The sequence below is a fragment of the uncultured Thiohalocapsa sp. genome, from assembly GCF_913063425.1.
Lineage (GTDB): Bacteria > Pseudomonadota > Gammaproteobacteria > Chromatiales > Chromatiaceae > Thiohalocapsa.
Window position 1 is genome coordinate 1 of record NZ_CAJXYK010000033.1, and the last position, 57,671, is coordinate 57,671.

Annotated in this window: 46 protein-coding genes (1 of these 46 running past the window's edge); 21 read left to right on the forward strand and 25 right to left on the reverse strand. The window is 70.0% G+C overall.

Going from position 1 to position 57,671, the window contains the following annotated elements; translation table 11 throughout:
• From QZ607_RS16740 to dtd, 4 genes are all read left to right on the forward strand, one after another.
• A partial coding sequence (locus QZ607_RS16740) for a thioredoxin domain-containing protein (protein ID WP_367268213.1) occupies positions 1-1,239 on the forward strand: 1,239 nt, incomplete at its 5' end.
• Positions 1,240-1,254: 15 nt separating this feature from the next.
• The gene (locus QZ607_RS16745) at positions 1,255-1,425 is read left to right on the forward strand and encodes a hypothetical protein (RefSeq protein ID WP_295884891.1); all 171 of its coding nucleotides are present in this window, start codon (positions 1,255-1,257) and stop codon (positions 1,423-1,425) included.
• 459 nt (positions 1,426-1,884) lie between these two features.
• Positions 1,885-2,874 carry a prolyl aminopeptidase gene (pip, locus tag QZ607_RS16750; protein WP_295884893.1) on the forward strand — a complete coding sequence of 330 codons (990 nt, stop codon included), beginning with the start codon at positions 1,885-1,887 and terminating at the stop codon, positions 2,872-2,874.
• Entirely contained in the window at positions 2,871-3,308 is a 438-nt protein-coding gene (gene dtd, locus QZ607_RS16755) for a D-aminoacyl-tRNA deacylase (protein ID WP_295884894.1), read from the forward strand. Before pip ends, dtd begins: the two co-directional genes overlap by 4 nt.
• 71 nt (positions 3,309-3,379) lie before the next feature.
• On the opposite strand, the gene QZ607_RS16760 is transcribed toward dtd, so the two are convergent.
• A complete protein-coding gene (locus QZ607_RS16760) occupies positions 3,380-6,064 on the reverse strand; it encodes a PAS domain S-box protein (protein WP_295884897.1) in 2,685 nt (894 codons plus the stop codon).
• 201 nt (positions 6,065-6,265) lie between these two features.
• On the opposite strand from QZ607_RS16760, the gene hisB reads away from it, so the two are divergent.
• Positions 6,266-6,874 (forward strand): imidazoleglycerol-phosphate dehydratase HisB, encoded by a 609-nt coding sequence (gene hisB / locus QZ607_RS16765; protein WP_295884899.1) that lies wholly within the window; start codon positions 6,266-6,268, stop codon positions 6,872-6,874.
• Positions 6,875-6,954: 80 nt separating this feature from the next.
• On the forward strand, positions 6,955-7,719 hold the full coding sequence (gene hisA / locus QZ607_RS16770) for a 1-(5-phosphoribosyl)-5-[(5-phosphoribosylamino)methylideneamino]imidazole-4-carboxamide isomerase (RefSeq protein ID WP_295884902.1): 765 nt from the start codon (positions 6,955-6,957) through the stop codon (positions 7,717-7,719).
• Between the two features lie 97 nt (positions 7,720-7,816).
• Here the strand turns inward: hisA and QZ607_RS16775 are convergent, their stop codons facing one another.
• The 9 genes from QZ607_RS16775 to QZ607_RS16815 all read right to left on the reverse strand — a co-directional run bounded on the left by QZ607_RS16775 (position 7,817) and on the right by QZ607_RS16815 (position 19,049).
• The gene (locus QZ607_RS16775) at positions 7,817-8,050 is read right to left on the reverse strand and encodes a hypothetical protein (RefSeq protein ID WP_295884904.1); all 234 of its coding nucleotides are present in this window, start codon (positions 8,048-8,050) and stop codon (positions 7,817-7,819) included.
• A 135-nt stretch (positions 8,051-8,185) separates the two neighbouring features.
• On the reverse strand, positions 8,186-9,469 hold the full coding sequence (locus tag QZ607_RS16780) for a chloride channel protein (RefSeq protein WP_295884906.1): 1,284 nt from the start codon (positions 9,467-9,469) through the stop codon (positions 8,186-8,188).
• Positions 9,470-9,559: 90 nt separating this feature from the next.
• Positions 9,560-10,213, reverse strand: a complete 654-nt coding sequence (gene coaE, locus QZ607_RS16785) for a dephospho-CoA kinase (RefSeq protein WP_295884908.1) — start codon at positions 10,211-10,213, stop codon at positions 9,560-9,562.
• A 141-nt stretch (positions 10,214-10,354) separates the two neighbouring features.
• Positions 10,355-11,287, reverse strand: a complete 933-nt coding sequence (locus QZ607_RS16790; RefSeq protein ID WP_295884909.1) for an A24 family peptidase — start codon at positions 11,285-11,287, stop codon at positions 10,355-10,357.
• Between the two features lie 74 nt (positions 11,288-11,361).
• The gene (locus tag QZ607_RS16795) at positions 11,362-12,600 is read right to left on the reverse strand and encodes a type II secretion system F family protein (protein WP_295884912.1); all 1,239 of its coding nucleotides are present in this window, start codon (positions 12,598-12,600) and stop codon (positions 11,362-11,364) included.
• Positions 12,601-12,744: 144 nt separating this feature from the next.
• Positions 12,745-14,463 (reverse strand): type IV-A pilus assembly ATPase PilB, encoded by a 1,719-nt coding sequence (gene pilB, locus QZ607_RS16800; protein ID WP_295884914.1) that lies wholly within the window; start codon positions 14,461-14,463, stop codon positions 12,745-12,747.
• Positions 14,464-14,723: 260 nt separating this feature from the next.
• Positions 14,724-15,557, reverse strand: coding sequence for an NYN domain-containing protein (locus tag QZ607_RS16805; protein ID WP_295884915.1), 834 nt, complete (start codon positions 15,555-15,557; stop codon positions 14,724-14,726).
• A 303-nt stretch (positions 15,558-15,860) separates the two neighbouring features.
• Complete coding sequence (gene acs, locus QZ607_RS16810) at positions 15,861-17,807, reverse strand: acetate--CoA ligase (protein WP_295884917.1); 1,947 nt, start codon at positions 17,805-17,807, stop codon at positions 15,861-15,863.
• A 168-nt stretch (positions 17,808-17,975) separates the two neighbouring features.
• The gene (locus tag QZ607_RS16815; RefSeq protein ID WP_295884918.1) at positions 17,976-19,049 is read right to left on the reverse strand and encodes an ABC transporter substrate-binding protein; all 1,074 of its coding nucleotides are present in this window, start codon (positions 19,047-19,049) and stop codon (positions 17,976-17,978) included.
• 291 nt (positions 19,050-19,340) lie between these two features.
• Here QZ607_RS16815 and gltX point away from each other — a divergent pair, with 291 nt between their 5' ends.
• From gltX to QZ607_RS16850, 7 genes are all read left to right on the forward strand, one after another.
• Positions 19,341-20,759: a glutamate--tRNA ligase gene (gene gltX / locus QZ607_RS16820; protein WP_295884920.1), complete on the forward strand. Its 1,419-nt coding sequence runs from the start codon at positions 19,341-19,343 to the stop codon at positions 20,757-20,759.
• A gap of 175 nt (positions 20,760-20,934) precedes the next feature.
• The gene (locus QZ607_RS16825) at positions 20,935-21,894 is read left to right on the forward strand and encodes an AAA family ATPase (protein WP_367268214.1); all 960 of its coding nucleotides are present in this window, start codon (positions 20,935-20,937) and stop codon (positions 21,892-21,894) included.
• Positions 21,895-21,917: 23 nt separating this feature from the next.
• Positions 21,918-22,874, forward strand: a complete 957-nt coding sequence (locus tag QZ607_RS16830) for a DUF58 domain-containing protein (protein WP_295884924.1) — start codon at positions 21,918-21,920, stop codon at positions 22,872-22,874.
• Positions 22,871-23,386 (forward strand): DUF4381 domain-containing protein, encoded by a 516-nt coding sequence (locus tag QZ607_RS16835; RefSeq protein WP_295884927.1) that lies wholly within the window; start codon positions 22,871-22,873, stop codon positions 23,384-23,386. The genes QZ607_RS16830 and QZ607_RS16835 overlap by 4 nt, the downstream gene beginning before the upstream one ends.
• On the forward strand, positions 23,383-24,438 hold the full coding sequence (locus QZ607_RS16840; protein WP_295884929.1) for a VWA domain-containing protein: 1,056 nt from the start codon (positions 23,383-23,385) through the stop codon (positions 24,436-24,438). The genes QZ607_RS16835 and QZ607_RS16840 overlap by 4 nt, the downstream gene beginning before the upstream one ends.
• Positions 24,428-26,263: a VWA domain-containing protein gene (locus QZ607_RS16845; protein WP_295884932.1), complete on the forward strand. Its 1,836-nt coding sequence runs from the start codon at positions 24,428-24,430 to the stop codon at positions 26,261-26,263. The genes QZ607_RS16840 and QZ607_RS16845 overlap by 11 nt, the downstream gene beginning before the upstream one ends.
• 31 nt (positions 26,264-26,294) lie before the next feature.
• Positions 26,295-27,743, forward strand: a complete 1,449-nt coding sequence (locus QZ607_RS16850) for a hypothetical protein (RefSeq protein ID WP_295884935.1) — start codon at positions 26,295-26,297, stop codon at positions 27,741-27,743.
• Positions 27,744-27,853: 110 nt separating this feature from the next.
• Here QZ607_RS16850 and QZ607_RS16855 read toward each other — a convergent pair whose 3' ends face one another.
• Positions 27,854-28,384: a DUF882 domain-containing protein gene (locus QZ607_RS16855; protein ID WP_295884937.1), complete on the reverse strand. Its 531-nt coding sequence runs from the start codon at positions 28,382-28,384 to the stop codon at positions 27,854-27,856.
• A 245-nt stretch (positions 28,385-28,629) separates the two neighbouring features.
• Here QZ607_RS16855 and QZ607_RS16860 point away from each other — a divergent pair, with 245 nt between their 5' ends.
• The gene (locus tag QZ607_RS16860; protein WP_295884939.1) at positions 28,630-29,403 is read left to right on the forward strand and encodes a lytic transglycosylase domain-containing protein; all 774 of its coding nucleotides are present in this window, start codon (positions 28,630-28,632) and stop codon (positions 29,401-29,403) included.
• A 53-nt stretch (positions 29,404-29,456) separates the two neighbouring features.
• Here QZ607_RS16860 and QZ607_RS16865 read toward each other — a convergent pair whose 3' ends face one another.
• Positions 29,457-31,793 carry a DUF1631 domain-containing protein gene (locus QZ607_RS16865; protein ID WP_295884941.1) on the reverse strand — a complete coding sequence of 779 codons (2,337 nt, stop codon included), beginning with the start codon at positions 31,791-31,793 and terminating at the stop codon, positions 29,457-29,459.
• A 119-nt stretch (positions 31,794-31,912) separates the two neighbouring features.
• Positions 31,913-32,131 (reverse strand): hypothetical protein, encoded by a 219-nt coding sequence (locus tag QZ607_RS16870; protein WP_295884944.1) that lies wholly within the window; start codon positions 32,129-32,131, stop codon positions 31,913-31,915.
• A 553-nt stretch (positions 32,132-32,684) separates the two neighbouring features.
• Between QZ607_RS16870 and sat the strand changes: the two genes are divergently transcribed.
• The gene (gene sat / locus QZ607_RS16875) at positions 32,685-33,872 is read left to right on the forward strand and encodes a sulfate adenylyltransferase (RefSeq protein WP_295884947.1); all 1,188 of its coding nucleotides are present in this window, start codon (positions 32,685-32,687) and stop codon (positions 33,870-33,872) included.
• 100 nt (positions 33,873-33,972) lie between these two features.
• On the forward strand, positions 33,973-35,472 hold the full coding sequence (locus QZ607_RS16880) for a DASS family sodium-coupled anion symporter (protein WP_295884950.1): 1,500 nt from the start codon (positions 33,973-33,975) through the stop codon (positions 35,470-35,472).
• A 142-nt stretch (positions 35,473-35,614) separates the two neighbouring features.
• Here QZ607_RS16880 and QZ607_RS16885 read toward each other — a convergent pair whose 3' ends face one another.
• The 4 genes from QZ607_RS16885 to QZ607_RS16900 all read right to left on the reverse strand — a co-directional run bounded on the left by QZ607_RS16885 (position 35,615) and on the right by QZ607_RS16900 (position 41,916).
• Positions 35,615-36,829, reverse strand: coding sequence for a class I SAM-dependent rRNA methyltransferase (locus tag QZ607_RS16885; protein ID WP_295884952.1), 1,215 nt, complete (start codon positions 36,827-36,829; stop codon positions 35,615-35,617).
• A gap of 102 nt (positions 36,830-36,931) precedes the next feature.
• Complete coding sequence (locus QZ607_RS16890) at positions 36,932-39,085, reverse strand: GNAT family N-acetyltransferase (protein ID WP_295884955.1); 2,154 nt, start codon at positions 39,083-39,085, stop codon at positions 36,932-36,934.
• Positions 39,086-39,110: 25 nt separating this feature from the next.
• Positions 39,111-41,372 carry a xanthine dehydrogenase family protein molybdopterin-binding subunit gene (locus QZ607_RS16895; RefSeq protein WP_295884959.1) on the reverse strand — a complete coding sequence of 754 codons (2,262 nt, stop codon included), beginning with the start codon at positions 41,370-41,372 and terminating at the stop codon, positions 39,111-39,113.
• A gap of 76 nt (positions 41,373-41,448) precedes the next feature.
• Entirely contained in the window at positions 41,449-41,916 is a 468-nt protein-coding gene (locus QZ607_RS16900) for a (2Fe-2S)-binding protein (RefSeq protein WP_295884964.1), read from the reverse strand.
• A gap of 366 nt (positions 41,917-42,282) precedes the next feature.
• Between QZ607_RS16900 and QZ607_RS16905 the strand changes: the two genes are divergently transcribed.
• Positions 42,283-42,504 (forward strand): DUF2061 domain-containing protein, encoded by a 222-nt coding sequence (locus tag QZ607_RS16905; protein ID WP_295884967.1) that lies wholly within the window; start codon positions 42,283-42,285, stop codon positions 42,502-42,504.
• Between the two features lie 95 nt (positions 42,505-42,599).
• Here QZ607_RS16905 and QZ607_RS16910 read toward each other — a convergent pair whose 3' ends face one another.
• The 4 genes from QZ607_RS16910 to QZ607_RS16925 all read right to left on the reverse strand — a co-directional run bounded on the left by QZ607_RS16910 (position 42,600) and on the right by QZ607_RS16925 (position 45,241).
• The gene (locus tag QZ607_RS16910) at positions 42,600-43,238 is read right to left on the reverse strand and encodes a flavin reductase family protein (RefSeq protein WP_295884970.1); all 639 of its coding nucleotides are present in this window, start codon (positions 43,236-43,238) and stop codon (positions 42,600-42,602) included.
• 79 nt (positions 43,239-43,317) lie between these two features.
• Positions 43,318-43,743 carry a universal stress protein gene (locus QZ607_RS16915; RefSeq protein ID WP_295884972.1) on the reverse strand — a complete coding sequence of 142 codons (426 nt, stop codon included), beginning with the start codon at positions 43,741-43,743 and terminating at the stop codon, positions 43,318-43,320.
• 37 nt (positions 43,744-43,780) lie between these two features.
• Positions 43,781-44,524 (reverse strand): TerC family protein, encoded by a 744-nt coding sequence (locus QZ607_RS16920; RefSeq protein WP_295884975.1) that lies wholly within the window; start codon positions 44,522-44,524, stop codon positions 43,781-43,783.
• 105 nt (positions 44,525-44,629) lie between these two features.
• Entirely contained in the window at positions 44,630-45,241 is a 612-nt protein-coding gene (locus tag QZ607_RS16925) for a hypothetical protein (protein WP_295884978.1), read from the reverse strand.
• A gap of 275 nt (positions 45,242-45,516) precedes the next feature.
• Here QZ607_RS16925 and QZ607_RS16930 point away from each other — a divergent pair, with 275 nt between their 5' ends.
• Positions 45,517-46,413, forward strand: coding sequence for an EcsC family protein (locus QZ607_RS16930; RefSeq protein ID WP_295884981.1), 897 nt, complete (start codon positions 45,517-45,519; stop codon positions 46,411-46,413).
• 280 nt (positions 46,414-46,693) lie between these two features.
• On the opposite strand, the gene QZ607_RS16935 is transcribed toward QZ607_RS16930, so the two are convergent.
• The 3 genes from QZ607_RS16935 to QZ607_RS16945 all read right to left on the reverse strand — a co-directional run bounded on the left by QZ607_RS16935 (position 46,694) and on the right by QZ607_RS16945 (position 51,247).
• The gene (locus QZ607_RS16935; RefSeq protein ID WP_295884983.1) at positions 46,694-47,887 is read right to left on the reverse strand and encodes a hypothetical protein; all 1,194 of its coding nucleotides are present in this window, start codon (positions 47,885-47,887) and stop codon (positions 46,694-46,696) included.
• Positions 47,888-47,898: 11 nt separating this feature from the next.
• The gene (locus QZ607_RS16940; RefSeq protein ID WP_295884985.1) at positions 47,899-50,448 is read right to left on the reverse strand and encodes an ATP-binding protein; all 2,550 of its coding nucleotides are present in this window, start codon (positions 50,446-50,448) and stop codon (positions 47,899-47,901) included.
• A 445-nt stretch (positions 50,449-50,893) separates the two neighbouring features.
• Positions 50,894-51,247: a pentapeptide repeat-containing protein gene (locus QZ607_RS16945; protein ID WP_295884988.1), complete on the reverse strand. Its 354-nt coding sequence runs from the start codon at positions 51,245-51,247 to the stop codon at positions 50,894-50,896.
• A 335-nt stretch (positions 51,248-51,582) separates the two neighbouring features.
• Between QZ607_RS16945 and QZ607_RS16950 the strand changes: the two genes are divergently transcribed.
• The 3 genes from QZ607_RS16950 (at position 51,583) to metK (ending at position 57,345) form a co-directional block, all read left to right on the forward strand.
• Complete coding sequence (locus QZ607_RS16950; RefSeq protein WP_295884991.1) at positions 51,583-52,587, forward strand: zinc metallopeptidase; 1,005 nt, start codon at positions 51,583-51,585, stop codon at positions 52,585-52,587.
• Between the two features lie 215 nt (positions 52,588-52,802).
• On the forward strand, positions 52,803-55,961 hold the full coding sequence (locus QZ607_RS16955; protein ID WP_295884993.1) for an HAD-IC family P-type ATPase: 3,159 nt from the start codon (positions 52,803-52,805) through the stop codon (positions 55,959-55,961).
• 196 nt (positions 55,962-56,157) lie between these two features.
• Complete coding sequence (gene metK, locus QZ607_RS16960; protein ID WP_295884995.1) at positions 56,158-57,345, forward strand: methionine adenosyltransferase; 1,188 nt, start codon at positions 56,158-56,160, stop codon at positions 57,343-57,345.
• Between the two features lie 56 nt (positions 57,346-57,401).
• On the opposite strand, the gene QZ607_RS16965 is transcribed toward metK, so the two are convergent.
• Positions 57,402-57,671, reverse strand: partial view of a Uma2 family endonuclease gene (locus QZ607_RS16965; RefSeq protein ID WP_295884998.1) — the final stretch only. It continues 303 nt past the right edge of the window; only the last 270 of its 573 coding nucleotides appear in the window; its start codon lies beyond the right edge, outside the window; its stop codon occupies positions 57,402-57,404.

Genomic DNA, 57,671 nt, shown 5'->3' on the forward strand with positions numbered 1-57,671 from the left:
CACTTCGAGAAGATGCTCTACGACAACGGCCCGCTGCTGGCGCTGTGCTGCGATGCCTGGCAGATCACCGGGGAGCAGGTCTTTCGGGAGGCCGCCGCTGCCACCGCCGACTGGGCCATGGCCGAGATGCAGAGCCCCGAGGGCGGCTTCTACAGCAGCCTGGATGCCGACAGCGAGGGCGAGGAGGGCCGCTTCTACGTCTGGGACAGGCAGGAGGTCGCCGAGCTGCTGACCCCGGAGGAGCTGGCGCTGGTGGCGCCTGTTTACGGCCTCGACCGCCCGCCCAACTTCGAGGGCCGCTGGCACCTGCACCAGTACCGCACGCCGGAGGACGTCGCGGCGGCGCAGGGGCTCGATGCGCCCGAGGCGGCGGCGCTGCTGGCAGCGGCCCGGGTCAAGCTGCTGGCGGCGCGTGCCAGGCGTGTGCGCCCGGGCCGCGACGAGAAGGTGCTGACCAGCTGGAACGCGCTCATGATCAAGGGCATGGCCCGCGCCGCCCGCACCCTGGACCGAGCGGACCTGCTGGACGCCGCGGAGCGGGCACTCGGCTTCCTGCACAACAGTCTCTGGCGCGACGGGCGGCTGCTCGCGACCTACAAGGACGGCCGCGCCCATCTCAACGCCTACCTGGACGACCACGCGCTGCTGCTGGACGCGCTGCTGGAGCTGCTTCAGGTGCGCTGGCGCCGTGCGGACCTGGACTGGGCCCTGGCCCTGGCGGAGCTGCTGCTGGTGCAGTTTTTCGATGCGGCGCAGGGCGGGTTCTTCTTCACCGCCGCCGACCACGAGGCGCTCATCACCCGCCCCAAGCCGCTGGGGGATGAGTCCATCCCGTCGGGCAACGGCGTCGCCGCCCATGCGCTGCAGCGCCTGGGGCACCTGCTCGGCGAGCCGCGCTACCTGGACGCCGCCGCCGCCACGCTGCGCTTCGCCGCCGAGCCCATGCGCCGGGTGCCCTATGCCCATGCCAGCCTGCTGGCGGCCCTGGACGAGTATCACACCCCGCCCGAGACCATCGTCATCCGCGCCGAGGAGCCGGAGCTCGGCACCTGGCAGGCGGCGGCCCAGCAGGGCTGCCGACCGCGGCGGGTGGTGCTGGCCATTCCCGGCACGGCGACGAATCTGCCCGGCAACCTCGGCGCCATGGCGCCCGGCGCGAGCGGCGCCCTGGCCTATCGTTGCCGCGGCACCCACTGCGAGCCGCCGGTGACCAGCCTGGCGGCGCTCACCGCCGGCTGAGCGCGGCTCCGCCGCATGGCCTCTGTGACGGCTTTGTTGCGCGCCGATGACGGTGCTGCGGCAAGTGCCTGGGGCACCGGCGAGCGCACGGGCGATCACGACGGCATGATGGCCGCGGTGGCGCACAAGCTGTCTCTGGCCGAGGCGCAGCACGTGGCGGCCTTCTACGCCTCCCTGCCGGCCTAGCGGGCCGTGGCGGTCGCCGCCGAGATCGGCACCGGCGCACGGGTCCCGAGCGCCGCCGGCCTGGCGCCGCCCGGGGCGCGCCGCTGTGGGCGGCGCGCATCAACTACCCTGCCTATCGCACGAAGCATGACCGTGTGAACGAAAAAGGCCCCCGGGGCATCCCTGCCGGGGGCCGACGTCGCCGGTGGTTGAGTGGGTCCGAGGGCTGCGAGTCCGTGCGCCGGCTCCATCCAATGGCTTCCCTGCCGGATCATCCTTGCGGGCGCGTCCCTGCCTGTGCTTCCGTGCCGCTGCATCCGTGCCGTTGCATCCCTGCTGGCGACGGTTTTAGTGTGACGCAAATGCCAATGGCTTTTTGTGGTTTATTGCCGCCGCAGCCTGTAGGAATCGGACTACACTGACCCGCGGCCGCTTGCGCGTTGCCGCGACCACCCACCGCAGCCGCTCCCGCCCACACGCATGCAAGACGCCACCCGTCCAAACCCCCTGTTTCCGCCCATCGAGCCCTATGCCCAGCATCGGCTGGACGTGGGCGACGGGCACGCTCTGTACCTTGAGGAATGCGGCAATCCCGCCGGGCTGCCCGCCGTGTTCCTGCACGGCGGGCCGGGCGCCGGCTGTGGCCCCACCCACCGCCGCTTCTTCGATCCGTCGCGCTGGCGCCTGGTGCTCTTCGACCAGCGCGGCAGCGGCCGCTCCACGCCGCATGCCGGGCTGGATCACAACACCACCTGGGACCTGGTGGCGGACCTGGAGCGCATCCGCACCCACTTGGGCATCGACCGCTGGCTGGTGTTCGGCGGCTCCTGGGGCTCCACCCTGGCCCTCGCCTATGCCGAGACCCACCCGGAGCGGGTCACGGCGCTGGTGCTGCGCGGCATCTTCCTGTGCCGGCCCTGGGAGATCCAGTGGTTCTACCAGCAGGGCGCGAGCCTGCTGTTCCCGGATTACTGGGAGGACTTCCTCAGCGTCATCCCGGCCGCGGAGCGCGGCGACCTGGTGCACGCCTATCACCGCCGGCTCACCGGCGCGGACGCGGCCGCCATGCACCGCGCCGCCCACGCCTGGTCCCTCTGGGAGGGCCGGTGCGCTACCCTGCTGCCGGATGCCGGCGTGCGCAGCGCCTTCTCGGACGACCGCCTGGCGCTCAGCCTGGCGCGTATCGAATGCCATTACTTCTTCCACGACGCCTTCCTTCAGCCGGACCAGCTGCTGCGCGACGCCCATCGGCTCGCGGACATCCCGGGCCTCATCGTGCATGGGCGCTACGACGCCATCTGCCCGCTGCGCTCCGCCTGGGAGCTGCACCAGGCCTGGCCCAAGGCGGAGCTTCAGGTCATCGCCGACGCCGGGCACGCCGCCTTCGAGCCCGGCATCGCCGCGGCGCTGGTGGCGGCCACCGAGCGCTTTGCGGACCAGCTCGGCGGCCGGTCCGCGGGCCGCCGGTGATCGGCCTGCTGCAGCGGGTGAGCGAGGCCGCCGTGACGGTGGACGAGGCCGAGGTGGGCCGCATCGACCGCGGTCTGCTGGTGCTGGTGGGGGTGCAGAAGGGCGATGACGAGGCCCGCGCCGAGCGCCTGCTGGAGCGCCTGCTGGGCTACCGGGTGTTTCCGGACGCAGCCGGCCGCATGAACCTGAGCGTGACCGACATCGGCGGCGGGCTGCTGCTGGTGCCGCAGTTCACCCTGGCGGCGGACACCAAAAAGGGCACCCGCGCCAGCTTCACGTCAGCCGCGCCGCCGGCAGAGGGCGAGCGGCTGTTCGACCATCTGGTGGCCCGCGCCCGGGCCCGCCATGAGCCCGTGGCCACCGGCCGCTTCGGTGCCGACATGCAGGTGCGCCTCACCAACGACGGGCCGGTGACCTTTTGGCTGACGACCTGAAGGCATGCGCCTGTCGGAAGGGCGCAGGCGGCCGGAGGCGCAGTGTGAAACCCGACGCCTCATCTGCGTTCTCATGCCGCGCCGGCGTCCGGCTCGGCCGCTGCGCGGTGTGCGCGAATGGCCTCGATGAGCGCATCGGCCTGGCCGGCCTTGGTCAGATAGGCCACTGCGCCGGCCTCGCGCATGGCGTCGGCGATGGCCTGGTCGTCGTGCATGGACAGGCCGATCACACTGATCCCGGGCCGGCGCGCGAGGATCTGCCGCGTGGCCTCCATGCCGTCCATCTCGCCAAGGTTCACGTCCATGAGCACGACGTCCGGCGCCAGGCTCTCGGCGGCCGCAATGGCCTGTGGCCCGTCGCAGGCCTTGCCCACCACCTCGATATCCGACTCCAGCTCGAGCAGGCGCGTCAGTCCGTCGCGCATGATGGGGTGGTCGTCGACGATGAGCACCCGGCACGGGGCCGGCCGCCCGCTGTTGGACAGCGCCGTCGCCTCCGCCGCGGCAGTCCCCGCCGGCGGGGCCGCCGCCGCGACCTTGGCTGCCGGTGCGGGGATCACCAGCGTCACCCGGGTGCCGCGGCCCTGGGCAGTGTCGAGCACCATGCGGCCGCCAAGGTAGGCGAGACGCTCCTGGATGCTGAACAGGCCGAAGCCTGTGGCAGCGCCCCGACGCTTTGCCAGGAGGTCCGGGTCGAAGCCCCGACCCGCGTCCCGCACCCGGAGGGTGATGTCGGTGCCCGAGGTGCGGGTCAGCGTCACCTCCACGTCGGCAACGCCCGCGTGCTTGACGGTGTTCAGCAGCAGCTCGCGGACGCATTCGAAGAGCAGCAAGCGGATGTCCTCGGCCGCTGGCTCCGCCGCGGGCTCGGCGCGCAGCTGCACGCTGAGCCCGTACTGTGCCTGCATGCGGGAGACAAGCCACTGCAGGGCACCGATCAGCCCGGCATCCTCCAGGATGGGCGGGCTCAGCTCCACGGCCAGGGAGCGGGATGTCTCCAGGGCTTCGTTCAGAATGCCCTCAACGCTCTGCGCGATGGCGCTGCGGCGCTCGGGGCGGATGTCGCGCCGCAGCGTGCCGACCTGCATGTGTGCCGCGACGATGAGCTGCTGCACATGGTCGTGGAGGATCTTCGCGATCCGCTTGCGCTCACGCTGCTCGGCCTGGCTCAGCTCGCTCGCCAGGGCGCGCAGCTGCGCCTGGTGCTCGCGCAGCGCGGCCTCGGCCTGCTTGCGCTCGGTGATGTCCTGCACGACGCCGGCCATGCGGCGGGGGCGTTCGGGGGCATCGGGGCGATGGCGACCTGCGGCCCAGATCCACCTGGTCTCGCCGTCGACGCGTCGGATGCGGCAATCGAAGCTCCAGTCGCTTGCGGTCGCGACGGCATGGCGAAAGCGGCTGTCCACCATGGCGCGATCCTCTGGCACGACGTGTTCCAGGAACATCTCATAGGTCCACGCCGGAAGCAGTTGGTCGTAGCCGAAGATGTGATCGTGCTCAAGGGACCGGTGCGCGGTGTGGTCGGCCAGATCGAGGTCCCAGGCGCCGGTGTGGCTCATCTCCAGGGCGAAGGCGAGTCGCTCCTCGCTGTCGCGCAGCGCCTGCTCGGCCTGCTTGCGCTCGGTCATGTCGCGCAGGATCTTCGAGAAGCCGGTGAGGCGGCCGTCGGCGTCGTGCAGGGCGCTGACGATGCCGAGCGCCCAGAACCGCTCCCCGCCCTTGCGCAGGTGCCAGCGCTCGTCCTCGGCGCGGCCCCGCTCGCGTGCCGCGTGCAGCTCGGCCCCGGGCAGCCCCTGCGCCTGGTCTTGCGGCGTGAAGATGAAGGCAAAGTGCCGGCCGAGCGCCTCCGCCTCCGTGTAGCCCAGGATGTGCTCCGCGGCGATGTTCCAGCTGGTGACCCGGCCCTCGGTGTCCAGGGTGAAGATGGAGTGGTCCTTGATGTTCTTCACCAGGGACGTGAAGCGGGTCTCGAGGGCCTGCCGTGCCGCCTGCGCGCGCCGGAGCTCCGTCACATCCTCCATGGCCAGCAGGATCAGCTCGGCATCCGCGTGCCGCAGCCTGCGGGCGTTGAGGCGCATGATCTTCCGGCCGATACCGGGGAAGTCGTGCTCGACCTCGAAATCCTCGAACGTCGTGCGCTCGGGCAGAATCTGCTCCAGCAGGGTGCGCAGACGGGGGATGTCCCACTGGCGGTTGCCGAGCGCGTACAGGCAGCGGCCTGCCGTCTCCTGCGGGGACACCTGGAAGGTGCGGTAGAAGGCGCGGTTGGCGCTTTGCACCCGCAGCCGGCCGTCCAGCACCACCAGCGGCTCGCGCACCGTCTCCACCACGCTCTCGGCATAGGCCAGGGCGTCGTTGCGTACGTCCTCGGCCCGCTTCACGGCGGTGTGGTCGCGCAGGACCTTGGCGAAGCCGCACGGCGCGCCGTCCGCGCTGACAAGCGGCGTGGTCATGCCGTCGCACCAGACGCGGGAGCCGTCCCGGCGCACATACCAGCGCGCCTGCTCCGCCCGGCCCGCCGCCAGGGCCTGCCGCAGCTCCTCCGCGGGCACGTCGCGGGCGCTGTCTTCCGGCGTGTAGAAGCGCCCGAAGGGCTCGCCGAGCACGGCCTGCGCCGGGTAACCGAGCAGGCGCTCCGCGGGGGTGGTCCAGCTCAGCACGCGGCCCGCCGGGTCCAGCGCGAAGACGGCATAGTCGCGGATGCTGTCGATAAGCAGCCGCGAGAGCTGCTCGTCCGCCGACGCATGATCTGCCATCAGGTATTGTTTCGCCTCCCTGATCGGCGGAATGCCGTGTTAAGAGTATACCGGTTGGGCGGAGGGTGCGCTGGTGGCGGCCGCCGTCGGCGGCTCGCGGTGGTCCGGCACCGGCGTCGGCGGCCAGGAGCCCGGCATCCGGCTGCGGGCGCCGCGCCCGCTGTGGTTAAATGCCGAGATGCAACCGTCGGCGCACCGCCCATGAGCCAGACCACCGCCCCCCACCGCACTGCGGAAATCGAGCGCAACACCCTGGAGACCCAGATCCGCGTCACGCTGGACCTGGACGGCAGCGGCGAGGGCCGCTTCCGCACCGGCGTGCCCTTCCTGGAGCACATGCTGGACCAGATCGCCCGCCACGGCCTGATCGACCTGGACATCGCCGCCGAGGGCGATCTGCACATCGACGCCCACCACACGGTGGAGGACGTCGGCATCACCCTTGGGCAGGCGCTGGCCAAGGCCCTGGGGGACAAGCGCGGCATCCGTCGCTACGGCCACGCCTATGTGCCGCTCGACGAGGCCCTGTCCCGCGTGGTGGTGGACCTCTCCGGGCGGCCCATGCTCACCTACAACGTGGACTACACCCGCGCGCTCATCGGCGGCTTCGACGTGGACCTGCTGCGGGAGTTCTTCCAGGGCCTCACCAACCACGCGGCGCTCACCCTGCACATCGACAACCTGCGCGGCCTCAACGCCCATCACCAGGCGGAGACCGTCTTCAAGGCCTTCGGCCGGGCGCTGCGCATGGCCGTGGAGCCGGATGCCCGAATGGGCGGGGTCACGCCGTCCACCAAGGGTGCGCTCTGACGGCCGGCAGCCACAGACTCGGGTCAGCCGCCGCGCACCTCCTGCGCCGCACCCCGCCCTCGCCAACACCGGAGTCCGCCATGCTCCTGATCCCCGCCATCGACCTCAAAGACGGCAAATGCGTGCGCCTGCGCCAGGGCCGCATGGATGACGAGACGGTGTTCGGCGACGATCCCGTCGCCGTCGCCGCGCGCTGGCGCGATGCCGGCGCCCGGCGGCTGCACCTGGTGGACCTGAACGGCGCCTTCGCCGGCGAGCCGGTGAACGGCGAGGCCATCCGCGCCATCGCCGCCGCCTGTCCGGGCCTGCCCATCCAGGTGGGCGGCGGCATCCGCGACGAGCGCACCATCGCCGCCTACCTGGACGCGGGCGTCAGCTGGTGCATCATCGGCACCCAGGCCGTGAAGGAGCCGGACTTCGTCGCCCGCGCCTGCCATGCCTTCCCGGACAACATCATCGTCGGGCTGGACGCCAAGGACGGGCAGGTGGCCATCAACGGCTGGGCGGTGGTCACCGACCACCGGGTGCAGGACCTCGCCCGGCGCTTCGAGCGCGACGGCGTCTCGGCAATCGTCTACACCGACATCGGCCGCGACGGCATGCTGACGGGGCCGAATGTGGAGGCCACCGCGCGGCTTGCCGACGCGGTCGCGGTGCCCATCATCGCCTCCGGCGGCATCACCGGCATCGACGACGTGCGCGCGCTCGCCGCGGTGGCGGGAGCAGGGCAGGGGCCCGGCATCATCGGCGCCATCACCGGCCGGGCCATCTACGAGGGGACCCTGGACTTCGCGGAGGGGCAGCGGGTGGCGGATGCCGCGGCCGGCGTCGGCACTTCGGGCTGAGCTGCGGCGCCGGTTGGGCGTCTTGAGCCCGTGCCGTTGATTCGGCACGGACCGCGTGCGACACCCGGACGGGATCACGCCCGGGTGCCGGCGGGCATCAGCTCCCGGAGCTGGACTTCTTGCCCGGCTTCTTGCGGCAGTGGCCGCTCACCTTGACCCCGTCCGAGCGGGTGTAGCCGTCCACCCAGCTGCACTGGGCCTCATTGCGCTCGCAGGCGCTTTTCTCCATGCCTTTGCATTCGACGGCCATGACGGCGCCATTGGCCCCCAGCAGCAGGCTGGCGGCGATGGCAGCGATGGCGAGGTGGCGGTGGGTGCGATGCTTGCCCATGGCTGTGATCTCCTGTCGGTGGGTTGGCTGAGCACGCTTTGGCGTCGTGCGCCGCGGGCGTACGTACACGACAGTAGCCGCATAGACTGACAAAGATCAACACACGCCCGCCGAACGGTCCTGGGCCGGCCAGGGTCACTTGCTGCGTGTACCGAGCGGCTGTGCGTCCAGCAACAGATCGAACACCGACCGCTCGCCGCGCCAGGCGCGGGTCACCAGCTCTGCGGTGGCCACGGCGAGCATGCCGGGCAGGATGATGTTGGGGTTGGCGGTGAGCTCCAGCAGCGCTGTGAGGGCCGCGAGGGGGGCGCGCAGCGTCGCACCCATCATGGCCGCCATGCCGATGGTGGCGTAGAAGCCGGACGAGGCGGCCTGCTCCGCGCCGGCGGCGGCCAGCAGCAGGCCGAGCGTGGCGCCCGCGGCACCGCCGATGAAGAGCGTCGGGCCGATAAGCCCGCCCGGCACCTTGAGCCCGATGCTCGCGGCGGTGGCGATGAGCTTGGTGGCCACCAGGGGCAGCACCAGGGCCAGCTCCGCCTCGCCCAGCAGCATGACCGCCAGGGTGTCGTAGCTGATGCCCATGATCTGCGGCGTCCACAGCGCCAGCACGCCGGTGAGCAGGCCGGCAGCGGAGAAGGTGACACTGCAGGGCCAGCGGCCGGTGCGCCGCAGCAGCCTCGTGGCCAGCGTCGTGAAGGCCACCGCCAGCAGGCCGATGACGGCGCCGAGGCTCAGCATCGCGAGGATCTCCCAGTGCGAGCCCAGGTGCTCCGGCACCACGGGGAAGCCCGGGTCGTCCATGGCCAGCAGCCGGCTCGCCATGGCGCCGACCACGGCGGCGACGATGACCGGCAGGAAGCGGCTCACCTGGTAGCGGATGCGCAGCACCTCGATGCTGAACACCACGCCCGCGAGCGGCGTGTCGAAGGCGGCGGCGATGGCCGCGGCGGCGCCGGCGGCGAGCAGGGTGCGCTCTTCTTCCGCATCCAGCCCCAGCCGCGAGCCGACGAAGCTGGCGCTGCCGGCGCCCAGGTGCACCGCGGGACCTTCCCGGTCCACGGAATGCCCGCCGACGATGGCCACCACGGCGCCCAGGAACTGCACCAGCATGTTGCCGAGCGGCAGGCGCTCGCGGCCCGGGGCCTGCAGGCGCTTCAGCACATGGTCGACGCCCACCTCGCGGCGATGGCGGGGCAGCAGGTCGAAGGCGACGCCGAGCAGCAGCCCGGCGACCAGCGGCAGTGCGAGGCGGGCGGCGGGCGGCAGCACCTCGTAGCCGTCGCCGCCGGCGGCGGGCAACAGCAGCCACTGGCCCCACTCGATGGCGCTGCGGAAGGCGAGCACCACCAGCGCGGCGAGCAGCCCGCTCACCGCACCGAGCAGGGTGAGACGCAGGGAGGCCAGGTAGTCATCGTCCATGCCGGCCCATTCTACCGGGGCCGGTGGCTCGCAGGCCTTTGAGGGTGCCGGCGCTGGCGGGTGCGACAGTGGCGGGGCGGAGGATCGGGGTCAGGTGTCGGCGGCGAGGCCGAGATAGCGGCTGTGCAGGGCGCGGACCTTGGGCTCGAGGTCGGTGATGCGGCCGGTGTTCTCGAGGACGTCGTCCGCCGCCGCGAGGCGCTCCGCCCGGCTCGCCTGGCTCGCCATGATGCGCCGGACCTGTTCCGGCGTGAGCCCGCTGCGGCGGCCGACACGGGCGATGCAGAGATCTTCCGGGGCATCCACCACCAGCACCCGGTCGGCCATGTCGGTCTGGCCCGTCTCCACCAGGAGCGGGATGGCGAGGATGGCGTAGGGGCCCGTGTCCGCTGCCAGGTCCGCCTGCATGCGCGTGCGGATCATCGGATGCAGGATGCCCTCCAGCCGCCGGCGCGCGGCGGGGTCCGCGAACACCTGCTCGCGCAGGGCAGCGCGGTCCAGGGCGCCGTCTGCACCGATGACCCCGCTGCCGAAGGCCGCGGCGATGGGCGCCAGCGCCGCACCGCGGGGTGCCGTGAGGGCGTGGGAGATGGCATCGGCGTCGATGACGCTGACACCGAGGGCCGCGAACTGCTCCGCCACGGCACTCTTGCCGCTGCCGATGCCGCCGGTGAGCGCCACCGCGAAGGTGCGGGCGGTGCTGCCTGAACCACCGTGCTGATGTGAGCTCGTGAGTCCCGCCATCATCCCCCAAACCGCCCAAGGCTGACCTCGGCAGAGGTGGCACCAACCCCGTGACCACCACCACCGCCAACGGCTCGGCATTTCGTACCCCGAAGCCCGCACCCCGAAACCCGTACTCCGTACCCCATACCCCGCACAACCCTAAGCAAGCCCACTGAAACGCAGATAGGCGCCGGCGATATCCGCCCCCCAGAGCAGATTGACCCAGCCGGAGATGGCGAGGAAGGGGCCGAAGGGAATGGGCGTCTCGCGCCCGGTGCGGCCGGTGGCCAGCAGCGCGACGCCGAAGATGGCGCCGGGCACCGCCGACAGCAGCACGATCTGCGGCAGGGTCTGCCAGCCCATCCAGGCGCCGAAGAGCGCCAGCAGCTTGAAGTCGCCGCGGCCCATGCCCTCCTTGCCCGTGAGCAGCCGGAAGGCGTGGAACACCAGCCACAGGCTGAGATAACCGGCGGCGGCGCCGAGGATGGCGCTGTGGCTGTCCACGAAGATGCCCCAGAGGCTCAGCACCAGTCCGAGCCAGAGCAGCGGCAGCGTGATGTCGTCCGGCAGCAGCTGGGTGTCGGCATCGATGAAGGCGAGTGCCACCAGCCCCCAGGTGAGCACCAGCGCCGCCGCCGCCTGGGGCGTTGGGCCGAAGTGCCAGACCACCAGCAGCGACAGCACCGCCGTCAGCGCCTCCACCACGGGATAGCGCCAGGAGATGCCGGCGCCACAGGCGCTGCAGCGCCCACGCAGCACGAGCCAGCTCAGGATCGGGATGTTCTCCCAGGGCCGGATGCGGTGGCCGCAGTGAGGGCAATGGGAGGGCGGGTGCGCGAGGCTCAGGGCGGGTGCCGCCGAGCTGGGGTCGGCGGCGGGATCGGCGCCGGCAGGGTCGGCCGCAGCGGGAGCGGCCGCAGCGGGTGGAGGCGTGGCCTCGGCGGCGAGCTCCGCGCATTCCCGCCGCCATTCCCCCTCCATGATGCGCGGCAGCCGCAGGATGACGACGTTGAGGAAGCTGCCCATCACCAGCCCGAGCAGCAGCACGGTGATGAAGAGCAGAGCCGGTGTCTCGACGATGGTGGCGAGCACGGTGTCGGAGGACTCCCAGTGGATGAACGCCCGCCGTGGGCGCGCGGCGGCCCGGCGGGTCAGAGCATGGCGGCTCAGACCACGGCGGCGAGCTTGAAGATGGGCAGGTACATGGCCACCACGAGCCCGCCCACGAGGCCGCCGATGACCACCATGATGAGTGGCTCCAGCAGGCTGCTCAGGGCGTCCACGGCGTTGTCGACCTCTTCTTCGTAGAAGTCCGCCACCTTCGCGAGCATCTCGTCCAGGGCGCCGGACTCCTCGCCGATGGCGGTCATCTGGATGACCATGTGCGGGAACAGATTGCGCTGGCGCATGGTGAGCTGCAGGCTCTGGCCCGTGGCGACCTCCTCGCGCATCTTCCGCACCGCATTGCCGTAGACGATGTTGCCGGTGGCGCCGGCCACAGAGTCCAGCGCCTCCACCAGCGGCACGCCGGCGGCGAACATGGTGGACAGGGTGCGGGCGAAGCGGGCGATGGCGGCCTTGTTCAGGATGCCGCCGATGACGGGGACCTTGAGCACCACGCGGTCGAGGATCTCGCGGAACTTGCGTGAGCGCTTGAAGAGCTGGCCGATGCCCCAGACGGCGCCGCCGACGGCCAGCGTCGCGGCCCACCAGTACTCGCGCAGGATGTCGGACAGGGAGATGACCAGCAGCGTGAAGGCGGGCAGGTCGGCGCCGAAGCTGCTGAACAGGGCTTTGAACTGTGGGATGACGAACAACAGGATGACGACGGTCACGCCGATGGCCACCAGGATGACCGCGGCCGGGTAGAACATCGCCTTCTTGATCTTGCCCTTGATGGACTCGGTCTTTTCCTTGTAGGTGGCGATCTTGTCCAGCAGCACGTCCAGCACACCGGCGGCCTCGCCGGCGGCCACCAGGTTGCACACCAGGTCGTCGAAGTAGAGCGGATACTTGCGCAGGGCATCGGCCATGGCCGTGCCGCTCTCGATGTCCTGTTTGATGGCGAGCAGCAGGTCCTGCATGCTCGGATTGTCGTGCCCGCGGCCGACGATGTCGAAGGCCTGCACCAGGGGCACGCCCGCCGCCATCATGGTCGCGAGCTGGCGGCTGAACACGGTCAGGTCCTGGCTCGTGATCTTGCGCTTGCCGCCGCCGAAGAGCGGTTGCGCCTTCTTGCGGACCTTGGTGGGGTTGACCCCCTGGCGACGCAGGTCGGCGCGCACCAGGGCGACGCTCGGCGCGCGCAGGTCGCCCTTGACGCGGTTGCCGCGGCGGTCGACGCCCTCCCAGGCGAAGATGTGGGCCTTCTCGGTCTTGGGCTTCTGTAAGGCGGTGACGGCCATGTGCGGGTTCCGGGGGCTGGGCTCGATTGCGCTGGGCTCGATGACTGGAGGCTCAATGCCTGAGCGCTGTACTGCGGGGGCGCGATCTGCGACCTGCCGCGTGCGGGTTGGGCCGCCGCGGCGTCAGTGGTTTTGGGTTGAGTGTCAGTCCTTGGTGACGCGGTTCAGCTCCAGGAGGCTGGTGACGCCGGCCTTGACCTTGCGCAGCCCGGAGCGGCGCAGATCCGCATAGCCCTCCTTGTCCGCCTGGTCCGCGAGCTGGATGGAATTGCCGCCCTCCATGATCAGGCGCCCCATTTCCTCTGACACCTTGATCACCTGAAAGATGCCGACCCGGCCCTTGTAGCCGTCCACGCAGCGGTCGCAGCCGACGGCCTTGTAGACGGTGACCCCTTCGGCGATCTCCTCTTCGGTGAAGCCCTCTTCGATGAGCGCCTCCCGCGGCAGGTCGTCCTCCTCGCGACAGTGCGGGCAGAGCCGGCGGGCGAGGCGCTGCGCCATGATGAGCAGCACCGAGGAGGCGATGTTGAACGGCGGCACGCCCATGTTCGCGAGACGCGTCAGGCACTGCGGCGCGTCGTTGGTGTGCAGCGTGGACAGCACCAGGTGGCCGGTCTGGGCGGCCTTCACGGCGATCTCGGCGGTTTCCAGATCGCGGATCTCGCCCACCATGACGATGTCCGGGTCCTGGCGCAGGAAGGCACGCAGGGCGGCGGCGAAGGTCATGCCCGTTTTCGGGTTCATGTTGACCTGATTGATGCCGGCGACCTGAATCTCCACCGGGTCTTCGACGGTGGAGATGTTGATGTCCGGGGCATTGAGCAGATTGAGTGCCGTGTAGAGCGACACGGTCTTGCCGGAGCCGGTGGGGCCGGTCACCAGGACCATGCCGTAGGGCTTCTTGATGCACTGCAGGAATGCGGTCTTCTGCTCCGGCTCCATGCCGAGCTGGTCGATGCCGACAGTGGCGGCGCTGGAGTCGAGGATTCGCAGCACCACCTTCTCGCCGTAGAGCGTCGGCAGGGTGTTGACACGGAAGTCGATGTCGCGGGTGCGGCTCAGCTTGAGCTTGATGCGCCCGTCCTGCGGCACGCGCCGCTCGGCGATGTTCATGCGCGACATGACCTTGAGCCGGGCCACCAGGCGCGCGGAGATGCTGATGGGCGGGTTGGCCACCTCCCGCAGCATGCCGTCCTGGCGGTAGCGGATGCGGAAGAACTTCTCGTAGGGCTCGAAGTGGATGTCCGAGGCAGACGCGGCGATGGCGTCCACCAGCACCTTGTTGACATAGCGCACCACGGGGGCGTCGTCGACGTTCAGGTCCGAGTCGTCGCCGCCGGCTCCCGGCTCGTCGTCGCTCGCGATGTCGAGGTTGTCCAGGTCCGTGTCCATGATGTCGGACATGGTGGTGTCCTGGGCCTCCATGGCCTGGTCGATGGCGGCGGCGAGCTTGGCCTCCTCCACCAGAATGGCATCCGTGGCCATGCCGGTGTTGAAGCGGATCTCCTCCAGCGCGCGGTCGTTCGTGGGGTCGGACACCGCCAGGAACAGCCGGTTGCCGCGCCTGTGGATGGGCAGCACCCGGTGCTTGCGGATCAGCTTCTCGTCCACCAGCGTCAGCGGCATGGTCTGGCGGTCGAGGGCGTCGAGATCCAGGAGGGGGACGCCGAACTCCTGGGAGGCGGCCACGGCGATACTGCGGCTGTCCAGTACCTTTTCTGTGACAAGGTATTGGATCAGGGGCTGACGGCGGCGCGCCGACTCGATGTGCGCCGTCTGCGCCTGCTGCTCGGTGAGCAGGCTGTCGCGCACCAGGCGTCGGGTCAAGCCGCTGGGAAGAACATGGGCTTGTTCAGTGGACATGCAGGCTCCTCAAACGGCCGTCCGGACTGGATCGCGCGCCGGCCTGTGACCGCCAACCGTACCCGGTGCCGGGGCAGGCCGGGCCACCGGGCGCCGTGACGGCGAGTGTGCCACAACGCGTGTTCGGTGCCGCCGCGCGCCGGTCCATCACCAGCACCGCTGTCGATGCAGGCGCTGCGCTCCCGGGGCCCGGGCGCATCGCCGCTCGACCTTCAGTCTAGTCCGTTTGTCGGGCATCGAAGTGGGCTTTTGTTCGCGCTTCAGCGATTGACGCCGAAGGCGAGACGCACATTCTGCGCCACCAGCCCGTTGTCCTTCTGCTCGCTCTCGGCGAGATAGAACTCCAGGATGGTCTCGCGGTTCATCAACATCTCTTCGCCCACGTCTTCCGCCACTTCGTTGGCGTGGCAGAAGACGCTCACATAGGGTGAGGTCGGGTCGCGCGGGTCCACGGTCCAGAGGTTGTCGGAGATGTGGCTCATGAAGCGCAGAAAGCCGTAACCCTTATCCGGAAACCACTTGGTACACACACCGCGCACACAGGCGCCCGGCTTGCCCCATTCGTTGCGCGGCTCGTAGGACACCGGCAGCAGGTCCGGGATCAGAAAGCCGGACCAGAAGGCATCCACTTCCTGCTGCAGTTGCCTGGAGACATTCTTGAAGCCGATGAGCTCAACACGGCAGCCGCGGTTCTGCAGCGCGTCCACCACCTGCAGGAAGTCGCCGTCGCCGGTCACGAGAATCACCTGCTCCAGCTTCTCGGCCTGAAGCATGGCGTCCACGGCCATGTCGAGATCGGCATTGGCCTTGGTGGAGACGTTGCCCGCCTCGTCGGTGTAGCGGCGGACGTGCTTGACCGTGATCTTCCAGCCGAAGTCCCGGACCATCTGCTGGTAGGCGCGGGACTTTTTCTTGTAGTCAGGGTCCTCGTCGGCGCGCTGCGCGTCATAGGCGATGTAGGTGTTGAGTCGTTGCAGGATACCGTCCTGGCGTGCGGCGAAGTTGCGCAGCACGTCGTAACGCATCTGATAACCGCCGTTGTAGCGGATGTTCTCGGCGTCGACATAGACGCCGACTCTCGGCAGGGATGGCAAGACTGAAGCTCCTGTGGGTCTGGTGGCGCTCGCGTCGATGTTGAGGTAACGGCCACCTGCTGCGACGGCGCGATGCGCCGTCGCAGCAGGTGGCCCGGTGGGGAGCGCACGGGGTTGGGATGCAAGTGGGCCGCGTGCGACGCGGCTTGTGCGAGCGGCGGTCGGAGCGGAGGGGAGGACCGGCCGCTGCGCGGCGCCGGCAGGCCAGCGCGCAGACGGATGCCGGCCGCCGTGTCGGCGCGTGCCCGCGACCGCAGTGCCGACGGGCAGCGCCGATGCCGCTGATGCGGTCCGCGCGGCGGCTCAGTGGTTGGCGCGGTTCTCGATGAGGTCATCGACCACGGTCGGATCCGCGAGCGTCGAGGTGTCACCCAGTGCGCCCACCTCGTTGGCGGCGATCTTGCGCAGGATACGGCGCATGATCTTGCCGGAGCGGGTCTTCGGCAGACCCGGTGCCCACTGGATGATGTCGATGGTGGCAATGGGACCGATCTCGGTGCGCACCAGCTTCACCAGGTCCTTCTTCAGCTCGTCCGTGGGCTCGACCCCGGCCATGGTGGTGACATAGGCGTAGATGCCCTGGCCCTTGATGTCGTGGGGATAGCCGACCACGGCCGCCTCCGCGACGTCGTCATGCAGCACCAGCGCGGATTCGATCTCGGCGGTGCCCAGGCGGTGGCCGGAGACGTTCAGCACGTCGTCGATGCGGCCCGTGATCCAGTAGTAGCCGTCCTCGTCCCGGCGGGCGCCGTCGCCCGAGAAGTAATAGCCCGGGTACTGCTTGAAGTAGGTGTCGATGAAGCGCTGATGGTCGCCGTAGACCGTGCGCATCTGCGCGGGCCAGGGCTGCGTGATGACCAGCGCGCCTTCGGCCGCGCCCTCCAGCAGCGTGCCCTCGGCCGGGTCCACCAGCGCCGGCACCACGCCGAAGAAGGGGCGCGAGGCGGAGCCCGGCTTGAGCGCCGTCGCCCCCGGCAGCGGGGTGATGAGATGGCCGCCGGTCTCGGTCTGCCACCAGGTGTCGACGATGGGGCAACGGCCGTCGCCGACGACGTTGTGATACCACTCCCAGGCTTCCGGGTTGATGGGCTCGCCGACGGAGCCGAGGATGCGCAGGCTCTTGCGGGAGGTCTGCTTGACCGGGTCCTCGCCGGCGCGCATGAGTGCGCGGATGGCGGTGGGTGCTGTGTAGAAGATGGCGACGTTGTGCTTGTCGACCACCTGCCAGAACCGGGACATGTCCGGATAGTTCGGGATGCCCTCGAACATCAGGGAGATGGCGCCGTTGGCGAGCGGCCCATAGACGATGTAGGTATGGCCCGTGACCCAGCCCACGTCGGCGGTGCACCAGTAGACCTCGCCGTCCTGGTAGTCGAAGGTGTACTTGTGCGTCATGGCGGCGAAGACGAGGTAGCCGCCGGTGGTGTGCAGCACGCCCTTCGGCTTGCCGGTGGAGCCGGAGGTGTAGAGGATGAAGAGCGGGTCCTCCGCATCCATCGGCTCGGGCTCGCAGACCGGGTCCGCGGCGGCCAGGGCCTCGTGGTACCAGACATCGCGGCCCTCGCTCCAGGCGACCTCACCGCCGGTGCGCCTGACCACGATGCAGGTGTCGATGCTCGGGCACTCCGCCAGCGCCTGGTCGGCGTTTTTCTTGAGCGGCACATTGCGCCCGCCGCGCACGCTTTCGTCGGAAGTGATGATGAGCCGGCACTCGGAGTCCTGGATGCGGTCGCGCAGCGAATCGGGCGAGAAGCCGCCGAACACGATGGAGTGCACGGCGCCGATGCGGGTGCAGGCGAGCATGGCCACCGCCGCCTCCGGAATCATGGGCAGGTAGATGCACACCCGGTCGCCTTTCTGGACACCGCGGGCCTTCATGGCGTTGGCGAGCCTGCAGACATCGGCGTGCAGCTCGCGATAGCTGATGTGCTTGTCTTCTTCCGGGTTGTCACCTTCCCAGATGATCGCCGTCTGGTCGCCGCGCGTGTCCAGATGCCGGTCCAGGCAGTTGTAGGAGACGTTCAGCTTGCCGCCCTCGAACCAGCGGATGTACAGGTTCTCAGCGTCGTAGCTGTAGTCCATGACCCGGTCCCATTGCTTGAACCAGGTGACGAATTCCCCAGCGTACTCCGCCCAGAATCCTTCGGGGTCGTCCACGGAGCGCTGGTACATGGCGTTGTAGCGGTCTTCGTCGATGTGCGCCTTGGCGGCGACATCTGCGGGCACTTCGTAGATCTTGGTGTCGGACATGGCGGGGCTCCTCGGGTGGGCTGCGGTGGGCGGACGACCGGCGGCGTCGCACCGGCTTCTTCTGGGCTGCGAAAATGCGTGAGTCTAAACCCTCGCCGGGCCGCTCGCCACCGGCCCCCAGGCCGGTGCGGCAGCGCCCGCGGCGAGCCGCGCCGCGCGCGGTGCGGCTCAGTCAGGCGCGTTGCCGGCAGACGCCGGCGCAGCGTCGCGGGCCGGAAACAGCCAGCCGCCGAGCAGCAGCAGCACGACGCCGAGCAGGGAGATCCAGTACCAGCCGGGCAGCCCGAAGCTGCCGAACTGGTAGACGCCGCCCGAGCTGAACATGACACCGTCCTCGAACGGCACGATCCAGCTCACGCCGTAGCGCAGCCCATCGTCCGGGCCGGCGGCGGGCTCTGCATAGGCCGCGGCGGTGACCCCCGCGTCATCCTCGGTCAGGGCGACGCTGAAGAGGCCGTCGTCGCTGCCGATCCACAGGCGCTGGGTGTCGCCCCGCTCGGGCTCCAGGTGCAGCGAGAGCATGCGGCTCTGCTCCAGTCCCACCTTGAGCGGCTGCCAGGGCTGCATCGGCGCCTCCTGCCAATACAAGCCTTTGCTGGTGCCTGCGACGAGCCGGCCGCCCGCCGTGATCACAAAGCTGAACACGTTGCCCTGCTGCGGCAGCCCGTCGCTGTTCGGGCTGAAGCCCGCCAGGTCCGACACCGGGGCGGTGTACACGCCGGCGTCCACTGTGCCCGCGTGCAGATAGTCGGTGCCGTCGATGCGCTGCGGCTCCAGCCGGTAGACGTGCACGCCCGGAAGCTGGCGCTGCCAGTCGCCGTCGGCCTCCACCAGGAGCCCATCGCCGGTGGCCACCACCAGGCCGGCGGCGGTGGCGGACTCGTCGCTGACCCGCACCGTGATGGGGGGCAGCGTGCCCGGCGCATTGACCAGTCCCGCGCCGGTGCCGATGGGGCCCTTGCTCGGATCGCCGGACAGGTCCGCCGCCAGCGCGGTCACCGGCGCGCCGCCCAGGTCCACGTCCACGGGCGCCCAGGTGCCGTCGGCGAGGCGCCAGAGCTCGCCGTCCTGAGTTCCGGCCAGGATGGAGCCGTCATCGGCGCGGGCCAGATCGGTGACGTGACCGGTGCGCGGCGGGTCGTTGACGAGCGCGCGCTCGCCGCCCGGCAGCAGCGGGCCGGCGACGATGAGCAGCAGCCCGATGGCCGCCAGGCCCAGGGCCAGCGTTCGGTTGGTGTTCATGGAAGCTCCTCAGTACAGATGTGTCCGGGGTACGGATCGGTTCGGGGTTCGGATGGGTCGGTCCCTGGTCGTTCATTGGGACGAACGCCCGCTCGCCGCGTCGGTGCGGTGCCGGCACGGGGGCGCCGCCCTGGTGGTGACCCCACATTATCGCAGCCGCGGGCCGCGGCTGCCGGACGCCGTGCCGGGCCGGGGTCGGTGCGGCGGCCGTCGACGCGCCGGGCAAGGGGACCCGGCTTTGCTAGAATCCCGGCCCATCCTGCAACCAGTCCCGGTGCCTGCTGCGCTCAGATGACCGTCCGTACCCGCTTCGCCCCGTCACCCACCGGCTTCCTGCATGTCGGAGGCGCGCGCACGGCGCTCTTCTGCTATCTCTTCGCGCGTCGCCACGGCGGCGAATTCGTGCTGCGCATCGAGGACACGGACCTGGAGCGCTCCACGGCGGAGTCCGTGAATGCCATCCTGGAGGGTATGAGCTGGCTCGGACTCGACTACGATGAAGGACCCTTCTACCAGACCGACCGCTTCGAGCGGTACAACGCCGTCATCGACGAGCTGCTGGAGCGCGGCCTTGCCTACCGCTGCGACTGCCCCAGGGAGCGTTTGGACCGTATCCGCGACATGCAGATGGCGGCCAAGCAGAAGCCGCGCTACGACGGCCACTGCCGGGCGCGGCAGGTGGACCCGGCGCAGCCGCACGTCGTGCGCTTCCGCAACCCCGTGGATGGCGCTGTGGTGGTGGATGACCTGATCCGTGGGCGCATTCCCTTCGCCAACGAGGAGCTGGACGACCTCATCCTGCGCCGCAGCGACGGCTCGCCCACCTACAATCTGACTGTGGTCGTGGACGATGCCGACATGGGCATCACCCACGTCATCCGCGGCGATGACCACGTCAACAACACGCCGCGGCAGCTCAACATCCTGCGGGCGCTGGGGCGCGAGCCGCCGCGCTACGCGCATGTGCCCATGATCCTCGGGTCTGACGGCACCCGCCTCTCCAAGCGTCACGGCGCTGTCAGTGTGGTTGCGTACCGCGACCAGGGCTACCTGCCCGAGGCACTCATCAACTACCTGGTGCGGCTCGGCTGGTCCCACGGCGACCAGGAGGTCTTCTCCCTGGACGAGCTGATCGAGGTGTTCGACATCACCGATGTCAACAAGGCCGCCTCCACCTTCAACACCGACAAGCTGGATTGGCTCAATCAGCACTATATCCAGCATGGTGACCCGAAGCGCATCGCCCGGCTGTTGAGCCCACATCTGGGTCATCTGGGCATCGACCCGAGCACCGGCCCCGATCCGGTGGACGTGGTGGTGGCCCAGGCGGCGCGGGCCAAGACCCTGGTGGAGCTGGCGGAGATCAGCGCCTTCTGCTACGTCGATTTCGACGACTACGATCCGGCGGCGGCGAAGAAGCACCTGCGCCCGGCGGCCCGGGAGCCGCTGGCGCGGGTGCGGGCGGAGCTCGACATGCTGGCGCTGGCGGACTGGCAGGACGCGGAGCTGCATCGGGTGGTGGAGCGGGTCGCCGAGGCCCTTGAGCTCAACATGGGCAAGGTGGCCCAGCCGTTGCGCGTCGCCGTGGTGGGGCGCGCCGCGTCGCCCGGCATCGACGTCACGCTGCGACTGGTGGGCAAGGCGGCGACGCTCAGGCGCATCGACCGCGCGCTCGCCTACATCGATGCACGCGCCGCGCAGCAGCAGTGATCCATGCGTCCAATGATCGCGCGCCGGATGACCCAATCGGGATGACCCACCCGTGATGACCCAGCCCGGATGATTCAACCAGGCCCGCCCCGCGCCGCGCCCGGGCCACAGCCACGCCACTGACGCCATGCAGAACACCCAGCAAGCGCTCGCGCGACAAGACGCGCCGGAAGACCTGGTGCACGCCGAGCTCATCGCCCTGCGCCGGCGCATCGGTGCGCAGATCCTCGGGCAGCAGACGCTGGTGGACCGGCTGCTGGTGGCCCTGCTCGCCGACGGCCATCTGTTGGTGGAGGGCGCGCCCGGACTGGCCAAGACCAGCGCCGTCAAGGCGCTCGCCGGCGGCATCGAGGCGGATTTCCATCGCATTCAGTTCACGCCGGACCTGCTGCCGGCGGACCTCACCGGCACCGAGGTATATCGCCCGGCGGACGGCTCCTTTCGCTTCGACCACGGGCCCATCTTCCACAACCTGCTGCTCGCGGACGAGGTGAACCGCGCGCCGGCCAAGGTGCAGTCGGCGCTGCTGGAGGCCATGGGTGAGCGGCAGGTGAGCGTCGGGCGCGCGACCTTCGAGCTGCCGCGGTTGTTTCTGGTCATGGCCACGCAGAACCCCATCGAGCAGGAGGGCACCTACCCCCTGCCCGAGGCCCAGCTGGACCGCTTCCTGCTGCATGTGCGTGTGGACTATCCGGACGTGGATACGGAAAAGGCCATCCTGGCGCTGAACCGTGCGGCGGCCCTGGAGCCTGCCGGCGCCGCACCCCAGCGCCGCGTGTCCCAGGCGCAGGTGCTGGAGGCCCGGCGCGCGGTGCTGGGGGTGTACATGGCGCCGCAGCTGGAGGACTACCTGGTGCACCTGGTCATGGCCACCCGCGAGCCCGGGCGTTACAGCGCGGCGCTGGAGGGCTGGCTGCGCTTCGGCGCCAGCCCGCGTGCCACCCTCGCGCTGGACCGTTGCGCCCGGGCCCTGGCCTGGCTGGACGGGCGCGACTTCGTCACACCGGAGGATATCCAGCAGATTGCGCCGGACTGCCTGCGTCACCGTCTGCTGCTCGACTACGAGGCGGAGGCGGACGGGCGCAGCGTGGACGGCTTCATCGATGCGCTCCTGGCCCGGGTGCCCGTGCCCTGAGCGCCACCACCGAAGCGGCCCGGATGACCGCCGTCGCCCAGCACGCACCGGGTGCAGCGCCCGCGGCCGAGGACGGCGTCACAGCCGTCTCGCTGGGCCGCCTCATCGCCTGCCGCACCGAGGCCCGCCGGCTCGGGCTCGCCATACGCGGGCGGGTGCTCGCCACCCGTGCCGGCAGCCACCTGTCGCCTTTTCGCGGCTCCGGCATGGACTATGACGAGTCGCGCATCTACGTCCCCGGCGATGATCCGCGCAGCATGGACTGGCGGGTCACCGCCCGCGCCGCGCGCGCGCACGTCAAGGTGTTCCGCGAGGAGCGCGAGCGCCCGTTCCGGCTGGTGGTGGATCAGCGCGCGGGCATGCGCTTCGCCACCCGCGTTGCATTCAAATCCGTCATCGCCGCCCGCGCCGCGGCCCTGCTGGGCTGGGCGGCCGTGGAGCGCGGCGAGCGGGTGGGCGGCCTGGTGTTCGACGAGCGCGGCCACATAGAGCAGCGACCGACACCCCGCCGCCAGGGGCTGCTGGCACTGCTCCGGGCCATGTCCACCACGCCCGCGGCGCCGCGGCGCGGCGGCTGCGCTGGCCTCGCGGGGGCGGTGGAGCGGCTGCTCGACCTGCGCATCGACGGCGGCATCGTTTTTGTCATCAGCGATTTTGCCGGTGCCGACGGCGACGACACCTGGCTTCAGCGCCTGGTCCAGCACTGCGAGGTGGGGCTCGTCGCCGTGCATGATCCCATCGAGGCAACCGCACCGCCGTCCGGTCGCTGGCCTGTGCTCTCCGCCGCGGGTCGCCAGGTGCTGGACACCACCAGCGCCGGGCGCCGCGCCTGGTACGAGCGGGATTTCCGCCGCCGCCGCGAGCGGCTTGGGGACATGGCACGGCGGCGGGGCGCGCACCTGGTGTCGCTGTGCACCGATCAACCCGTGGGGCCCGCGCTGGCGCGCGGTCTGGGGCAGCCGGGTCCGCACCCGTCATGAGTCCGGACGCCCTCGCGGGTCTGCGCGACTATCACCTGCCGGCGTCGGCCCACTGGTGGCCGCCCGCACCGGGCTGGTGGCTGCTCGCCGCCGTGGCGGCCCTGGTGGCGTTCCTGTTGTGGCGCCGGCGCCGGCGGCGCCCGCGCCGGCTCCAGGCGCCCCAGTTGGCCCTCGCCGAGCTCGCGCAGCTGCGCGCGCGCTGGGAGGCCGACGGCGACGACGCGGCCTTCGTGCGCGAGCTGGCCCAGCTGATGCGGCGCTATGCCATCGCCCGCTGGCCCGCGGATGCGGTCGCCGGCCTCACCGGCGCCGCTTGGCGCGCCTATTTGCTGCGTCAATGTGAAGCGGCACCCCCCGCGGTGCGGGCATCGCTCAGCGCCGCGCTTGGCGAGGCGCTGACGCGCTGGCCCTACCAGCCGCAGCCGGGCGGGAGTCCGCCGGCCCTCGCGGCGGCGCTCGCGGAGCTGATTCGCCACGCCGGCGGGGACGACGCCGGGGGGCCGCGGCGATGACCAGCCTCGCCTGGCCCTGGGCGCTGGCGCTGCTGCCGCTGCCGCTCCTGCTGCGCTGGCTGCTGCCGCCGGCGCGGCGGGTGGGCGGTCGCGCCCTGCGGCTGCCCGCGCGCACGCCGTTGGCGGCGCTCGCCGGTGCACCGGAGCGTCACGGCGGCCGAATGCGGCTGCTGTTGGCCGTGGCCGCCTGGCTGTTGCTGGTGCTGGCCCTCGCGCGGCCGCAATGGCTGGGCGAGCCCGCCGCGCTCCCCATGGCCGGTCGCGACCTGATGCTGGCGGTGGATGTGTCCGGCAGCATGGAGCAGCCGGACTTCGAGCTGGCCGGTGCGCCGGCGACCCGCCTGGCGGTGGTGAAGCAGGTGGCGCGGGACTTCATCGAGCGGCGCGTGGAAGATCGCATCGGCCTCATCCTGTTTGCGAGCGAGCCCTATGTGCAGACGCCGCTCACCTACGACCGCGCCGCGGTGGCGCAGATGCTGGAGGAGGCCGTGGTGGGCATCGCCGGCCGCGACACGGCCATCGGCGACGCCATCGGCCTCGCCGTGAAGCGCCTGCGCGAGGAGCCGCAGGACAATCGCGTGCTGGTGCTGCTGACGGACGGGGACAACACCGTCGGCCGGCTCGCCCCCATGCAGGCGGCTGGCCTCGCCGCCCGCGCCGGCGTGCGCATCTACAGCATCGGCCTCGGCGGTGCCGCGGGCGCCGGGAGCGTCGGCGGCTATCGGCTGCGGCGCGCCGGCGACGACCTGAATCCGGCCTTGCTGCGAGCGGTGGCCGATGCCACCGGCGGGCGCTATTTCCGCGCTGGGGACGCGCAGGAGCTGGCGAGCGTCTATCGCACACTGAACCGGCTGGAGCCCAACGTGCGCCAGCTTGCGACCTACCGTCCCGCGCGGGAGCTCTATCCACTGCCCGCCGCGGCCGCGCTCGCGCTGAGCCGGCTGCCGGCGCTGCCGGGCCTGCTGCCGGTTGGACGCACACAGCGCCCGGTCGCCGATGGCCTGGGTGTGGACACAGCCCCGGCTGTGCGGGAGGACGCGGATGCCGCTTGAGCCGCACTGGCTGCGCCCGGCGTGGCTCGCACTCCTGCCGGTGCTGGCGCTGGCCTTGGTCCTGCTCCTGCGGCGTGCACGGCAGGCGCGTCAATGGGAGTCGCTGGTGGACGCGCGCCTGCGGCCCCACGTGCTCACCGCTGCCGGCGGGGGCCGTCCCGGCCCGCTGCTGGCGGGGCTCGGCGTGCTCTGGCTGCTGGTGGTGCTGGCGCTGGCGGGTCCGGCCTGGCAGCTCGCACAGCGACCTGTCTTCCGCATCGAGCAGCCGCGGGTGCTGCTGCTGGACCTCTCCGGGAGCATGCAGGCCAAGGACATTGCGCCGTCGCGCCTCGCGCGGGGGCGCTTTGAAGTGATGGATCTGCTCCGCAACGCCAGGGAGGGCCAGTTCGCCCTCATCGCCTTCGGCGCCGAGCCCTTCCTGATCGCGCCACTGACCACGGATGCCCGCACCATCCGCGAGCAGGTGCCCTTGCTCACGCCGGCCGTGCTGCCCGTGACCGGCGAGCGGCGCACGGATCTCGCCCTGGGTCTCGCGGGGCAGCTGCTGCGCCGCAGTGCCGCCGCCGCGGCGGACATCATCCTCATCACCGATGCCGTCGGGCCTGCCGAGCCTGCGGCCGCCGCCGCCGCGGCGCTGGCGGATGGGGGCCACCGGGTCTCGGTGCTGGGGCTGGCGCCTGACCCCGGGCTGGACGCCCTGGCCCGTGCCGGCGGCGGCATCGTCGTCACTTCGCGGGCGGACGACGTGGATACGGCGCGGCTGCTGGCGCTCCAGGGCGACCCGGACCCACGGGTGGCGGGTGCGCAGGTGAGCCTGGACCAACAGTGGCGGGACGACGGCCCCTGGCTCCTGCTGCTGGCGCTGCCGCTGGCGGCCTTGGCCTTCCGCCGCGGCTGGCTCGCGGTGCTGCCGCTGGCGCTCGTGCTGCTGCCGCCGGTGCCGGCGCAGGCGGGCATCTGGGACGATCTTTGGCTGCGCCCGGAGCAGCAGGCCCTGCGGGATGCGGCTGCCGGTCGCCTCGACGCGGCGCTGGCGCGGGTGGATGATCCCCGCTGGCGCGCCGCGGTCCGCTACCGGGCCGGTGATTACAGCGGCGCACTCGAGGCGCTGGCGGGCCAGCGCGGCGCCGACGCCCACTACAACCGCGGCAATGTGCTGGCCCGGCTCGGTCGCTTCGAGGCGGCGCTCGCCGAGTATGACGCCGCCCTGGCGCTGGAGCCGACCCATGCCGATGCCCGGCACAACCGCCGTCTGCTGCGCGAGCTGGCGCAGCGGCAGGGTCCGGTGCGCGCCGCCGCCGGCCGCGAGACGCAGGATGCCGGCGGCAGCAACGACGGTGAGGCGGGCACGGAGACGGCTGCGGATGCCGCCGGCGAGCCGGCGGGCCCAGGCCGCGCGGACGCCAGCTCAGCCGCTGCCCGGGGCGGCGAGGCCGCAGGCGCCGAGGAGATCCCAGCGGCCGGCGGCGACGGGCCGGCGCAGCCTGCGGCCGGCACCGACGCGCCCGTGGCGGACACTGGCGGCGCGGCAGACGCCGCGCGCAGCAGTGACGACACGCGCAGCGCCGGACAGCCGGGCGGGCCGCCAGCCGCCACCGCCGCTCAGCCGGACGCCGGCCGCCCGGGCGCCGGGCAAGCGGCGGCCCAGGCGGGGCGGGATGCACCGCAGGTCGCGACCTGGTCCGGCACGGACGGTGCGGCAACCGACACGCAGCTGGACGCCGCCGATGCCTATCTGTTGCAGCAGGTGCCGGACGACCCCGCACGGCTGTTGCGCGAGCGTCTCATGCTCCAGTACCTGCGCCGCCATGGTCAGTTGTACTGAGCGCGGTGCGCACCGCGCCCGGCGCGGGTCAGTGCTTCCGCACCTTGTGCTGCTGTCATTGCTTGCGGCCGGCATTCCGGTGGGCGCTGCGCTCGCGGCAACTGCCGACGCGGCGCCGGGGGACGTGCGGGTCGCCGCCGACGACGTTCTGCTGGAGGTGAGTGCGGACACGGACGCGCCCTATGTGCAGGCACGGGTGCGGTATCGGGTGCGCGTGCTGGCCAGGGTGCCGTTACGGGACGCAACGCTGTCGGCGCCGACGGCCGATGGCGCGCTGCTGCGGCGGGTGGGCAGCGACCGCCGCTTCGACCTGGAGCAGAGCGGCCAGCGCTATCGTGCCAGCGAGCGCCTGTACGTGGTGGTGCCCGAGCAGCCCGGACCCCTCACCATCGCAGGCCCCACCCTGTCCGCGGCGGTGCCGGAGCGGGCACTGGAAGGCGCTCCGGCGGACGCGCTCATCGAGCGCCGAGTGGTCCTGTCGCGCACTGCGCCGGATCTGGTTCTTCAGGTGCGGCCCCCGCCCACGACGGCCGCGCATGCCTGGCTGCCGGCGGAGTCCGTGTCCATCAGCGAGCGCTGGCAGCCGGAGCCCGACCGATTGCGCGTCGGCGACCCCTTGCAGCGGCGCATCGTCATCGAGGCTGCGGGCGTCGGAGCAAGCGCCCTGCCGCTCCCCGCCACGCCGGCGGTGCCTGGGCTTCGCGTCTATCCGCAGCGTGCCGAGCATGATCAGCGCCAAATCGGCGAGGACCTTGCGGTGACGACTGTGCTGGAGCAGACCCTGGTGCCGACGACCCCCGGGATTCTGTCGCTGCCTGCGGTGCAGGTGCCCTGGTGGAGCCTCGGCATGGACGAAGCCCGCATCGCCAGCCTGCCTGCCCGGCAGCTGGTCGTGACCGGGAGCACGGTCGGGGCGCCCCCGACGCGGGATACTGCCGCTGCGGACACCGGTTGGCGGGAGCGCTTTCTCGCCCGGGCGGGCGCTGACCTTTGGGGACCCTCCGGACTGGCCTTGGCACTTGGCCTCGCGTGGCTTGTGACGCTGTTCCTGTGGTGGCGCGAGCGCCGGCGCAGGGGTCGCGCAGGGCAGGGCGAGCGTCCCCGGGTCTTGGCCGCCGCAATCCCTGTGGAGGAGTGGGTGCGACGTTTCCGCCGTGCCTGCGAGCGGGATGATGCGGCGGCGGCCCGGGAAGCCCTCGCGGGCTGGGCGGCGGCGGTCCAGCGCTCGCGCGGCGTGGGCAGGCTCGGCACTGCGACGCTGCTGCGGGAGCAGGGTGCCGCCGATGCAGCACTGGCCGTGGTGCGCGAGCTCGATCAGCGGCTGTGGGGCCGTCACGACGCGAGCAACCCCTGGCGTGGCGGCGAGGCCCTTGGGCTGTTGTTGCCGCTGCTGCGTGAGGCCGGCGCCGCCGAGGCGCAGGCCGCCGCCGACCGCGCCGGGCTGCCGGCGCTCTTCCCCGTGCGCGGCGGGGACGGGTGAAAGCGGCCCCCGCCACCCGTCCTGCGGCACGACGAGGGGCGGGCGGTAGGCTGAGGGCGCCGCTCGAAGGCGCCGGCAGCCGGCCTTGGGCAGGACGCAGGCGCGCGGGGTCAGGCGCCCCAGCGACGCACACGCCCCGTATCGAGATGAACGAAATCCGAGCGCGGATAATAGCCGACGCCGCCGCGGCTCAGCGTCAGCGCGGCATCACGGATGTTCCGGGTCGGCATCTCGGTCAGGCGCACGTCGATGGCCTGGCCGGTCATGTGCAGGCTGCGCCGGGCGACCCCGGAGGAAGTGCGCCGCAGCCGGTTGTTGGTGCGCGGCGAGCGGTAACCGCTGATGATCTCGAAGGTGCCGTCGTCGTGGCCGAGGCGGCGCTTCACGTCGTAGAGCAGATCGAACAGCTGCGGGTCGATGGCGGTCTCGTCGCCGGTGCGGAAGTCCCGCAGGAAATGATTCAGGCGTTGCAGCGCGCTGCGCTGGTAGTTGTCGCCGATGCGGTAGGCGACGCTCAGGCGCTCGTCGGTGTGCAGGTGATGCAGGGACAACGTACGGACATCGGCTGAGGCGCTGTGACGGGCAAAGGCTGGTGCGGACGCAACAGCTAATGCCGCGCCGAGAAAGTATCGGCGGTTCATTGATTTCCCCCAATTAAACGGCTTTTTGTGCAGCCTGAGTATAGACGCCGCCGGAGCAAATGCAACGGTGGAACCACCATAAATTCGATGCTTGGCAGCGACTGATGATGCAAAGCCTGACGAGAGAACGATAAGCTGTTATTTTGATTGTGCAAACAGCTTTCGTTGGTCTCTTCGTGTGCTATACTCTGTCGCATCCTCGCAACCCTACGACAGGCTCACTAGGGTAAACCCGTATGCGTGCGATGTCACCCCCCTTCGGCACCCCCTTCGGCATCCAGTCCCGCAGGGATGACCCTCGCCGTCCTCTGCTCCAAGGCGTTTTGGTGCTGCTCTGTCTGGGCTTGCCTGCGGCGGTGGTGCCGGATGTGTACAAGTACGTGGACAAGGACGGCAACGTCTATTTTTCCGATGAGCCCCTGTCGGGCGCCCATCTGAGCTTGGAGTGGAAGCGCACCTCCAAGCGCCTGGCCGCCGAGAACAAGCAGCAGTCCGAGGCGCATCGGCGGCGGCAGGAGGAGGCCATGGCGCGGGTGCAGGCGCGGCTCGACAGTCATGCGGTGAACGTCTCGGCGGCCCGGCCCTCGGCGCCCGTGAGCGGCTCCATGTCGGAGCGCCGCGCCCGGTATCGGCACCTTATCGAGGCCAATGCGAGCCGCTATGGGCTGAGCCCGGCATTGCTGCACGCGGTGATCCGCACCGAGTCCGCCTACAAGGCCAACGCCCTCTCGCACGCCGGTGCCTGCGGACTGATGCAGCTCATGCCCGCCACCGCCGCCCGCTTCGGTGTCGGCGATATCTGGAGCCCGGCCGAGAACATCCGCGGCGGCTCCGCCTACCTGCGCTTCCTGCTCGATCTTTTCGACGGGGACCTGCGCCTGGCCCTGGCGGGCTACAACGCCGGCGAGAACGCGGTGAAGAAGTTCGGCAACCAGATCCCGCCCTACCGCGAGACCCAGGACTACGTGCGCAAGGTCCTGCGCCACCTGGCAGCCGAGCGGCTTGCTCACCGCTCCTGATTGCCCGGGCCGGCGGCGATGGTGACGGAGACCATCGCTGCGGCCCGCCCTGATCAGCTCGGGGTCTGTGGCAGCGGCGGAGGCGCTGCGGGCGGTGGGTCATCGTCTGCCGTACCGTCCGCCGGCGGCACGGCGTGTGCTGCGGCCTGCCCGAGGGGGGAGGTCGCCGTGGGCTCGCCCGCCGCGGGCGCGGCCGCCTCGTCCTCCTGGCTCAGGGCCTTGCGGATGGAGACGAGCGCGCGCTCGATGAAGGGGTGCTGTTGTTTGGGGATCACGCGCGCTTCACCTGAGAGCATGTCGCGGGCCAGCTCGCGGAGTGTCTTGACCTCCGCCTGCATGCCGGCCCGATCGACGAACATGCAGGTGGAGGTGAGCAGGCTCATCCACGACAGCTTGACCCGTTTGACCGCGCCGCTATCGCCGTCGCGCAGCTCGAACCATGTGCCGAACTTGGTCTTGCGCAGCCGCTCGATCATCACGCGCTCGTCTTCGTCGAGCACGGTCTCGTCGCTGTCGTCGACGATGGCGCGCATGTAGCTCGAGGGTGTGGAGATCTCGTGGGCGCTGTCCTGGGTGCTGTCCTCGCGTCCGGGCTGGGTGCGCCACTCCCGCGGATCCTCCAGCAGCGCAGTCAGCCGCTCCATGGCGGCGTGGTTGTGGCTGCCAAGGCTGCGGACGGCGTTTTGGATGCGTGCGCGCAGGCCGGGCAGGCCCGGCAGCCGACGCTCCAGCTCGGCGTCGTTCAACGCCGGGTCGAACAGCTCGATGAGCTGGCGCGCGATGTCGATGGCGTCCGCCCAGGCCTCGCTGTCCTCACCTGCCTCGTTGCGCAGGAGAATGAAGGCGAGCAGGTCGAGCCAGGTCGGCCGCAGAAAGGTCACCAACGCCGGTGGGAGGGAGCGGTCCTGGGTGAGCGCGTGAATTTCCTTGGCGGCGCGCTGTCGGGCGAGCTGAAGCCGCTCGCGACCGCGGGCGGCCTCGGTGGTGCGCCGCTCCATGGTGTCGGTGCGCTTGCGCTGCTCGGCGACCGCGCCGTTGAAGTACTCCAGCAGCTCGTCGAACAGCGAGACGTCGTCGCTGAATTCCTGCAGCACGCGGTCGACGACGCGCTGGATGTGTGGATAGATGCCGCGGTTGGGGTGGGTTTCCTCCATCCACAGGCTGCCGGCCTCGACCATTTCGTCCAGCAGCCGGCGGGCGGCGTGGTCGCTGTTGACAAGCAGCCGCCGGTCGATGAGTGCCAGCTTGAGGTAGGGCGTGTGCAGGTGGCTGATGAGGGCCTTGGCGGAGTTGGGCAGCACCGGGTCGTTCAGCATGTACTCGAACAACAGGCCGATGAGATCGATGAGGTCGGCGTCCACAGGCGCGAGCTTGTCGCGGTCCAGCGCATCCAGCACCTGCTCGCGCTCGTCCTCCAGGGCCTGCTTGACGCGGCCGACGAAGCGCTGGTCCATCTGCATCTCGCCGCTGCCGCTGACGGCGGACCGCGTCGGCCGCTGCGGCGGCAATTGATCGAACGCCGAAATCACCTGTGCGCGCGGTATGGGTGAGCTCCCGGCGCCGGCGTTGGCGCCCCCGCGGCGCTTGGACATGAGCTCCACGACGCTGGCGAACAGATCGCCGTTGTCGTCGCCGCCGGCCTGTCCGGAGTCGGCATCGCCGGACCTGTTGCGCTGCTCCTGCTCCGCCCGCGCGCGGATCTCGCGCTCGCGCGCCTTCTTAACGCTCACCGGCTTGATGTGCGGCAGAATGCCGTCGTCCTTGAGCAGCTGGTTCATCTGCCGATACACGGACTGCATGTCGCGCATCAGGAGCTTGTCGAAGAGCGCGTAGAGGACGATCTTGACCTTGACGTCCACCTCAAGCTGGCGCAGGGCGGTGCGCAGCGCCTGCACCAGCTGGTGCGGGCCGCCAATGATTTCGTAGTCCTTGATCTTCTTGCCGTCGTTGACGACGGCCAGCCGTTGGCTCAGCGCATACAGCTCCGGGAAGCAGTTGGCGTTCGCCTTGATGATGATGTTTTCGCAGGCGACCGACTCCTCCATGTCATCGGGGGCGATGAGGGACAGCTCCGCTGCGCCGCCGGCGCTCGCTTCTGCGGGTGGCGGCGGGGCATGGCCGAGCTCGTCGAAGCCCCGTGCCACGGCCTCGAGGAAGGTGCGCAGGATGCGGTCGCGGTGGTGGCTCAGGTGCGAGATGGCCTCGAAGAAGCGGCCCTGCACCGTATTGGATTCCGCACGCTCGGCGAAATCCAGCAGCGCGGAGTTGGCCTGATCGAGCACGGCCGTCAGGCGCTGATTGCAGTAATCGAGCAGCGGTGCCCGGCAGCGGGCCAGTGACGCCGCGCGCTGCGTGCCCTTGGCGGCGGTGCTGCTGGCGGAATCGGTCATGTCGAGCCAGTCTTCTCTGTCGGGGCGTGCGGCAGCCGTGGCCGTCCTGTCCCACTGTGCCGGCCGCAAGATGCCGGCCCGCAGGCGCCAGCGGGATGTACGTCCCGGCCCGGCTCGGTTCAGTCCTCGCCGATCACCCGTTCGTCGCGCGGCGTGGAAAGCAGCTTCTCGGCCTCGCCCTGTTGGTTGGCGAAGATGAGGCGATAGTCGCCGTCGTCTTCCGGCGCTCGTTCCTGGCGCAGGCTGCGCACCAGGGCGCGTGCCTCCTGGTAGCGGTCTTTGGTGTCGATGTAGCGCAGTTCCAGGTTGGGGGAGACGCGGTACACGAAGTAGGGCATGCAGGTCACCTCAGGGTCTTGGGCCGGATAGTCGGGCCGGACAGGCGGGCCGGACAGGCGGGCCGGACAGCGGGGCCGAACGGCGGGGACGGATGCCTTTGCTCGCCGAGCGCCATCCGCAGCTGATCGCGTCGGCGCTGGGTCGGCGTCGGGCCCGCGCGTCAGGGCGCTTGCCGAAGCGCATCCGCCTGCGACGGTGCTTCAGGGTTTTCTCAGAATCAACCCCGAAAAGCAAGGCATGGTGCGCTGTCATGGGCTGGGAATCCCGCTTCGACGGCGGTATCGGCCACGGCCGGTGGCTGCCGGCCGCCCGCCCTAAATTCTGCTGTATCGGTCATAGGAAAAACCTGGGAAAACCACTACGCCGGCTATGGTAAAGTCCGGGCTGCTTGCCAGGCGGCAACAGACCGCCGGCGCGCGCCGGGTGCGTGCGTCCATCGCGCAGCACAGCCGGCCCGCGGCCGCCCGTGGGCCCACATCAGCGCGCCCCCATTCCGGCCCGACAACGGCTTCGGCACCACGAACAGAACAGCGCCAAATCACCGAGGCAATCATGATCAAACCCGTAGGTTCGACAGAGCTCAAGCCACGATTCGTCTACGACCCCGACCGCCATCATGCCCTGATGCACGAGGCGGAAAGTCTGCCTTCCATCACCATCAGCTCGCAGGCGGCCGGCAACGCCGTCATGCTCGGCGGTGGCTATTTCACGCCGCTCACCGGTTACATGACCGTCGCCGACGCCGTGAGCGTCGCGGAGACCATGCGCACCACCGACGGGCTGTTCTTCCCAGTGCCCATCATGTGCCTGGTGCCGGATGTGGCGGCCATCGGCGATGCCCGTCGCATCGCGCTGCGCGACCCGAACATGGAAGGCGAGCCGGTGCTCGCGGTGATGGATATCGAGACCATCGAGACCGTCACCGACGAGCAGATGCAGCTGCTCACCGAGCGCGTCTACGGCACGCTCGATGCCGAGCATCCAGGCGTTGCTGCGTTCAACGGCCAGGGGCGCACCGCCCTCTCCGGCAGCATCGAGGTGCTGCACTTCTCCTACTTCCAGGATGACTTTCCGGATACCTTCCGTACCGCGGTGGAGATCCGCAACGAGATCGCCGAGCGCGGCTGGCAGCGCGTGGTCGCCTTCCAGACGCGTAACCCCATGCACCTCGCGCACGAGGAGCTCTGCCACATGGCCATGGAGCGCCTGGAGTGCGACGGCCTGGTCATCCACATGCTGCTCGGCAAGCTCAAGCCCGGCGATATCCCGGCCCCGGTGCGCGATGCTGCCATCCGCAAGATGGTGGAGCTGTACTTCCCGCCGAACAGCGCCATGGTGACGGGCTACGGCTTCGACATGCTCTATGCCGGCCCGCGCGAGGCCGTCCTGCACGCCTACTTCCGCCAGAACATGGGCGCGACCCACTTCATCATCGGGCGTGACCACGCCGGCGTCGGCGACTACTATGGCCCCTTCGATGCGCAGACGATCTTCGATAAGCAGGTGCCGGAAGGCGCCCTGGACATCGAGATCTTCAAGGCAGACCACACCGCGTATTCCAAGAAGCTCAAGAAGGTGGTGATGATGCGCGAGGCGCCGGACCATTCCAAGGAAGACTTCGTGCTGCTCTCCGGCACCAAGGTGCGCGAGATGCTGGGCCAGGGCATCGCGCCGCCGCCCGAGTTCAGCCGCCCGGAGGTGGCGCAGATCCTGATGGATTACTACCAGTCCCTGAAGTAACCCCCGACTCAGGCCGCGGACCTTTGGGCGGTCGGCGCCGGTGCCATGCCGCCCGCTGGGGGCGGCCGTGAACCGTCGTGGGGCCGGCGTGGAGGCGCACATGCGGATCGGGCAGGCGGAGGTTGCGGGAATCGGTCTGCTGCTTGGGCCCGTGCTTGCCCTGGCGGCCTGGCTCCTCCTGCCCGCCGCCGAGCCCGGCGCGGCCAGCGCCGGGGCTGGCTTGGATACTGCCGGGCGTGCCACCGCGGCGGTCGCACTCTGGATGGCCGTATGGTGGCTCACGGAGGCGGTGCCGCTGGCGGCCACGGCCCTGCTGCCGGTGGTGCTCTTCCCGCTGCTCGGTGTCGCTGACATCAGGGCGGCCACGACGCCCTATGCCAACCCGCTGATTTTTCTCTTTCTCGGTGGCTTTCTGCTCGGGCTCGCCGTGCAGCGCTTCGGGCTGCATCGGCGCATTGCGCTGTGGATTCTGTTGCGCGTAGGCACCAGCCCGCGGGCGCTGGTGGGCGGCTTCATGCTGGCGGCAGCGCTGCTCAGCATGTGGATCAGCAACACCGCCACCGCCATCGTCATGCTGCCCATCGGTGTCAGCGTTCTGGGTCTGCTCGCGGAGCAGGGCGGTGACGACACGGACCCGGCGGCCCGGCGCGCCTTCGGTACTGCGCTGGTGCTGGGCATCGCCTACGCCTGCTCCATCGGCGGCACCGGTACCCTGGTGGGTACACCGCCCAATCTGGTGCTCGCGGCCTATGTGCGCGAGCACTACGGCACGGACCTCGGCATGCTCCGCTGGCTCGGCATCGGTCTGCCGCTGGTGGCCGTGCTGTTGCCGCTCACCTGGCTTTATCTGACGCGCATCGCCTTCCGCTTGCCGGCGACACCGCTGCCGGCGGGGCAAGCGGTGCTGACGGCGGAGCTCGATCGCCTCGGCCCCATGGGCTTCGGCGAGCGGGTCACCGCAACGGTTTTCGCGCTGACCGCGGCGGGCTGGCTTTTGCGCCCACAGCTGGCGGAATGGACCGGTCTCGACGGCCTCACGGACGCCGGCATCGCCATGCTCGGCGCGCTCATGCTCTTTGTGCTGCCGGCAGGCCCGCGGCCGGCTCCCGGGCAGCCGAGGCCGCGGGCCCTGGACTGGGAGACGGCGAAGGCCGTGCCCTGGCAGATCCTGATCCTGTTCGGCGGCGGGCTCAGTCTGGCGGCCGCCATTGCCGCCAATGGCGTGGACGGGTTCATCGCGAGCGGCCTGGGCGGCCTAGGCGGGCTGCCCACCTGGGCGCTGGTGCTGGCGGTGGCCGCGCTGGTGGTGCTGCTGACGGAGATCACCAGCAACACGGCGGTAACCACGACCCTGATGCCCGTACTCGCCGCCACCGCCACTGCCACCGGCGCACCCCCGGGCATGCTGCTCACCGCCGCCGCCCTGGCGGCGAGCTGCGCCTTCATGCTGCCCGTCGCAACGCCGCCGAATGCCATCGTTTTCGCCTCCGGCCAGGTGAGCATTGCGCAGATGGCCCGGGCGGGCGCCGGGCTCAATCTGCTCGCGGTGCTGGTGGTGACCGCCGTCGTGACCCTCGGCGGCCGGCTGATCCTCGCCTAGCTGGCCTGGACGGGCAGGCCGCGACCTGGCGGCGGTCCGCGGCGCCTATTGGGGTAACCGTCCCCGTTTTTGTGTCCCCGAAAAAAGGGGACGGTATACTGAATTTGATGGCGCGCTTTCGGGCCGGTTGCGGGGACTGAGATCAATCGTCCTGCGCGCCTCCTGGGCCGGGCAGGGCGCGCAGGAACAGCGTCTTGAGATAGGCCGTCTCGGGGATGGCCGGATGCACCGGGTGGTCCGGGCCCTGGGCGCCGGCGAGGAGCAGCTGCAGCTCCTGGTCGTTGCGGCGGGCGGCCGCCTGCACCGTGCGCAGGAAGGCGTCGCGACTGAGGTGGAAGGAGCAGGAGGAGGTGATCAACAGACCGCCCGGCTCCAGCAGGGCGAGGCCCAGGCGGTTCAGGCGCTCGTAGGCGCGGGTGCCCTCGCGCTCGTCCTTGCGGCGCTTGATGAAGGCGGGTGGGTCCAGGATGACGCGCTCGAAGCGTGCGCCGTCGTCTCGCAGCGCCCGCAGCACCTCGAAGGCGTCGCCGTGCAGGGTGTCGATGCGCGCAGCGAGGCCATTGCGCTCGGCATTCAGGGTGACGCCGGCCAGGGCGCTGTCGGCGCTGTCCACGAAGGTGACCGCGTCGGCGCCGCTGGCGGCGGCCCCGAGGCCCCAGGCGCCGAGCCAGCAGCAGACATCCAGCACCCGCCCGGCCCGCCCGAAGCGGCGCTGCGCGAGGCGGTTGTCGGCCTGATCGAAGAACCAGCCGGTTTTCTGACCGCTCCCGGGGGCGATGGCGAACTGCACGCCGCCCTCGCTGAGCGTGATCTCGCCGGGGTCTTCGCCGAGCACCCAGTCGATGCCCTGATCCAGCCCTTCCAGCGCCCGCACGGCGGTGTCGTTGCGCAGCACGATGCGCGTCGGCCGCAGCACCTGCTCCAGTGCTGCCACCACCAGGGGCTTGAGGCGGTCCATGCCGGCGGTGGTGAGCTGCACCGCCAGCAGATCACCATAGCGGTCCACCACCAGGCCCGGCAGACCGTCGCCTTCGCCGTGCACCAGCCGGTAGTAGGGCTGGGCGTAGAGCCGCTCGCGCAGCGTGAGTGCGGCGCGGATCCGCTGCACCAGCAGCGCGGCGCCGAGGGGCTGACCCCGCCGGCGGCTCACCAGCCGGGCGCAGATGAGGGAATGCGGGTTGGCGTAGCCGTGCCCGAGCCAACGGCCGCGATGGGCGATGAGCTCCACCGGCTGCCCCGGTGCCAGGTCCGCAAGCGGCGTGGCCGCGATGTCCACCTCGTTGCTGTACACCCAGGCATGGCCCGCCAGCAGGCGGCGTTCCTGATCCTTCTTGAGACGCAGCGGGACGGGGTTCATGGTGGCTCCCTCGGTGGCTCGGCATAACCTTTCAGCTTAGCGCCAAAGCGTCCGGTCTGCCGCAGCTGGCGGGAGGTGCCCGACGGGGCTGGCGCAGCCAGGTCAGCGCGTGGGCGCCGCGGGCCTGACCCGGCCCAACAAGTGGCTCACGGCCTCGCGCAGCAGGCCGGTCACCGCAGCCTTGCCCGTGGCGCCCAGGTGCAGGGCGGCCTCGGCGGGCCTGTGGTGTTGGAGGCCGCAGGCGATGACCGCGTCGGCCTCTGCCTGGGGCAGGGCGCCGTCGGCGAGGGCCTGGGGCAGCGCGGTGCACAGCAGCCGGTGCAGCGCCGGCCGGGTGGCGTCGAGCCCGCGGGCGGCCCGGGCGAAGGCATCCAGCTCACGGCGCTCGGCATCTGCAAGGGGCTCGGTCGCGCCCGGGGCGCCCGCCAGCAGGCCGGCGACCACGGCGGGCGGAAGGTCGCGCAGGGGGCCCGCCAGCAGCACGCCGAGCCGCGGCATCAGGCGCTTACAGCCCAGCTGCACAACGGCCTCGCCGGCGGGTGTCAGCGCGCGCAGCAGCACCGCTGCGTGGGCGCCGCTGGCGGCGTTGCGGCGGCTGCCGATGTGCACGGGCGCGAGGCCGCAGCGGCGCCAGAACCGCAGCAGCGCCGGCGTTGCACCGAAGCTCGTGCCCAGCAGGTCGGCCCCATCGGTTGCGGCCTCTGCGGCGATGGCGGCAACCAGCCGTCGGCCCAGGCCACGGCGGCGGGCGGCGGGGTGCACCGCAATGCGCAGCACGCGCCGACAGCCGAGCGCCGGTGCCGCGCACAGTCCGGCGTGTGCGGACAGGGTCTGCGGCAGCAGATGGCCCTGCGGGCGGCGGCGGCCCGCGAAGATGGGCTCCAGCAGCGTCGCCGGCAGCCGACCTTCACGGCCTGTGACGGCGGTGGCCAGCACGGTCTCGCCCGAGCGCAGCAGATGCACGGCGATGTCCGGCGCGTCCAGCAGCTGGCGCAGGTCCGAGGGCCTCGTCTGGTAATGGCCGAGCACCAGCAGCCCGAAGACCTGGCGGAGCAGCGGGTCGTTGTCGGCAAGATGGTCGCGGTCCGGCGTTTCGCTGTGGATTTGGTGCCCGCCGGTGCCGAGCAGCGCCGCGACCTCGGCATCCGCCGCCGGCTCGGCATCGAGCAGCAGCGCCCGGTTGACCAGCGCCTCCAGCGGGTCGTCCGCCGCCCAGCGAATGGGTGCGCTGAGCCTGAGTGCCCGCCAGCCGGGCGTGCGCCGGTCCAGCACGCCGCGGAAGCGCACGTCGAAGCCGCGCCCGGTGCCTTCGTAGCCGTGCACGGTGGTGGCGAAGACGCTGCGCGGATAGTGTTGGAGCATGCACTCCAGCAGGGGTGCCGGAATGCCGGCGGCCTCGTCCACCAGCAGCAGGTCCGCCGGTGGCGTCTCGGCCAGCAGCGCATCCGGCGGCAGATAGCGCGGGGCGGCAGTGCCCGCATGCCGCAGCACGGCCGCGGCAGCGCTGCGGCGGGGCGCCGTGAGCAGGATGCGGGAATTCTGTCCGATCTGCAGCTGTGCCGCCGCCAGGCCCATGGCCGCGGATTTGCCGCGGCCGCGGTCGGCGGTGAGCACCAGCGGGCGGCCGGTACGCCCCTGCGCCGCAGCGAGGATGGCCGCGACGGCCCGTGCCTGGTCCGGCGTTGCGGGCACGCGGTCGGATGGGTCGGGCAGGGGGGCCGACACGGGCGGCAGTCGCAGCTGGGTTGAGTCGGCCGCCGGTATGGCGAGGTCTTCTCCGTCCGCCGGCGCATCGATCTGCTGCACCGCAGCGCTCCCGTGCAGCAGCCGGCAGAGGCGCCGGAGCAGTCGGCCGGCGACGTCCTGCGGCTGATGCGGAAAGGTCGCGAAGCGCGCGGCGGCGGGGTCTGTGTGCTCGGGCCAGTCCGCGGCGGGGGGCGTCAGCAGCACGAGGAGGCCGCCCCCGCGCAGGGTGCCGACGGTGGCACCCAGCGCATCCAGATCCAGCCCCGCCCAGGCATCCACCATGAGCAGGCCATATTCGCGGCCGAGCCCGGACGTGCGGCGGTTCGGGTCGGCGCTGCTGCCGCGGGTGCCGAGCCAAAGGGTGTCCGGCACGTCCAGTGCGGCGGCAATGGCCTCCGCCGCCGCCAGCGTCCATTGGGTACTGCCGGCGAGCCAGAGCAGGCGGCGCTCGCGGGTGCCCGCGATTTGCGCCAGCAGCCGCGCGGCGGCGGTCAGCGCCGCTGTGTGCACCCCGGGCGCAGTGGCCGCCGTGGCCTCAGGCAGCGCGCTTGAGCGGCAGCCGATGGAAGCGCCGGCCGGTGGCCGCCGCCAGGGCATTGGCCACCGCCGGTGCGATGACGGGTGTCGCCGGCTCGCCGACGCCGGTGGGCGCCTCGGTGGAGGGCACGAGATGGACCTCCACCGCCGGCATCCGGTCCATGCGCAGCACCAGATAGTCGTCGAAGTTGGACTGCTGCACGGCGCCGTCCACAAGCGTGATCTCGGACATCAACGCGGCCGAGAGGCCGAAGCCCATGCCGCCCTCCATCTGCGCCACCACCACGTCCGGATTGACCACGGTGCCGCAGTCCACGGCGATAACCACGCGGTCGACGCTGAAGCCGTCATCGCCGTCCAGCGTCACCTCGGCCACCATGGCCACATAGCTGCCGAAGGACTTGTGCACGGCGATGCCGCGACCGCGGCCGTCGGGCAGCGGCGGGTCGTACCAGCCGCCCCGTTGGGCGGCGAGCTTCAGCACGTCGCGCTCGCGCGGGTGCTCGCCCATCAGGGTCACGCGGAAATCCACCGGGTCCTTGCCCGCCGCGGCGGCCAGCTCGTCCAGCATGCACTCCACCGCAAAGGCGGTGTGCGTGGAGCCCACGGCGCGCCACCACTGCACGGTGACGGGCAGCTGCGGGGAGTGCAGGTCCACGGCCTGATTGGGGATGGCGTAGGGGATCTCCTTGGCGCCCTCCACCGAGGTCTGGTCGACGCCGTCCACCACCAGCGCCGGCTCGAAGGCCGTGCCGGTGATAATGGACTGGCCGACGATGCGATGCTGCCAGGCCACGGGCTTGCCGCTCGCGTCCAGTCCGGCCTTGAGCCGGTGCAGGTAGAGCGGGCGGTAGAAGCCCGCACGGGTGTCGTCCTCGCGGGTCCAGATGAGCTTGACGGGGGTCTTGCCGCCGGCGGCCTTGAAGATGTGCGCCGCCTCGACGAGATAGTCCGACTGCGGATTGGCGCGCCGGCCGAAGGAGCCGCCGGCGTAGAGCATCTCGATGCGCACCTGTGACGGCTCGAGTCCCAGCACACCGGCCACCGCCTGCTGGTCGATGGTCTGGAACTGCTCGCCGTTGATGACCCGCACGCCGCCCCCGGCATCGGGCGTGATGACGCAGTCCATGGTCTCCATGGCCGCATGGGCCAGGAAGGGCACGCTGTACTCGGCCTCGATGACGGTCTCTGCACCCGCCAGTGCCTGCTCGGCATCGCCAATGCTCGTAACCGGCTTGCCCGGCCGCTCGGCGAGCTTGCGGTAGTCGGCGAGGATCTCCGCCGAGCCCTGCGTGAAGGCGCCGGACTCGTCCCAGTCCACCGTCAGCGCGTCCCGGCCCTGCTGCGCGGACCAGAAGTCGTACGCCAGTACGGCGACGCCGCTCGGGATCTGCACCACCTGCTCCACGCCCGGGACGGCACGGGCTGCGCTGTCATCGAAGCCCCGCACCTTGGCGCCGAACAGGGGTGGATGGGCGACGCAGGCCGTGAGCATGCCCGGCAGCCGCACGTCCTGCGTGAACTGCGCGACGCCGGTGCACTTGGCCTTGCTGTCCTTGCGCGGCAGGAAGGCCTTGCCGATGAGCTTGAAGGCGGACGGATCCTTGAGCGTCGGCGCCTCGGGCACGGGCTGTGCGGCGGCGGCCTCCGCCAGCTCGCCGAAGCCTGCGCTGCGCCCGCTCTTGGGATGGCTCACCACACCGTCCACGACGGTAATCTCCGCCGCCGGCACCTGCCATTGCTCGGCCGCCGCACCCACCAGCATACCCCGGGCCGCGGCGCCGGCCCTGCGCATCTGCTCGTACGCGTTCGCGATGGCCGTGCTGCCGCCGGTGCCCTGCACCTGACCCCAGAACAGATTGTTGTAGCGCGCGTTGTCCACTGGGGCGCCGACGGGCTGGACCTGCTCCCAGCGGGCGTCCAGCTCCTCCGCCACCAGGGTGGGCAGGCCGGTGAAGGTGCCCTGGCCCATCTCCAGGTGCTTGCAGACGACGGTGACGCTGTCGTCGGTGCCGATGCGTACGAAGGCATTGGGTGCAAAGTCGCCCGCCGCCGCGGGCTCGCCCCCAGCCATGCCCGGTCCGGCGACGCGCCCCGCGCCCGCCATCTGGCCGCGGGCGGGCAGCCAGACGCCGAGGGTGAGGCCGGCGGCGGCGCCGGCGGAGGTCTTCAGAAAGGAGCGCCGGCCCCGGTCCACGGTGTCGGTCGTGGCGGCAGTCGCAGCGGCGGGGCTCAGGTTGACGATCTTGGGTGTGCTCATGCGCGTCTCCTAGTGGCTGGGCCGTTGGGGGGCTGGGCCGGTGGGGGACTCGGGCCGGTGGGTGCTTGACAACGGCTCAGGCCAGCGCCTGGGCTGCCTTGTGGATGGCCTTGCGAATGCGCGCATAGGTGGCGCAGCGGCAGATGTTGCCGGCCATGTCGGCGTCGATGGCCGCATCGTCCGGTTCCGGGTTGGTCGCGAGCAGCGCCGTCGCCTGCATGATCTGCCCGGACTGGCAGAAGCCGCACTGCACCACGTCGAGGTCCTGCCAGGCCTGCTGTACGGCCTGGCCCACGGCGCCCTGGGGGCCGTCCGGCAGGCCCTCGATGGTGGTGATGTCCTGGCCCACGGCGGCACTCACCGGCAGGGAGCAGCTGCGGATGGCGGCGCCGCCCAGGTGCACCGTGCAGGCACCGCATTGGGCGATGCCGCAGCCGTATTTGGTGCCGGTGAGGCCCACGTGCTCGCGCAGCGCCCAGAGCAGGGGCATCTGCGGGTCGATGTCCAGTTGGTGTGTTTCGCCGTTGACGCGAAGCTCGATCATGGCGGGTCTCCGGGCTGCGGGGTCAGGTGGTTTGCGGGGGGGTGAGCAGGCGGCTTCCGGTGTGGGCTGCTCCGGGTGTGGGCTGCGTAGGCGCACGCCGGCGCCGGCGGCGCCCATCATAACGACTGCCAATGTCTGCGCGCGCCGGGCGATGCCAAGGGGCTTTGGGGCCGGGCGCCGGCAGGCGGTGGCCGATGGGTCTCGCAAACGCCGCGGCGCAGGCGGCGAGGGCCATCGTTAGAGGCGGTGCTCTGGGTGTGCTTTATCGGTGAAGCCTATCAAGACATCAGGCACGATCGTCTGGTCTTTTAAGTGAGAACGACTATCATTTGCAACCAACAGACGAAAGCACATCGGAGCACACCCATGACCAAGACCATCAGCTTCGCCATCATGCACTTCAGCGTCGCCTTCGGCGTCACTTATGCGCTCACCGGCGACATCCTCATCGGCAGCGCCGTGGCCCTCGTCGAGCCGGCCGTCAACACCGTCGGTTATCACATCCACGAGCGGGTGTGGGCGCGGTTGCGCGCGGGCCGCGGTGGGCAGGATCGACCCGGCCGCATGGACGCGCCGCTTGCCGCCTGAGCCTGCCCGCTGCGGTGGGGCCAGGCGTGAGATCTCGAATCGACTGTCCCGGGCTTGCCGCCGCTGCGGCAGCAGACGGCCTTGAGGCACCCGCCTCAGCGCTCTTTTCCGTCCATGCGCCAGGCATCGATGGCGGCGGCGTCGATGCCGCCGTCGCGCGCATACAGGCGGTCCAGCTCGGCGCGCTTGTCCGCGGGGGCCAGGTCCATGAGGCGGCCGGCGGAGAGCGGCTGCATGCTGTCGTCGAGTACGCCGCCGCCGGTGACCTCTGCCAGATAGATGCTGCGGTCGCCGCTGCTCATGGCGTTCTCCACGCGACAGTCGAGCCACGCCATGGGGCCGCGGACGCGGGGGTTGCCAAGCGGCGTGCGGGTGTCGGGCAGGTCGGCGTACTTGTCCGCGTCCTTGCCCGTGGCGAGACCGAAGCGCCAGACCAGCTCCAGGGCCGTTTCCGGCAGCAGGTACACCGCAAAGCACCGGCTCGCCTCGATCATGCGCCAGGTGTGGTGCTGACGGGCGATGCCGGCGACCATGCGCGGGCGATCGCGGACGATGGAGGCGCGGGCGACGAAGGTGGCGATACAGCCGCCGCGGGTGCTGCCCGGCTCGGGCGACTCGGCCGCGGTGACCAGCCACAGCGGCGGGTCGTAGAGATGGTAGACGGCATTGACCGCGGCGGCGGCGGTCTTGTCCAGCGGTTGCGGGTGGCTCGGTCCGGGGGCGTTTGCTGGCATGGCGGCGGTGGGCTCCTTGCTGACCCTGACACCGGCCGCGCGCCCGGGGCGGGCCGGCATCGGCGGCTGGCGGTGCCCCCTACTTGACCAGCGCCACCGGGATTTTCAACCGCCGGACGACGTTCTGCGCCACTGAGCCCATCAGCAGCTGGGTGACACCGGAGCGCCCATGGGTGCCCATGACCACCTGGTCGAACTTCTGCTCCTTGGCGAAGCGGGCGATGGTCTGCGCCACGTGCCCCACCAGCACGTGCCAGTTGTAGGCCACGCCGGCGGCATCCAGGCGCGCCATGTAGGGCTTGAGCACGGCCATGCCCTCGTCGCGGTGGTAGGCGGCGATGTCGTCGTCGGAGACGAACATGCGCGCATGGCCGGAGTCGACGGGCAGCTGCACGGAAAGCAGGTGCACTTCGATGGGCTCTTCGCCCTGGGTCATGGCCAGCACATGGTCCAAGGCGCGGTCGGAGAACGCCGAGCCGTCCACGGGCAGCAGTACCTTCGTCATCCGCCCGGCCCTCCGCTTGTCGGCCTTGTTGCGCGATTTAGCCATGCCGGCCTCGCTCGCCGTCATGGCGACCGCTGGCGACCTCTTCCAGCGGTGCCGGACGTGCCCGGCGTGCGAGCCGGGTACCCTGGACGATGACGAAGAGGGCACCGCACGCCGCCGCCGGATAGTGTACCCAATGCGGCAGATGGTGCATCACGCCCGCCAGCGCGGCATCGGTGACCAGCATCTCGCCGGCGATCCAGCCGAGCAGCCCGCCGCCCAGGGTGATGATGAAGGGGAACCGGTCCATCAGCATCAGCACCAGCTTGCTGCCCCAGACGATGATGGGAATGCTCACCATGATGCCGAAGGCCACCAGCAGGATGTCGCCGTCCGCGGCGCCGGCAACGGCGATGACGTTGTCGAGGCTCATCACGGCATCGGCGATGACGATGGTCTTGACGGCGCCGAACAGGTGGCTCGGGGCGTCCACGGCGTCCGCATGCACCTCCGGCTCCGGCTGCAGCAGCTTGACGCCGATCCAGAGCAGCAGCAGCGCCCCGGCCACTTTGAGGAAGGGCAGGGTCAGCAGCTGCAGCGCAAAGAAGATCAGGGTAAGGCGCAGCGCAATGGCGCCGAACACCCCCCAGAGAATGCCCTGGTTGCGCTGTTTCTCGGGCAGCCGCCGGCAGGCGAGCGCGATGACCACGGCATTGTCGCCGCCGAGCAGGATGTCGATGGCGATGATCTGGAGTACCGCCACCCAGAAGCCGCCGTCGGCCAGGGCCACCTCATGCATGCCGGCGGCCGCAGGGTCGGCGCGGTGCGTGGCGCCACCGCCGGGCTCGGTGCGCTAAGCCGCTGCGCAGAAGACCCCTGCGGGTGCATGGGGGCGCAGTCGGCATCAGCCCGCGGCCTCGGGCTGCGGACCGGTGCTCTCCGTCGCCGCGATGCGGTGGCCGGCGTAGAAGCGCGTCGCCGCCAGGCCGATGAGCCGGGTCACTGCAGCCATGGACAGGGCGCCGGCGCCCACCGACACCCAGGGCGCCGTGGTGTAGCCGGCGAGGAGCTGCGGCGCCGCGCCGCCCATGCCGGTGGCGCCGACGACGGCGAGCATCTCCGGCACCCGCGCGAGGTCGTCGATGTCCTCGCCGTAGACGCAGGCAATCTCCAGGATCAGATACAGGTGCATGCGCGTCAGCAGCGAGGCGGCGCCCACCACGCCGGCGAGCTTGAGAAACTGACCCGCCGCCGGAAACAGGCCCGGCACATAGAGCAGGCCACCGCCGACGGCGGCAAGGCCCGTCTTGGCATCCACCAGCCGCCGGGCGCGCGTGCGCAGGTCGTCGTCCGGGAACTGGGCCTCCAGCTGGCGCACGGTGCGGCGGATCTCATTCTTGCGCAGCCGCAGGAAGAAATAGAAGAACTCCTCGGCCGCCAGGGACTGGCGACGGCCGACGGAGTGTGTCGGTCCGTAGTTGTCTGGGCTGGGGGCATTGCCGTCGGCGGCGTCCATGGGGCTCCGGGGTTGCTGGCTGACCTCAAGCCCCAGCATAGCGGACCTGAGCCGGACCTGAGCCGAGTTGGGCCGGACCGGAGCCGAGCTGGGCCGAGCTGGGCCGAGCTGAGTTGGGGGGGCGGCGAATATGACAGTTTTATGACGATGCGTAAAGGCGGCCGGTGGCGGCACGCCGGCCCCGGGCGCTTGGGGGGCGTGGCGACAGATTTGGACAGCGCATCGGACGCGCTTGCGCTGGGCGCGGTGCGGCCATTTCGCCTAAGCTTAGGGGCATGAGCACCCCTGAGGCATCCACCGCCGCCGTCGATCGCCGTGATCCGGCCGCACGGCAGCTCGTCGCCGCCGGGCTGCCCGCCTATGCGGCGCGGGAGCTCGCCTGGGCGTACGAGCGCCTGGAGCATCCGTCGCTGGCCGCCCGGCTCAGCGATGTGCTCGCCTCACCCTTCGAGGAGGCGATGAAGCTCATACCGCGGCGCTGGAAGCAGCGCCTGGACCACGCGGTTGAAACCAACATGTACCGCACGCTCAAGATGGCCATGGGCTCCATGGACCAGCGCGAGCCCATGCCCTCAAGCGACCTGCTGCACCGCGCGCTGGTGACGGGCACCGGCGCCGTCGGCGGCTTCTTCGGGCCCCTCACCGTGCTGGCAGAGCTGCCGGTGGCCACGGCGCTGATGATGCGCTCCATCGCCGACATCGCCCGCAGCGAGGGCGAGGACATCATGGGCAGCCGCGAGGCACGGCTCGCCTGTGTGCAGGTGTTCGCCCTGGGCGGGCGCACCAAGGACGATGACGAGGCCGAGGTCGGCTACTACGGCATGCGCATCACCCTGGGCCTGCACTTCGAGAATCTACTGGAGTTTGCCGGCAAGGTGGACGGCCCGCACGTTCCGGCCGCCATCCAGCTGGCGCGCGCTGTGGCGGCGCGCTTCGGCGTGGTGATCTCGGACAAGCTCGCCGCGCAGCTGGTGCCGGTGGCGGGTGCGCTGAGCGCCGCCACCCTGAACCTGATCTTCATGCAGCACTACCAGACCGTCGCCCGCGGGCATTTCATCGTGCGCCGGCTGGAGCGCGACTACGGCGCCCAGGTGATCCGTGACGCCTACTCCCTGCTGCGCGAGCAGGACCGGCTCGGCTCCCGGGATTTCAGCCCCATCGAGGGTTGGTGACGCTTCGCTCTTGGACGCGCAGGTCTCGCCGGCGAGTGCCCGGTTCTGGGCGCAAGCGATATTGATTGCCGGGCTTTCCAGGTAAAGTTTCAAGCCCGGCGACGCCCTCTCCGGGTTCCTCCGTTGTCAACGGCCGATGCTGCTCAACAATGGCGGTGTGTCCTGCCCCTTGCGGCAAACGCCGATACATCCGCATGCCCCCGAGCTGCGCATACGCAGATTGACTCGCCTCGCCTGGGCGCAATCCGTGCGCATCATTGTCACGGCCTGACGTTTGCAACTAATCACTCTCTTTGCTCTGTGCCGCTAAGCGCGCTACGCGGTCCCTGTGTCGCTGGTCATAGAGGGATTTGATGCTGTCGTAGCGACGGTTTCGCTTGATCTCCTTCAATCCGTGATTAAATGCGCGAAGCCACTTGGTGGCGACCGTGTCATTGAAACTGTGAGCCACGATGTGCAGGTCAAGCAGATAGGCGAGGGAGTCGACGCTCGTGACGTCATCTTCGATACCCATGCGAGCGAGTGCCTCTTCCGCAGAATAGCGGTTCAGTGTGACATAGTCCACTTCGTAGGCGTCGAGCTTTCTGAAACAACCTTCAATGTCGTTGGCCTGAACGAAGACGTTGTCGTCATCGACCGGGATACCGCGCTCAGCGAGATCGAATGTCTGATAGCCTTCCGGCCTGCAGATTCTGCACTCGCGCAAGTCTGTATGATCCAGCTCCGATTCGGAGATCGCTTGGCGCAAACACTCACTCGCCTTGTCATGATCCTGGATCAGCGCTTGATCCAGGCGGTAGAATGCGATCGTCACCGAGGTGAGCGGGTCGCTGAACACGTATTCGCAGCGAATTCGCATGTTCCTCGGCAAGGCGTCGACGTCGGTGCAGTCGGGCTTGAACCAAGGGTATGTCATGTCGTACTTTCGCTTCTTTACCAACACGTTGAGCATGCCGGCCCAGTCATCGATGAAATCGATCTCAATGCTGAGGTCTTCTCCGGAATGAGCGAATGCGGCCTTGACGACTTCCGTCAACATCCCGCTTGGTGGACGGAAGGTTTCCGCACCGTCGGCGTCTGCGCTGGCTGATCCAAGCGCCGTAAATGGCCAATACTTCCAGGAGCTCACGATGTGAATTACTCGGGGGTAGCTGCGCTCCGAGTCGGCAGAGTCCGGCGGTGGGTCGGCCGGTGCGGCGGTCCGCGCCGGAGCGCGTTCTGCCGAGCACGGGGGTATGAACAGTTCCATGCCTGGGCGGATCAAGTCGGGGTCTTCGCCTATGATCGGACCGTTCGCGTGATGTTCGTAGATTTCTGTAAATCTATCGGCGCTTCCCAGCGTTTCCGCGGCAATGGCGCGCAGTGTGTCGTTTGTCTGCACCACATAGGTTTCGGGACAAGTTGCCGCCCGTGCCAAAGGCATTGCCGCACAGCACGAGCCGGCCAGCAGCACAATGTTGGCAAGCTTCCGCATGGTACCTCTCCTCACTGCAGGCCCTGTTTGTAAGCCTTGGGACACAAGCTTTGGTGATGCGCGCATAGGATCTCTTCGGCGCGTTGCTTGATAGACGATTCAGATGCGTGAAATTCTCGGATGAATCGCTCGATGCCTGGCTGTGGGTCTTCCGAACGCACCTCGGCCAGAAGTCTGCGTAAACGGGCGCGGGGCAGACCGAGTTGTCTGATTTGGTCGCGTGCGGCCTCCAGCGCTTCAGTGGCGCCAAGCGCCCCGGTTTCCTGGGCCGTTGCCAGGCCTGTCGCAGTCCCGGTCCTTTCTGTATCCACGGTAGAATTCGTGCCGGGCGCGTTCGCCTGCAAGCCCGGTTCGATCACCTTTTTGCTGTTGGTATTGCGCACGGGCGAAGGGACGCTCGGGGGTGTGAGTAATCCTACGGGTCCTCCAGGCGGTGACGACGAAATAAAGAAGAGAATGACTGCTACGAGCAGTGCGATGACGCCAGCTCCGATGAAAAGCCCGGCTCGCGGCCGGAAAAGCGAGGCCCAGCGGCCGGATGGGGGCTCGCTGGAGCGGCGCAGCAACGCGTGCACACTGTCCGAAAACGCTGCGGGCTCTTGTGCCGCCAGATCTGCTGCACTGGTGGCCGTGCGGCTGGACAGCCGTCCTTGTGGGTCTGAGTAAAGGAAGCGCTCGAGCTTGCTTCGGGTCTCTATGAGCGTGCGCTTGTTCTGCACGACCTGGGCGAGCGGCGTCCAGTCGCGCAACAAACTGCTGTGGGTCAGCCGCAGGGCGGGCGCGTCCAAGTGCGACCCGGATACCACTAGGCGTGCGAGTATGAGCTTGTCGAGGATTCGGGCGAGCTTCCCGTTCGCGAGCGAATCCGGCTTCGGTCGCCAATCTGCGACGACGCGGGTGCCGGCAATATCCGTACTGACGAGGTGAATGAGCACAGCCGGCAACAGTTCGCGCTCCGCGGGCGTGAGCTGCGTTGTCACGAAGTGCTCCGCGCTGGCGAGAATGACCCCGGGCAGGCCGTTCACCGCGAGCAGGTCGTCGAGCCGGAGAATGCCGTCGCCGGTGCGTACTGCGAACAGCTGAGAGAGCGTCAGCTGCAAAAAGGGCAGCGCGTAGGGCTCATGATCCAGGGCTTGCAGCAACTCCCTTTCCACACTCTGCCCGGTATCTTTCTGTTCCATGCTCAAGCCGGCGAGGGCAGCGGGCCGGCGCAGGATCTGCTCAAAATGATCGCGACCGGGCGGTGCAAGATTGAGGATTCCGTCGCTGAAGAGTGCTTCAAGATGGGGGTGAGCCTGGAGATCGGGGAGATGATCTGAGCGGATGGTCGCGAGGCACCAGATTCGGGGGTAAGTTTGCGTCTGGCGCAGGAAGAGGGCCAAGGCTTCCATCTGGTCCGGGGGCACTAGGCGAAATAAGACATCGATAGCATCAACGTAGATGAGCAGGTTTGTTCGGTCGGCATCAGCGCCCGGGTGCAAATCGCTCGCCGTTGCCAGCGCGTTATCGATTATCTCCGCGGCCTGCTTCGGTGCAGCGTGCATCAGATCGCGGAGCTGCGCATGCGTGCGTGCGTGCTCGTGCTCCATGATCTCCGGCAGACAGTCGTCACGGGTGAGTGACGCGGCCAGTGTCAAGAGGGGGGCCTGCGGGTCGGCGGAGACGTCAACATCGCACCAGCGGAATGCGGTGGCGTCGCCGGATGCATGCGACTGTGTGAGGGCCGGACGGACGGCAGCTTGAATGAGCGATGTCTTACCTATGCCGGAGGCTCCGGCCACGAGGAGGTTGGGCTGTCCGCTCAGGCTGCGCTGCTTGAGTCTATCGATGACGGTCTTGGCGTCGGCCCGGCGGCCAAAGAAGACGAGGGCATGCACGCATTCGTAGGGACGCGATCCAGGATACGGAGGCCCATGCTCCCTGGTGTCCCAAACGTCTCCGTCGGTCCGGGAGGCGCGAAAGCGGGGGCTGTCGGCGTTGAGGCGTTCACGGATGAGTTTGTGGAGGTCGTTCTGCAGTATGGTGCGAAATTGATCTTGCGTTGTGAAACTGCGGGATGCGGTCAGGTAACGACCCTCGGAGTCCACCACATAGTCTTCGTAGAAATGTTCGAGGCGTTGCAGCTGATCGATTGCCCGTTGCTTCAGTGGGCGTTCGGCGGGAACGCTCGTGGGTGCTTCCTTGCGGTACAATAAGAGCGCCGGAAACTTCCGTCCGTCGCGACGCGCTGCGCGTACCTGAAGAAACTCCCATTCGGTTCCGGTCAGGGGCTGACCATCCTCCCTGAGGAATCTAGGCTCGTCCGGCAGGTCTACCCCCAGACGGCTCCACAGGATCATGATGAAGATATCGCTGGCGGCCGGATTGGGGATGGCATCTGGGAAAGGGCCGCGATTGCCCAACAAAGGCTCAGTCTCCCAGAGATAGGGTTTGATCTCTGCGTAGTACGCGAAGCGATTGGCCAGGCGCGCGATCACGTCATTGGCGATCTCACGCTCTTGCTTCACGTCTCCGGGCGAGGAGACGAAAACGTCGTAGACCGGCTTGCTGCTCTCGTCCATTTGTCCTGACGCCGAGTGTCGGCGTGGCTCCCGTAGAATTCGTGGTACTCCAGTACGTCAGCTGCAATGCGCACGCGTCTGGGTCGCCGATGGCCAAGTCGCCAGATAGTCACTGTCAGGGCGTATTGTCGCGCTGTGGGACAAGTGTCACAAGCATCGACATAGTCAGCGCGACCGTTACACTGGATGGTGGTTGCGGCGGCTCTGGGTTAACGGCGATATGGCGAAGCGTGGAGCGTTGTCCGGTTGCGGGCCGCATCGCGCCGTGTGATGTCGCGCGATGTGCGAGCTGAAGCGTACGCACGGTTCGGTCGAGCTGCATCGGTTATCGGGCTGCGAGTGCGACGCGCGAGCACAGCAACCGCAGCACAGCAGCCATGGAGTAGGGCGCCAAGACCAGTCGAGCGGTCCGCCAGTGATCAGGTTGATCAACCCGCTGCTCCTCTCAGTCGAGGCCTCTGGCCCCCTTGAGCTTGGCCTTTTTCAGGCTCGCGCCCTTGAGCTTGGCCTTGCGCAGGTCGGCGTCGCTCAGGTCCGCGTCGCGGAGGTCGCAGCCGCGCAGGTCCGCCTGGCGCAGCCGGGCGCCCTGGAGCTTGGCGCCTTTGAGGTCGGACTTGCGCAGGTTGGCGCCGTTCAGGTGCGCGTCGCGCAGGTCGGCGTCGCGAAGCTTGAGGCCGCTCAGGTCCTTGTCGTCAAGGTCAACGCCGCTCTTGCCCTTCTTGCGGCGCTCCCTGACCCATTGGTTGAAGTCGTCGATGTCGCCCTCTTTCAGCAGCTCGACGGCCTTTTTCGTCGCCACAGGTGGGCCTCCTCAGCGCGTGTCGGCACGGGCGGCATGCCCGTGCGCCCCGCGGACATGACTTGCGTGGCCCGCGTGTCGCAAGCGTAGCAGACCCGCTGCGGTTGAAGGCTGCCGATGGTCAAGCTCGCGGGCGCCCTCTATGCTTGCGTGCAGTCGGGGATGCGCCGATTCGTCGGCGTTGGCCGTGGGAGGCAGGATCCCCGTCAAGCTCAGCGGCCCGGACGCCGCTGAGCATGCAGGCATCCGGAAATCGGGCGTTCAGGCTCTGTCCGGGCTTCGGCCATGATGGGCGATGCAGCGGTCTGTCGTGAGCGCTTACGCTGGGGGCAATCATGCATCCGATCCTGATCATCGTGCCTGTGCTGGGCGCGGTCTTCGGCCCCAGGCTGTGGGCGCGGGCGGAGCTGCGGCGCTTCGATGTGGCGGACGGCGCCTTTCTGCCCGCGGATCAGCTCGCCCGGCGCCTGCTCGACCGCCAGGGCCTCACGCTGGTGCGCGTGGAGGTGACGGACCTGGGCGATCACTACGACCCGCAGGCCAAGGCCGTGCGCTTGAGCCGCGCCCATCTGACCCGCTCCAGCCTCACCGCGGCCACCACGGCGGCGCACGAGGTGGGCCATGCCCTGCAGGACGCCGCTGGTCACTGGGCCTTCCGGCTGCATCACGCGCTGGCGCGGCTCGCCCAGGTCACCACCGGCGCGGGCGCCGTGCTGCTGCTGGCGGTGCCGGCAGCGGCCATCGCGGCGCAGACGCCGGCGCCGGCGCGGCTGTTGAGCCTGGCGGCGGCGGGCATGCTCGGCACCGGGCTTGCGGCACAGCTGGCGGCGCTGCCGTCGGAGCTGGATGCAAGCATGAACCGGGCGCTGCCGCTGCTGCGCGACTGCTGCCTGTCGGATGACCAGGTGCGCGACGCGCGGCGCATCCTGCTGGCCTGCTCGCTCACCTATCTCGCCTCCGCCGCCGTGCCGGCCCTGGCGCTTTGGCCGTTCGTCGGGCCGCGGCTCCTGCGCAGCGGGCTGCTGCCGCCGGTTTCTCTGGCCCCTCAGGTGCCGGTTCAGCGAGAGCGTGAGCACTGCCGGGCGGATGCGCCCAGCGCATCTGCCATCCTGCCTCAGCCGCCGGTGCGAGCGCCCTCGACGCCGCAGCCCGGGCCCGCGCAGCGCCCGGGCGTCTGGCGTGCTGCCCCCCGCAGGCAAGCCGGGCGGCCCGGCAGAGTCCTGGCGCCGCCCGGCCCGGCGCGGGCGCCTGATGGGGAGCACGGCGGCGGGCGGCAACGCCTGCGCGCACTGGCCCGTCCGCTGGTGCGGCGCTGGCTGCTGCTCACCGGGGACTATTGACTCGACCCGCGGGCTCGGTTCTCATGGCCCTTCGGTTGCGCGCCGTCATTGTTTCGTAACATTAGCGCCGCCGCGTGTCGCGCCCGGTGGCAGCGGCCGGGCGGCGCGCTGTCAACGACCGCGCTCGCAGCGATCCCACAAGAGGCGGCACAGACCGCCACCCGCGCTGCGCCGGCGCTCCCGTCGCCGCGGCGGCCCACCACCAGGAGGCGCCCATGAGTCAGCCCGTGCCCGCCGTACCCGCCACCCCCCGCGTGGTGCCTGTGCACACGAGCTGCCGCGAGCGGGTGCGGCTCGAGGTGCATGGTCTCTACCAGATGCCGTCGCTGAAGCGGCGTCTGGAAGCGGCTCTGGGCGGGACGGGTGGCATCGGCCAGGCATCGGCCAGCACCGTCACAGGGCGGCTGCTGGTGTGCTTTGCGGCGCCCATGACGCTGCCGCGGTTGGTGGCGCTGGTGGATGAGCTGCTTGGTGACCCGGCCGCAGCACAGCCGCGCCCGTGCCAGGTCGGGCAGCGCGACTATCCGCAGAGCCCGGCGCTCGCGGGCTTCACGGCGCTGCTGCGGGGCCTGGGGCGGCTCGTGGTGCGGCCCTTCGCGCAGCCGGCCCTGGGCGCACTCGCCGGTGCGGCGCCCGCGGCACAGCCGCGCGCGCTGGAGGCGCAGCCCATCCGGGCCTGGTTCGCCATGGCGCTGACGGACGTGGAGCAGGCGCTGGCCACCCCCGCGGACACCGGGCTCACCCTGGATGCGGTGGGCGAGCGCCTGCGCCGCTTCGGCCACAACGCGCTGACGGCGGCCGAGACGCGCTCGAACATCGCCATCTTCGTGAGCCAGTTCAACAGCCTGCCGGTGGGGCTGCTGGCGGTCTCCGCCGGCGTGGCCGTGGCCACCGGCGGCCTGCTGGATGCGGCGGTGATCCTGGGTGTGGTGATGATCAACGGCGTCATCGGCTTCGTCACCGAGCGCCAGGCCGAGCGCACCATCGAATCCCTGACTCAGACCGGCGCGCGCAGCGTCAAGGCCCTGCGCGGCGGCGAGACAGTCACCGTGCCGGTGGAGGATATCGTCCCCGGCGACGTGCTGCTGCTGGCACCGGGGGACTACATCGCCGCCGATATCCGGCTGCTGCGCGCGCATCGGCTGAGCGTGGACGAGTCCGCGCTGACGGGCGAGAGCCTGCCCGTGAGCAAGGATCCCGACTTCATCGCCAAGGACGACACGCCGCTCGGCGACCGCCTCAACATGGCCTACATGGGCACCCATGTGACGGGGGGCAACGGTCGGGGCATGGTAGTGGCCACGGCGGCAGCGACGGAGCTCGGCCAGATCCAGACCATGGTGGGCGAGGCGGAGTCGCCGGAGACGCCCATGCAGAAGCAGCTCGGGCGCATGGGCACGCAGCTGGCGCTGCTTTCGGGTGGCGTCTGCGCCGGCGTCTTCGGCGTTGGTGTGCTGCGGGGCTATGCGTGGCTGGAGATGCTGAAGGCGTCCGTCTCGCTCGCCGTCGCCGCGGTGCCCGAGGGTCTGCCGGCGGTGGCCACCACCACGCTCGCCATGGGCATCAACGACATGCGCCGGCGCAACGTTGCCGTGCGCCATCTGGATGCCGTGGAGACACTCGGCTCCGTGCAGGTGTTCTGCATGGACAAGACCGGCACGCTCACCATGAACCGCATGGCCGTGGTGGCCGTCTACGGCGGCGGCGAGCGCTTCAAGGTCGCCGCCCACAAGCTCACCGACGACGACGGCCATGCCGTGGACCCGCTTGAGCGCGAAGAGCTGGTGCGGCTGATGCAGGTGGTGTCGCTCTGCAGCGAGGCCGAGATCAAGGGCGTACCCGGCAAGTGGCAGTTCGAGGGCTCGCCCACCGAGAACGCGCTGGTGGAGCTGGCGGTAGAGGCAGGCATCGACGTGCCGGCGCTGCGCGCAGAGCGCCCGCGGCTCAAGACCCGCTACCGGGCCGAGGGCCGGCCGTACATGTCGAGCCTGCATCCGTATAAGGATGGCAAGCACCTGCTGGCGGTGAAGGGCAGCCCGGACGAGGTGCTGGCGCTTTGCACCACCATGCTGCGCGACGGCAAAAAGGTCCGGCTCACCAAGGCCATGCGCGCCGAGATCACGAACGAGAACCAGCGCATGGCGGGGCAGGCCCTGCGCGTGCTCGGCGCCGCCTACCGCGAGCTGGACGAGGGGCAAATGCCGGACAAGACCGGCCAGCTCTGCTGGCTCGGCCTCGCCGGCATGGCGGACCCCATGCGCCCGGGCATGGACCGGCTCATTGCCGAGTACCACCAGGCCGGCATCGAGACCATCATGATCACCGGCGACCAGAGTGCCACGGCCTATGCCATCGGCAAGGAGCTCGGGCTCTCGGGTGAGAAGCCGCTGCAGGTGCTGGAGTCCAACAAGCTGGAGGAGATGGACCCGGAGCTGCTCGCCGGCCTGGTGCGAAATGTGCACGTGTTCGCCCGCGTGAGCCCGGCGCACAAGCTCAAGATCGTCCGCGCGCTGCAGGAGGCCGGCATGGTGGTGGCCATGACGGGTGACGGCATCAACGACGGCCCCGCACTCAAGGCCGCCGACATCGGCGTGGCCATGGGCGAGAGCGGGACCAACGTCGCCCGCGAGGTCTCGGACGTCGTGCTGGAGGACGACAACCTGCACACCATGACCATCGCGGTGGCGCAGGGTCGGACCATCTACAACAATATCCGGAAAATGATCCACTTCATGGTCTCCACCAATCTCACGGAGATCGAAGTCATGCTCGCCGGCGTCATGCTCGGCTGGGGTGAGGCCATGAACCCCATGCAGCTGCTGTGGATCAACCTGGTGACGGACATCTTCCCGGGGCTGGCGCTGTCCATGGAGCCCGCGGAGCCGGACATCATGGACCGCCCGCCGCGGGACCCGGAGGAGGCCATCATCACCCGCGAGGACTTAAAGCGCATGACCTTCGAGTCCGGCATGATCGGCCTCGGTACGGCCGGCGCCTTCATTTACGGCATGCGCAGATACGGGCTCGGCCCGGCACCCAGCACGCTCGCCTTCAACACCCTGGTGATGAACGAGCTGACCCACGCGCTCAGCTCCCGCTCGCGCTACCGCAACGTCTTCGGCGGCGAGAAGCTCGCGCCCAACAAGCACCTCACCCGCGCCGTGCTGGGCATGGCGGCGCTGCAGGTGGTGGTGAGCGTCGTCCCCGGCGCCCGGCGCCTGCTCGGCACCGTGCCGCTCGGCTGGATGGACCTGGCCGCCATCGGTGCCGGTGTCATCCTGCCGCTGATCGTGAACGAGGCCACGAAGCCCCGGTACCGGGGGCCGGAGCATGCGGCGGTGTTGGAGATGGAGCCGGAGACCAAGCCGGCGTGAGGGGTGCCGGAGTGCAGCGTGCAGCGTGCAGCAGGGCCGTAGGGCCGTAGGGCCGTAGGGCGGATAAGCGAAGCGCATCCGCCACCGCGGCTGACAGGGGCGTCGGGCCGATCAGCGACGCGCATCCGCCGCCGCGGCCTGGTGATGACCGACGAATCGATCAACGCGCGATCCACCAACAGTCCGGAGCCCGCCCATGAGCGACGACTTCATTTTCACGTCCGAATCCGTCACCACCGGCCATCCGGACAAGCTCTGCGACCAGGTGAGCGACGCCATCGTCGATCACTTCCTGGGGCAGGACCCGAATGCCGGCATCATCGCCGAATGCGCCATGGCGAGCGGGGTGCTCTTCATCTCCGCGCACTACGCCTCCAAAGGCGGGCTCGCCATCCCGGACGTGGCGCGGGCGGTGATCCGCAGCGTCGGCTATCCGCGGGAGGTGTTCGACGCCGACGCCTGCACCATCATGACCAGCTTCATGGACCACACCGAGCGGGACTACCACCCGCTGGACCTGGACGCCCTGGATGACGAGGGCCTGGGTCGGGTGACCGCCAAAGACCAGGTGACGGTATTCGGCTACGCCTGTGACCAGACCGACAGCCTGATGCCGCTGCCCATCGCCATCGCCCATGCCCTGGCGCGGCGCCTGGACGACCCGGCCTTGGAGGCGGACCTGCCCTATCTGCTGCCCGATGCGAAGGTGCAGGTGGGCGTGGAGTACCGCAACGGGCGCTCACTGCGCATCCACAGTGTGGCGCTGGAGACCAGCCAGCGGGAGGACGCGGGGCCCGGTGCGGACCGGCTGCAGTCGGACCTGATCCACGGCGTCATTACACCGGTACTCGCCGAGCAGCCGGTGGCCCCGGACGGCGACACGCACTACTTCATCAACCCCGAGGGACCCGTCATCGGCGGCGGTCCGGCGGTACACTCCGGACTCACCGGCCGCAAGACGGGCATCGACACCTATGGCGAGTACGCCCGCCACAGCGGCGCCGCGCTGAGCGGCAAGGACCCCATGCGTATCGACCGCGTCGGCGCCTACGCCGCCCGCTATGCCGCCAAGAACGCCGTCGCCGCGGGTCTTGCCGGCGAATGCGAGGTGCAGTTGAGCTACAGCATCGGCTCCGCGGGCCCCGTGAGCCTGCGCGTGCGCACCTTCGGCACCGGGCGCATCGACGACGCCGAGATCGCCCAGCGCCTGCAGCAGCACTTCGACTTCCGCATCGGCGCCATCGTCCGGGACCTGCGCCTGCGCCACCTGCCCGCCGAGCACCCGGAGGGCTTCTATCGCAGGCTCGCCGCCTATGGGCACATGGGCCGGGCGGATCTGGACGTGCCCTGGGAGCGCACCGACCGGGCGCCGGCGCTGGGCTGATCGCCTGCTGATCGCCCGCTCATTGTCCGCCGGCCGCCCACGGCTTGGCGTCCGGCTCAGCCGCCCAGGATGTAGCCCAGGTCCAGCTCGACGTCCTCGAAGGGCGGGACATGCATGCCCTTGCCGGCGACTGCCCCGTCTTCGTCGCCGCTCAGCGTGACCGTCATCGCCACCCGGTAGGTGTCACCGTCGAGCTGGTGCACGATCAGCGTGCGGTCCTCGGGCCAGATGAGCCAGTAGTAGGGGACATGGTGGCGTTGCAGCAGCAGGAACAGCGTCAGCGTGTCCTTGCGCTCGTGGCCGGCGGAGACGATCTCGCAAACCCA

Coding starts and splice junctions, on each gene's coding strand:
- QZ607_RS16880 (WP_295884950.1), top strand. CDS start 33,973: ATGCGGATCGGGCAGGCGGAGGTTGCGGGAATCGGTCTGCTGCTTGGG.
- QZ607_RS16860 (WP_295884939.1), top strand. CDS start 28,630: ATGTCACCCCCCTTCGGCACCCCCTTCGGCATCCAGTCCCGCAGGGAT.
- QZ607_RS16870 (WP_295884944.1), bottom strand. CDS start 32,131: ATGCCCTACTTCGTGTACCGCGTCTCCCCCAACCTGGAACTGCGCTAC.
- QZ607_RS16935 (WP_295884983.1), bottom strand. CDS start 47,887: ATGCGGAAGCTTGCCAACATTGTGCTGCTGGCCGGCTCGTGCTGTGCG.
- QZ607_RS16760 (WP_295884897.1), bottom strand. CDS start 6,064: ATGGCAGATCATGCGTCGGCGGACGAGCAGCTCTCGCGGCTGCTTATC.
- QZ607_RS16775 (WP_295884904.1), bottom strand. CDS start 8,050: ATGGGCAAGCATCGCACCCACCGCCACCTCGCCATCGCTGCCATCGCC.
- QZ607_RS16835 (WP_295884927.1), top strand. CDS start 22,871: ATGAGTCCGGACGCCCTCGCGGGTCTGCGCGACTATCACCTGCCGGCG.
- metK (WP_295884995.1), top strand. CDS start 56,158: ATGAGCGACGACTTCATTTTCACGTCCGAATCCGTCACCACCGGCCAT.
- QZ607_RS16865 (WP_295884941.1), bottom strand. CDS start 31,793: ATGACCGATTCCGCCAGCAGCACCGCCGCCAAGGGCACGCAGCGCGCG.
- QZ607_RS16795 (WP_295884912.1), bottom strand. CDS start 12,600: ATGGCCGTCACCGCCTTACAGAAGCCCAAGACCGAGAAGGCCCACATC.
- QZ607_RS16920 (WP_295884975.1), bottom strand. CDS start 44,524: ATGCATGAGGTGGCCCTGGCCGACGGCGGCTTCTGGGTGGCGGTACTC.
- QZ607_RS16845 (WP_295884932.1), top strand. CDS start 24,428: ATGCCGCTTGAGCCGCACTGGCTGCGCCCGGCGTGGCTCGCACTCCTG.
- coaE (WP_295884908.1), bottom strand. CDS start 10,213: ATGGCGGGACTCACGAGCTCACATCAGCACGGTGGTTCAGGCAGCACC.
- QZ607_RS16745 (WP_295884891.1), top strand. CDS start 1,255: ATGGCCTCTGTGACGGCTTTGTTGCGCGCCGATGACGGTGCTGCGGCA.
- QZ607_RS16895 (WP_295884959.1), bottom strand. CDS start 41,372: ATGAGCACACCCAAGATCGTCAACCTGAGCCCCGCCGCTGCGACTGCC.
- QZ607_RS16840 (WP_295884929.1), top strand. CDS start 23,383: ATGACCAGCCTCGCCTGGCCCTGGGCGCTGGCGCTGCTGCCGCTGCCG.
- QZ607_RS16955 (WP_295884993.1), top strand. CDS start 52,803: ATGAGTCAGCCCGTGCCCGCCGTACCCGCCACCCCCCGCGTGGTGCCT.
- QZ607_RS16910 (WP_295884970.1), bottom strand. CDS start 43,238: ATGCCAGCAAACGCCCCCGGACCGAGCCACCCGCAACCGCTGGACAAG.
- QZ607_RS16930 (WP_295884981.1), top strand. CDS start 45,517: ATGAGCACCCCTGAGGCATCCACCGCCGCCGTCGATCGCCGTGATCCG.
- QZ607_RS16925 (WP_295884978.1), bottom strand. CDS start 45,241: ATGGACGCCGCCGACGGCAATGCCCCCAGCCCAGACAACTACGGACCG.
- hisA (WP_295884902.1), top strand. CDS start 6,955: ATGCTCCTGATCCCCGCCATCGACCTCAAAGACGGCAAATGCGTGCGC.
- QZ607_RS16885 (WP_295884952.1), bottom strand. CDS start 36,829: ATGAACCCCGTCCCGCTGCGTCTCAAGAAGGATCAGGAACGCCGCCTG.
- acs (WP_295884917.1), bottom strand. CDS start 17,807: ATGTCCGACACCAAGATCTACGAAGTGCCCGCAGATGTCGCCGCCAAG.
- QZ607_RS16900 (WP_295884964.1), bottom strand. CDS start 41,916: ATGATCGAGCTTCGCGTCAACGGCGAAACACACCAACTGGACATCGAC.
- pilB (WP_295884914.1), bottom strand. CDS start 14,463: ATGTCCACTGAACAAGCCCATGTTCTTCCCAGCGGCTTGACCCGACGC.
- QZ607_RS16855 (WP_295884937.1), bottom strand. CDS start 28,384: ATGAACCGCCGATACTTTCTCGGCGCGGCATTAGCTGTTGCGTCCGCA.
- sat (WP_295884947.1), top strand. CDS start 32,685: ATGATCAAACCCGTAGGTTCGACAGAGCTCAAGCCACGATTCGTCTAC.
- QZ607_RS16815 (WP_295884918.1), bottom strand. CDS start 19,049: ATGAACACCAACCGAACGCTGGCCCTGGGCCTGGCGGCCATCGGGCTG.
- QZ607_RS16940 (WP_295884985.1), bottom strand. CDS start 50,448: ATGGACGAGAGCAGCAAGCCGGTCTACGACGTTTTCGTCTCCTCGCCC.
- QZ607_RS16950 (WP_295884991.1), top strand. CDS start 51,583: ATGCATCCGATCCTGATCATCGTGCCTGTGCTGGGCGCGGTCTTCGGC.
- QZ607_RS16905 (WP_295884967.1), top strand. CDS start 42,283: ATGACCAAGACCATCAGCTTCGCCATCATGCACTTCAGCGTCGCCTTC.
- gltX (WP_295884920.1), top strand. CDS start 19,341: ATGACCGTCCGTACCCGCTTCGCCCCGTCACCCACCGGCTTCCTGCAT.
- hisB (WP_295884899.1), top strand. CDS start 6,266: ATGAGCCAGACCACCGCCCCCCACCGCACTGCGGAAATCGAGCGCAAC.
- QZ607_RS16780 (WP_295884906.1), bottom strand. CDS start 9,469: ATGGACGATGACTACCTGGCCTCCCTGCGTCTCACCCTGCTCGGTGCG.
- pip (WP_295884893.1), top strand. CDS start 1,885: ATGCAAGACGCCACCCGTCCAAACCCCCTGTTTCCGCCCATCGAGCCC.
- QZ607_RS16915 (WP_295884972.1), bottom strand. CDS start 43,743: ATGACGAAGGTACTGCTGCCCGTGGACGGCTCGGCGTTCTCCGACCGC.
- QZ607_RS16830 (WP_295884924.1), top strand. CDS start 21,918: ATGACCGCCGTCGCCCAGCACGCACCGGGTGCAGCGCCCGCGGCCGAG.